Source organism: Pantoea sp. SGAir0418 (assembly GCF_043529865.1).
Window position 1 is genome coordinate 2,062,006 of record NZ_CP027911.1, and the last position, 55,716, is coordinate 2,117,721.

The 55,716-nt window shown below is 59.8% G+C and carries 54 protein-coding genes (2 of these 54 cut by a window edge); 28 read left to right on the forward strand and 26 right to left on the reverse strand.

Translation table 11 applies throughout. The features are described from left to right. The 4 genes from C1N84_RS09460 to C1N84_RS09475 form a co-directional block, all read left to right on the forward strand. On the forward strand, positions 1–1,188 hold the 3' portion of the coding sequence (locus tag C1N84_RS09460) for an FGGY-family carbohydrate kinase (protein ID WP_264443562.1). The gene continues 369 nt to the left of window position 1, outside the view; only the last 1,188 of its 1,557 coding nucleotides appear in the window; its start codon lies beyond the left edge, outside the window; it ends in the stop codon at positions 1,186–1,188. Between the two features lie 3 nt (positions 1,189–1,191). Next, a complete protein-coding gene (locus tag C1N84_RS09465) occupies positions 1,192–2,721 on the forward strand; it encodes a glycerol-3-phosphate dehydrogenase (RefSeq protein ID WP_264441263.1) in 1,530 nt (509 codons plus the stop codon). Between the two features lie 10 nt (positions 2,722–2,731). Next, a complete protein-coding gene (locus C1N84_RS09470) occupies positions 2,732–3,667 on the forward strand; it encodes a sugar phosphate isomerase/epimerase family protein (protein WP_264247998.1) in 936 nt (311 codons plus the stop codon). Positions 3,668–3,729: 62 nt separating this feature from the next. Then, positions 3,730–4,686, forward strand: coding sequence for a sugar-binding transcriptional regulator (locus C1N84_RS09475; RefSeq protein ID WP_059008814.1), 957 nt, complete (start codon positions 3,730–3,732; stop codon positions 4,684–4,686). Positions 4,687–4,692: 6 nt separating this feature from the next. Here the strand turns inward: C1N84_RS09475 and C1N84_RS09480 are convergent, their stop codons facing one another. The 4 genes from C1N84_RS09480 to ampC form a co-directional block, all read right to left on the reverse strand. Continuing rightward, positions 4,693–5,433 carry a DeoR/GlpR family DNA-binding transcription regulator gene (locus C1N84_RS09480; protein ID WP_058769793.1) on the reverse strand — a complete coding sequence of 247 codons (741 nt, stop codon included), beginning with the start codon at positions 5,431–5,433 and terminating at the stop codon, positions 4,693–4,695. A gap of 41 nt (positions 5,434–5,474) precedes the next feature. Beyond that, positions 5,475–6,737 (reverse strand): DUF1479 domain-containing protein, encoded by a 1,263-nt coding sequence (locus C1N84_RS09485; protein ID WP_264441264.1) that lies wholly within the window; start codon positions 6,735–6,737, stop codon positions 5,475–5,477. Positions 6,738–6,971: 234 nt separating this feature from the next. Further along, positions 6,972–7,421, reverse strand: coding sequence for a GNAT family N-acetyltransferase (locus tag C1N84_RS09490; protein WP_021506057.1), 450 nt, complete (start codon positions 7,419–7,421; stop codon positions 6,972–6,974). Next, positions 7,418–8,548: a class C beta-lactamase gene (gene ampC, locus C1N84_RS09495; protein WP_264441265.1), complete on the reverse strand. Its 1,131-nt coding sequence runs from the start codon at positions 8,546–8,548 to the stop codon at positions 7,418–7,420. The genes C1N84_RS09490 and ampC overlap by 4 nt, the downstream gene beginning before the upstream one ends. Before the next feature lie 184 nt (positions 8,549–8,732). On the opposite strand from ampC, the gene C1N84_RS09500 reads away from it, so the two are divergent. From C1N84_RS09500 to C1N84_RS09520, 5 genes are all read left to right on the forward strand, one after another. Next, entirely contained in the window at positions 8,733–10,487 is a 1,755-nt protein-coding gene (locus C1N84_RS09500) for a glycerol-3-phosphate dehydrogenase/oxidase (RefSeq protein WP_058769790.1), read from the forward strand. Then, complete coding sequence (locus C1N84_RS09505) at positions 10,471–11,310, forward strand: class I fructose-bisphosphate aldolase (protein ID WP_058769789.1); 840 nt, start codon at positions 10,471–10,473, stop codon at positions 11,308–11,310. Before C1N84_RS09500 ends, C1N84_RS09505 begins: the two co-directional genes overlap by 17 nt. A gap of 58 nt (positions 11,311–11,368) precedes the next feature. After that, positions 11,369–12,856 (forward strand): FGGY-family carbohydrate kinase, encoded by a 1,488-nt coding sequence (locus C1N84_RS09510; protein ID WP_058769788.1) that lies wholly within the window; start codon positions 11,369–11,371, stop codon positions 12,854–12,856. A 95-nt stretch (positions 12,857–12,951) separates the two neighbouring features. Then, on the forward strand, positions 12,952–13,434 hold the full coding sequence (locus tag C1N84_RS09515) for a type II RES/Xre toxin-antitoxin system antitoxin (protein WP_264441266.1): 483 nt from the start codon (positions 12,952–12,954) through the stop codon (positions 13,432–13,434). Beyond that, positions 13,434–13,940, forward strand: a complete 507-nt coding sequence (locus C1N84_RS09520) for an RES family NAD+ phosphorylase (RefSeq protein ID WP_058769787.1) — start codon at positions 13,434–13,436, stop codon at positions 13,938–13,940. Before C1N84_RS09515 ends, C1N84_RS09520 begins: the two co-directional genes overlap by 1 nt. 5 nt (positions 13,941–13,945) lie before the next feature. Here C1N84_RS09520 and C1N84_RS09525 read toward each other — a convergent pair whose 3' ends face one another. Then, positions 13,946–14,188 carry a hypothetical protein gene (locus C1N84_RS09525; RefSeq protein ID WP_233210683.1) on the reverse strand — a complete coding sequence of 81 codons (243 nt, stop codon included), beginning with the start codon at positions 14,186–14,188 and terminating at the stop codon, positions 13,946–13,948. Between the two features lie 248 nt (positions 14,189–14,436). Here C1N84_RS09525 and hpxO point away from each other — a divergent pair, with 248 nt between their 5' ends. After that, entirely contained in the window at positions 14,437–15,594 is a 1,158-nt protein-coding gene (hpxO, locus tag C1N84_RS09530) for an FAD-dependent urate hydroxylase HpxO (RefSeq protein ID WP_058774691.1), read from the forward strand. Between the two features lie 51 nt (positions 15,595–15,645). Here the strand turns inward: hpxO and dcp are convergent, their stop codons facing one another. Both dcp and guaD read right to left on the reverse strand, forming a co-directional pair. Further along, positions 15,646–17,697, reverse strand: a complete 2,052-nt coding sequence (dcp, locus tag C1N84_RS09535; protein ID WP_264441267.1) for a peptidyl-dipeptidase Dcp — start codon at positions 17,695–17,697, stop codon at positions 15,646–15,648. A gap of 50 nt (positions 17,698–17,747) precedes the next feature. Then, positions 17,748–19,106, reverse strand: a complete 1,359-nt coding sequence (guaD, locus tag C1N84_RS09540; protein WP_159378174.1) for a guanine deaminase — start codon at positions 19,104–19,106, stop codon at positions 17,748–17,750. 373 nt (positions 19,107–19,479) lie between these two features. Here guaD and ydfG point away from each other — a divergent pair, with 373 nt between their 5' ends. Next, positions 19,480–20,226, forward strand: a complete 747-nt coding sequence (gene ydfG, locus C1N84_RS09545) for a bifunctional NADP-dependent 3-hydroxy acid dehydrogenase/3-hydroxypropionate dehydrogenase YdfG (protein ID WP_010618462.1) — start codon at positions 19,480–19,482, stop codon at positions 20,224–20,226. Between the two features lie 45 nt (positions 20,227–20,271). Here ydfG and C1N84_RS09550 read toward each other — a convergent pair whose 3' ends face one another. Beyond that, a complete protein-coding gene (locus C1N84_RS09550; protein ID WP_136548558.1) occupies positions 20,272–20,598 on the reverse strand; it encodes a YnfA family protein in 327 nt (108 codons plus the stop codon). A gap of 133 nt (positions 20,599–20,731) precedes the next feature. Here C1N84_RS09550 and C1N84_RS09555 point away from each other — a divergent pair, with 133 nt between their 5' ends. Both C1N84_RS09555 and C1N84_RS09560 read left to right on the forward strand, forming a co-directional pair. Beyond that, positions 20,732–21,067, forward strand: a complete 336-nt coding sequence (locus C1N84_RS09555; RefSeq protein ID WP_010618460.1) for a DUF1283 family protein — start codon at positions 20,732–20,734, stop codon at positions 21,065–21,067. Positions 21,068–21,119: 52 nt separating this feature from the next. Further along, on the forward strand, positions 21,120–21,416 hold the full coding sequence (locus C1N84_RS09560; protein ID WP_264441268.1) for a DUF1161 domain-containing protein: 297 nt from the start codon (positions 21,120–21,122) through the stop codon (positions 21,414–21,416). A gap of 31 nt (positions 21,417–21,447) precedes the next feature. On the opposite strand, the gene C1N84_RS09565 is transcribed toward C1N84_RS09560, so the two are convergent. Next, the gene (locus C1N84_RS09565) at positions 21,448–22,908 is read right to left on the reverse strand and encodes an MDR family MFS transporter (RefSeq protein ID WP_058769781.1); all 1,461 of its coding nucleotides are present in this window, start codon (positions 22,906–22,908) and stop codon (positions 21,448–21,450) included. 119 nt (positions 22,909–23,027) lie between these two features. Beyond that, positions 23,028–23,252: a hypothetical protein gene (locus tag C1N84_RS09570; RefSeq protein ID WP_264441269.1), complete on the reverse strand. Its 225-nt coding sequence runs from the start codon at positions 23,250–23,252 to the stop codon at positions 23,028–23,030. Between the two features lie 38 nt (positions 23,253–23,290). On the opposite strand from C1N84_RS09570, the gene C1N84_RS09575 reads away from it, so the two are divergent. From C1N84_RS09575 to osmV, 4 genes are read left to right on the forward strand one after another with little or no spacing between them, the layout of a single operon-like run. After that, positions 23,291–24,007 (forward strand): ABC transporter permease, encoded by a 717-nt coding sequence (locus C1N84_RS09575; RefSeq protein WP_021506071.1) that lies wholly within the window; start codon positions 23,291–23,293, stop codon positions 24,005–24,007. Positions 24,008–24,023: 16 nt separating this feature from the next. Then, a complete protein-coding gene (locus C1N84_RS09580) occupies positions 24,024–24,950 on the forward strand; it encodes a glycine betaine ABC transporter substrate-binding protein (protein ID WP_088515792.1) in 927 nt (308 codons plus the stop codon). Positions 24,951–24,959: 9 nt separating this feature from the next. After that, entirely contained in the window at positions 24,960–25,607 is a 648-nt protein-coding gene (gene osmW, locus C1N84_RS09585; RefSeq protein WP_021506073.1) for an osmoprotectant ABC transporter permease OsmW, read from the forward strand. Further along, positions 25,607–26,743 (forward strand): osmoprotectant ABC transporter ATP-binding protein OsmV, encoded by a 1,137-nt coding sequence (gene osmV / locus C1N84_RS09590; RefSeq protein WP_021506074.1) that lies wholly within the window; start codon positions 25,607–25,609, stop codon positions 26,741–26,743. The genes osmW and osmV overlap by 1 nt, the downstream gene beginning before the upstream one ends. Before the next feature lie 51 nt (positions 26,744–26,794). Here the strand turns inward: osmV and C1N84_RS09595 are convergent, their stop codons facing one another. The 4 genes from C1N84_RS09595 to C1N84_RS09610 form a co-directional block, all read right to left on the reverse strand. After that, positions 26,795–28,171, reverse strand: a complete 1,377-nt coding sequence (locus C1N84_RS09595; RefSeq protein WP_058758529.1) for a nucleobase:cation symporter-2 family protein — start codon at positions 28,169–28,171, stop codon at positions 26,795–26,797. Positions 28,172–28,350: 179 nt separating this feature from the next. Next, on the reverse strand, positions 28,351–29,052 hold the full coding sequence (gene bioD / locus C1N84_RS09600; RefSeq protein WP_132462543.1) for a dethiobiotin synthase: 702 nt from the start codon (positions 29,050–29,052) through the stop codon (positions 28,351–28,353). Between the two features lie 105 nt (positions 29,053–29,157). Next, positions 29,158–30,375 (reverse strand): sugar metabolism global transcriptional regulator Mlc, encoded by a 1,218-nt coding sequence (locus C1N84_RS09605; RefSeq protein ID WP_211724453.1) that lies wholly within the window; start codon positions 30,373–30,375, stop codon positions 29,158–29,160. Between the two features lie 135 nt (positions 30,376–30,510). Beyond that, entirely contained in the window at positions 30,511–31,407 is an 897-nt protein-coding gene (locus C1N84_RS09610) for a LysR family transcriptional regulator (RefSeq protein WP_211724454.1), read from the reverse strand. Positions 31,408–31,501: 94 nt separating this feature from the next. Between C1N84_RS09610 and C1N84_RS09615 the strand changes: the two genes are divergently transcribed. The 3 genes from C1N84_RS09615 (at position 31,502) to C1N84_RS09625 (ending at position 34,690) form a co-directional block, all read left to right on the forward strand. After that, positions 31,502–32,758, forward strand: a complete 1,257-nt coding sequence (locus tag C1N84_RS09615) for an MFS transporter (RefSeq protein ID WP_211724455.1) — start codon at positions 31,502–31,504, stop codon at positions 32,756–32,758. Between the two features lie 168 nt (positions 32,759–32,926). Further along, entirely contained in the window at positions 32,927–33,178 is a 252-nt protein-coding gene (locus C1N84_RS09620) for a hypothetical protein (RefSeq protein ID WP_021506080.1), read from the forward strand. Positions 33,179–33,505: 327 nt separating this feature from the next. Then, positions 33,506–34,690, forward strand: a complete 1,185-nt coding sequence (locus C1N84_RS09625; protein WP_031279126.1) for a sugar transporter — start codon at positions 33,506–33,508, stop codon at positions 34,688–34,690. Positions 34,691–34,742: 52 nt separating this feature from the next. On the opposite strand, the gene rhaM is transcribed toward C1N84_RS09625, so the two are convergent. From rhaM to rhaB, 4 genes are read right to left on the reverse strand one after another with little or no spacing between them, the layout of a single operon-like run. Next, on the reverse strand, positions 34,743–35,057 hold the full coding sequence (gene rhaM, locus C1N84_RS09630; RefSeq protein WP_058769776.1) for an L-rhamnose mutarotase: 315 nt from the start codon (positions 35,055–35,057) through the stop codon (positions 34,743–34,745). Continuing rightward, the gene (rhaD, locus tag C1N84_RS09635; RefSeq protein ID WP_264441270.1) at positions 35,047–35,889 is read right to left on the reverse strand and encodes a rhamnulose-1-phosphate aldolase; all 843 of its coding nucleotides are present in this window, start codon (positions 35,887–35,889) and stop codon (positions 35,047–35,049) included. Before rhaD ends, rhaM begins: the two co-directional genes overlap by 11 nt. A gap of 11 nt (positions 35,890–35,900) precedes the next feature. Then, positions 35,901–37,157: an L-rhamnose isomerase gene (locus C1N84_RS09640; protein WP_264441271.1), complete on the reverse strand. Its 1,257-nt coding sequence runs from the start codon at positions 37,155–37,157 to the stop codon at positions 35,901–35,903. Then, complete coding sequence (rhaB, locus tag C1N84_RS09645; protein WP_264441272.1) at positions 37,141–38,622, reverse strand: rhamnulokinase; 1,482 nt, start codon at positions 38,620–38,622, stop codon at positions 37,141–37,143. Before rhaB ends, C1N84_RS09640 begins: the two co-directional genes overlap by 17 nt. Positions 38,623–38,910: 288 nt before the next feature. Here rhaB and rhaS point away from each other — a divergent pair, with 288 nt between their 5' ends. Continuing rightward, entirely contained in the window at positions 38,911–39,732 is an 822-nt protein-coding gene (rhaS, locus tag C1N84_RS09650) for an HTH-type transcriptional activator RhaS (RefSeq protein ID WP_211726262.1), read from the forward strand. A gap of 13 nt (positions 39,733–39,745) precedes the next feature. Beyond that, positions 39,746–40,612: an HTH-type transcriptional activator RhaR gene (gene rhaR, locus C1N84_RS09655; RefSeq protein ID WP_058758520.1), complete on the forward strand. Its 867-nt coding sequence runs from the start codon at positions 39,746–39,748 to the stop codon at positions 40,610–40,612. Positions 40,613–40,653: 41 nt separating this feature from the next. Here the strand turns inward: rhaR and rhaT are convergent, their stop codons facing one another. Then, positions 40,654–41,688, reverse strand: a complete 1,035-nt coding sequence (gene rhaT / locus C1N84_RS09660) for an L-rhamnose/proton symporter RhaT (protein WP_264441273.1) — start codon at positions 41,686–41,688, stop codon at positions 40,654–40,656. A gap of 367 nt (positions 41,689–42,055) precedes the next feature. Between rhaT and C1N84_RS09665 the strand changes: the two genes are divergently transcribed. The 3 genes from C1N84_RS09665 (at position 42,056) to aldA (ending at position 44,088) form a co-directional block, all read left to right on the forward strand. Further along, entirely contained in the window at positions 42,056–42,379 is a 324-nt protein-coding gene (locus C1N84_RS09665; RefSeq protein WP_058769772.1) for a hypothetical protein, read from the forward strand. A 14-nt stretch (positions 42,380–42,393) separates the two neighbouring features. Continuing rightward, positions 42,394–42,492 (forward strand): YoaK family small membrane protein, encoded by a 99-nt coding sequence (locus tag C1N84_RS09670; protein WP_021313714.1) that lies wholly within the window; start codon positions 42,394–42,396, stop codon positions 42,490–42,492. Positions 42,493–42,651: 159 nt separating this feature from the next. After that, positions 42,652–44,088, forward strand: coding sequence for an aldehyde dehydrogenase (gene aldA, locus C1N84_RS09675; protein ID WP_058769771.1), 1,437 nt, complete (start codon positions 42,652–42,654; stop codon positions 44,086–44,088). A 40-nt stretch (positions 44,089–44,128) separates the two neighbouring features. Here aldA and C1N84_RS09680 read toward each other — a convergent pair whose 3' ends face one another. Continuing rightward, positions 44,129–45,403, reverse strand: a complete 1,275-nt coding sequence (locus C1N84_RS09680; RefSeq protein WP_125308757.1) for an MFS transporter — start codon at positions 45,401–45,403, stop codon at positions 44,129–44,131. Then, positions 45,400–46,821 (reverse strand): M20 family metallopeptidase, encoded by a 1,422-nt coding sequence (locus C1N84_RS09685; RefSeq protein WP_264441277.1) that lies wholly within the window; start codon positions 46,819–46,821, stop codon positions 45,400–45,402. Before C1N84_RS09685 ends, C1N84_RS09680 begins: the two co-directional genes overlap by 4 nt. A 147-nt stretch (positions 46,822–46,968) precedes the next feature. Here C1N84_RS09685 and C1N84_RS09690 point away from each other — a divergent pair, with 147 nt between their 5' ends. Continuing rightward, complete coding sequence (locus C1N84_RS09690) at positions 46,969–47,883, forward strand: LysR family transcriptional regulator (protein WP_021506093.1); 915 nt, start codon at positions 46,969–46,971, stop codon at positions 47,881–47,883. On the opposite strand, the gene C1N84_RS09695 is transcribed toward C1N84_RS09690, so the two are convergent. Next, positions 47,873–49,468, reverse strand: coding sequence for an ABC transporter substrate-binding protein (locus C1N84_RS09695; RefSeq protein ID WP_264441278.1), 1,596 nt, complete (start codon positions 49,466–49,468; stop codon positions 47,873–47,875). The genes C1N84_RS09690 and C1N84_RS09695 overlap by 11 nt on opposite strands. 114 nt (positions 49,469–49,582) lie before the next feature. Between C1N84_RS09695 and pepT the strand changes: the two genes are divergently transcribed. Further along, on the forward strand, positions 49,583–50,809 hold the full coding sequence (pepT, locus tag C1N84_RS09700) for a peptidase T (RefSeq protein WP_264441279.1): 1,227 nt from the start codon (positions 49,583–49,585) through the stop codon (positions 50,807–50,809). 63 nt (positions 50,810–50,872) lie between these two features. On the opposite strand, the gene C1N84_RS09705 is transcribed toward pepT, so the two are convergent. Together C1N84_RS09705 and C1N84_RS09710 are read right to left on the reverse strand one after the other, a co-directional pair. After that, positions 50,873–51,652 carry a transporter substrate-binding domain-containing protein gene (locus C1N84_RS09705; protein ID WP_021506096.1) on the reverse strand — a complete coding sequence of 260 codons (780 nt, stop codon included), beginning with the start codon at positions 51,650–51,652 and terminating at the stop codon, positions 50,873–50,875. Positions 51,653–51,665: 13 nt separating this feature from the next. Next, complete coding sequence (locus tag C1N84_RS09710) at positions 51,666–52,832, reverse strand: methionine aminotransferase (RefSeq protein ID WP_059008773.1); 1,167 nt, start codon at positions 52,830–52,832, stop codon at positions 51,666–51,668. A 125-nt stretch (positions 52,833–52,957) separates the two neighbouring features. On the opposite strand from C1N84_RS09710, the gene C1N84_RS09715 reads away from it, so the two are divergent. Then, positions 52,958–53,839: a LysR substrate-binding domain-containing protein gene (locus C1N84_RS09715; RefSeq protein ID WP_058774710.1), complete on the forward strand. Its 882-nt coding sequence runs from the start codon at positions 52,958–52,960 to the stop codon at positions 53,837–53,839. Here the strand turns inward: C1N84_RS09715 and C1N84_RS09720 are convergent. Together C1N84_RS09720 and C1N84_RS09725 are read right to left on the reverse strand one after the other, a co-directional pair. Then, a complete protein-coding gene (locus C1N84_RS09720) occupies positions 53,797–55,479 on the reverse strand; it encodes a methyl-accepting chemotaxis protein (protein WP_264441280.1) in 1,683 nt (560 codons plus the stop codon). The genes C1N84_RS09715 and C1N84_RS09720 overlap by 43 nt on opposite strands. Before the next feature lie 212 nt (positions 55,480–55,691). Continuing rightward, positions 55,692–55,716 carry the 3' portion of a carboxylesterase/lipase family protein gene (locus C1N84_RS09725; protein WP_264441281.1) on the reverse strand. 1,499 nt of this gene lie beyond the right edge of the window, so the window shows 25 of its 1,524 coding nt (coding positions 1,500–1,524); its start codon lies off the right edge, out of view; the stop codon is at positions 55,692–55,694.

Below are 55,716 nucleotides of genomic sequence, written 5' to 3' on the forward strand. Positions count from 1 at the left end.
CGCTTTCAGGCCACCGGTACCGGTCTTAACACCTGCCAGCAGGGTGCGCAGCTGGCGCACATGGACCAGCACTATCCCGAACTGCTGGCGCGCGCCGAAGTGGCGCTGCACTGCAAGGACTGGCTCTATCTCAATCTGACCGGCGTGCGCGCCACCGACCCGTCTGAAGCCAGCTTTACCTTTGGCAACTATCGCCACCAGCGCTACGACGATACGGTGATTGACGCGCTGGGGCTTAACCACCGGCGCCACCTGCTGCCGGAGATTATCGACGGCACGCAAATCACCCATGGCCTGACCGCTGACGCCGCCCGGCAAACCGGCCTGCTGGCTGGCACGCCGGTGTGTCTCGGCTATGTCGATATGGCGATGACCGCGCTCGGTGCCGGGGTGCACACCGGTGAAGCCAATACCGCCTGTTCGATTGTCGGCTCAACCGGCGTGCATCTGCGCAGCGTCACCATTGACGAGGTATGGCTCAACCCGGCGCAAACCGGCTACGTGATCCCGCTGCCGTGGCCAGGTTATGTCACTCAGGTACAAACCAACATGGCCTCCACGCTCAATCTCGACTGGTTGCTGAACGTGGCCAGCGATCTGCTGAGCAGCTTTGGCTGTGAAACCGATCATGCGCGGCTGGTGCAGCAGATCGATCGCTGGCTCAACGACGCGCAGCCAGGCACCCTGCTGTTCCATCCTTACATTTCGCTGGCCGGTGAACGCGGACCGTTCGTCAACGCCGACGCGCGCGCCAGTTTCACCGGCCTCAACTACCAGCACAACTTTGGCGACCTGGTGCGCGGCGTGATTGAAGGCATCGGCATGGCAGCTCGCGACTGTTATCAGGCGATGGGCGCCACGCTGCCGGGAGAAATTCGCCTTACCGGCGGTGCGGTGCGATCGCAGCCGCTCAGACAAATCCTTGCTGCCTGCATCGGCGCGCCGGTGCGCATCAGCCAGCGTGAGGAAGCCGGCGCAGCGGGTGCGGCCATGATGGCGGCGGTGGCGATTGGCGCGTATCCGGACATGGCGCACTGTGTTGAACGCTGGGTGCGCCCGCTGCTGGACGACGCCGAAGCGCCATCGCCTGCGCTGATGCAGCGCTACCAGCAGCTGTTCCCTCAATATCAGCAGATCCGCCGCGATCTTCCTGCCGCCTGGCAGGCATTAAACAGTTTTAAGGAGTAACGCATGAGTGACAACACGTTGGATCTGTTTGTGATCGGCGGTGGCATTAACGGTGCCGGTATCGCGCGCGATGCCGCCGGGCGCGGGCTGTCGGTAATGATGTGTGAAAAAGACGATCTTGCCGCAGGCACCTCCTCGCGCTCCGGTAAACTGGTGCACGGCGGCCTGCGCTATCTGGAGTACTACGAATTCCGCCTGGTGCGCGAGGCGCTGATTGAACGCGAGGTGCTGCTGAACGCGGCGCCGCACATTATCTGGCCGATGCGCTTTGTGCTGCCGCACAGCCCGTCCGATCGTCCGGCGTGGCTGGTGCGGCTGGGGCTGTTCCTGTATGACCACCTTGGCGGACGCAAAAAACTGCCGGGCACGCGCGTGCTCGATCTGGCGCGCGATCCTGAAGGCGCGCCGCTGCTGGACAGCTACCAGAAAGGCTTTGAGTACTCCGATTGCTGGGTGGACGATGCCCGGCTGGTGACGCTCAATGCGCTGGATGCCGCCGAGCGCGGCGCCACTATTTTGCCACGCACCCGCTGCGTGGCAGCGCATCGTCTGCCGGGCAAATGGCAGATTACCCTGCAGGATCAGGCCAGCGGCGCGCAGCGTACGGTGTTCGCCCGCGCGCTGGTGAATGCCGCCGGGCCGTGGGTGCTGGATATCGTCAATCAGGTTAGCCACACGCAAAGCCAGCGCAGCGTGCGGCTGGTGAAAGGCTCGCACCTCATCGTGCCGAAATTCTGGGAGGGCCAGCAGGCCTATCTGGTGCAAAACACCGACAAGCGGGTGATTTTTATCAATCCCTATGAGGGTGATAAAGCGTTAATCGGCACCACCGACATTCCCTGGCAGGGCAAAGCGGAAGATGTCAGTGCGGATGATAGCGAGCAGCAGTATCTGATTGACGTGGTGAATCGCTACTTCAAGGTTAAGCTGCGCGCCAGCGATGTAATTACCCGCTTCTCCGGCGTACGGCCGCTGTTTGACGACGGCAAAGGCAACCCCTCGGCGGTGACGCGGGATTATGTGTTCGACCTCGATAATCAACAGGATGCCCCGCTGCTGCACGTGTTCGGCGGCAAAATTACCACGTTCCGCAAGCTGGCCGAGCATGCGCTGCAACAGCTGGCGCCGTTTTTCCCCAACATGGGCGTGGACTGGACGCGCAGCGCCACGCTGCCGGGCGGCGAGATCGCCCATGCCGATTTTGACAGCTTCCTGGAGGAGATCAAAACGCGCTGGCCGTGGCTGCCGCAGCCGCTGCGTAAGCACTATGCGCGACTGTACGGTGCGCGTATGAGCACGCTGCTGGGCACCGCCGGTTCGCTGAGCGATCTTGGTGAGCATTTTGGCGGCCAGCTGTATGAGGCCGAGGTGCGCTACCTGGTGCAGTACGAATGGGCGCAGCAGCCGGAAGACATTCTCTGGCGTCGCACCAAACATCAGCTGCACCTGAGCGCTGCACAGCGCACCGCGTTCAGCCAGTGGTTCGAACAGACTTTCCACCCTGCCGCGCCGCTGCGCGCCCACGCTGGCTGAGAGGTGCCGCATGCCATTAACGCTTTCGCTGAATACCAATCCGCTGGTGAACCGCTTCGCCGATCCCGGCGATTTAATTCACACCGTGGCGCAGCAGATCCGCATCCGCGATCTGCAGCTGACGCATGAATTTATCAATCCCGGCTGGCCTGCTGCCACGCTCACCCACATGACGCGCCGCATGCAGCAGGCGCTGCGTGACACCGGCGTGCGCGTCACCTCCGGCATGACCGGCCCGTATGGTCGCCTCAACCATTTTGGTCATCCGGATGCGGCGGTACGTCGCTACTACATTGACTGGTTCAAGACCTTTGCCGACATCACCGCGGAACTGGGCGGCGTCGCGGTGGGCTCGCAGTTTGCCATCTTCACCCAGCGGGATTTTAACGATGCAGCGCGGCGTGAAGCGCTGATTGCCATCGCCATTGACTGCTGGGCGGAAGTGGCGGAACACGCCAAAGCGGCCGGTCTGCGTTACCTGTTCTGGGAACCGATGAGCGTCGGGCGCGAATTTGGCGAAACCATTCCCGCCTGTATGGCGCTGCAACAGCGGCTGAGCGCGGCACAGTTTGCCCTGCCGATGTGGATGATGGCGGATATCGATCATGGCGATGTCACCTCTGACGATCCGCGTGACTACGATCCTTACGCGTGGGCTGAAGCGGTGCCGCGCTTTTCGCCCATCATCCATATAAAGCAGAGCATGATGGATAAAGGCGGGCACAGGCCCTTTACATTGCAGTACAATGCCGGCGGTCGCATTCAGCCGCAGCCGCTGCTTGAGGCGCTGGCGCGCGGCGGCGCGCAGGATAACGAGATTTGCCTCGAGCTAAGCTTCAAAGAGCGCGAACCCACCGACAGCAATGTGGTGGCGGAGATTGCCGAAAGCGTGGCGTTCTGGGCCGACCATATTGATACCGGGGTGCAGGATTTGCATCTCGCGTGAGCATGCCGTGCTGAGGGCTTTCGTCAGCCCGCAGCACCCCTCAACCAGACAGGGACAACCCGATGAAATCCGCACCGACTTCCGCTGAACGCGATGACTCTCTGGCCCTGCGGGCGGCCTGGCTGCACTATGTTGGCGGCCTGACGCAGGCTGAAGTAGCCAAACGGCTCGGCCTGCCGTCGGTGAAAACCCATCGGCTGATTGCGCGCATGGTGGCCGAAGGCGCGGTGAAAGTCACCATCGACGGCGCGATTGTCGCCTGCGTGACGCTGGAAGAGCAGTTGCGCAGCCGCTACGGCCTGAACTTTTGTCAGGTGGCACCCGATCTCGGTGAAGAAGGCCTGCCGGTGCGCGCGCTGGGCATGGCCGGTGCCGACTATTTGCGTAATCTGCTGGCCTCCACGCCGGCAATCACGCTGGGTCTCGGCCATGGCCGGACGCTGTCGGCAGCGATTCACCAGCTGGCACGTATCGACGCGCCGCACCTGCGCTTTGTCTCCCTGCTCGGCTGTCTGACGCGCAACTACGCGCTCAATCCGCATGACGTGATGCATCGCATCGCCGAAAAAACCGGTGCGCAGGCCTACATGATGCCGGTACCGTTTTTTGCCAACACCGAAGAGGATCGCGATGTGCTGCTGGCGCAGCGTGGTGTCAGCGAAGTATTTAGCATGGCCGCGCACAGTGAAGTGAAGCTGGTGGGCATTGGCACCGTGGAACCAGCCGCCCAGCTGGTGGAAGCCGGGATGATCGATGCAGCCGAGATCCGCGCCCTGTCGGAAGCCGGTGCGGTGGGCGAACTGCTGGGGCACTTTTTCGCTGCCGACGGGCAGATGATTCACAACTCGCTGACGGCACGCACGCTGTCGGTGCCGCTGGATCTGGCGCAGCGCGCAGAGATCGTGGCGCTGACCGGCGGACCGAGCAAAGTGGCGGCGATCCGCGCGGTGCTGGCCAGCGGACTCGTCACCGGTTTGATCACCGACGAGCTGACCGCGCAGGCGCTACTCAGCGCATGAATCAGGTTAAACCAGACTGAGCTGCAGCGACTGCGCACGCAGCTGCTGCTGCCAGCCTGCGGCGAGTTCCGCGTCGGTGATCACCTGCTTAAACGGCTGTAGCGGCGCCAGCGCATAGGGATGAATCTGACCAAATTTGGAGGAGTCAGTCAGCGCGACGGTGTGGGTAGGCTTTTCCATGATGGCGTTCACCACATCGCAGCGCAGCATGTCGCGGCTGGTGAAACCGGTCGCCTCATCCCAGCCGTCAATGCCAATAAACGCCTTATGGAAGTTGAGGTGCTGAATGCACAGCCGCGTTAACGGCCCGACCACTGACTCACTGCTTTTCTGAAACAGCCCGCCGAGAATAATCACATCGCCGCCCTGCTCACGCAGCAGTCCGGCGATGTAATGGCTGACGGTGATGATGGTGATGTCCTGCCGATGGCTGAGCTCTCGCGCCAGCAGCGCATTGGTGCTGCCGCCTTCAATAAACACCGTTTCACCGGGGTTAACCAGCCCGGCGGCGTACTCCGCCAGGCGTTTTTTCACCGCAAAACGGGTTTGCATGCGCGCGCCTACGTCATCACTTTCCGGTGCCACGGCGGAACCGTGCACGCGGCGCAGAAAGCCACCCTTCTCCAGCAGGTTCAGATCCTGACGCACCGTCACCTCCGAAACGCCGGTGGTTTGCGCCAGTTCATTGACGCTGACGCTGCCGCGCTCGCTGACCAGTTGAATAATGTGCTGATGACGTGCGTTCATAGAGCCTGCTGTAAAAAAGTTTTTGCCCAGCTTAGCAGAAATCACGCTAATCCCAGACTGCGCCGGCCGTTTTCATTCAGATCCTGCGGCGTAAAACGGCCGCGCCAGCTGGCTTCGTAATCCTCTTTGGGGAAATCGCCCGGCGAGACACCGGTCGCCAGCGCCTGCGCCACCTGCTGCGCATAGTCGGCGTTTTTATCGCACATCGGCGCGGCGGGAATGTACATCACGTTGCCCCAGCCCTGCTGATTTTCTACCGGCGCCACCGCATGAATCACGTCGCAGTGCCACCACACCGAATCGCCCGCCTGCAGCGCCGGGATCGAACACAGACCGGCAATTAATTCCGGATGCCAGCGCTCCGATACCGGCAGCACTTTGCCCGGCGCCACGCCGCACAGTTCCTCTTCCGGCACATCCTTCAGTAACGGACGCAGCAGCAGATAAGCCATGGCTTCCGGCACCGGCACCACGTGCAGCAGTCCCTGACCAGGCTGCATGTCGGAGAGCGCGGTCCAGCCCTGGAAGGTGCGGAACACCGAACATTTGGTGGTGGTGCCAGACTGGTACTCCTGCACGGCCGTGCGGTGCGCCGCGTCCCACGGATCGTACTGATCGAACTGGTTAGAAAAGATCTTGCTGAACACCTGCTGATAGGCCGGCAACAGCCAGCGCTCCAGCGCGCCGGAGTCGGTGTGCGCGCCCAGCCCTCTGGAGGTGGTGCCCGGCAGCCGGCGCCGGATGCGATCCGGATAGATGATGCTCACGTCTGGATCAAACCAGCGCGTACCGGCGGATTCGAATTTCCACAGGCGATTGAGGAACGCCTGGGTTTGCGCCATGGCCTCGCTCTGGCGTGCCGACATCTGCGCATCGCTCCAGTAAATGGGGTAGATCTCTGGCCGCGAGGCGTCGAGGTTGCCAAAGAAGTTGTCACCCGGCCCCTGATAGACGCGGTCGAAATCATTGTCGTCGAGGTAGTTAAGCATGTCAGCATCCCACGCCAGCGCCTGCTCGCGGCTGAAGGTTTGCTTCACCACCACGCAGCCGCGGCGGCGGATGTGATTTTTGGTCTGTTCGCTGATGCGGCCGGCGGCCAGATCCACGAAGCTGACCTGCGGCCACGCCGTTCCGTACTGCTTCTCTTCGGCGCGCGCGGCCGCGATTTCACTGACAATCTTACTTCTGACCTGCTCAAACAGGCCTTCGACATCGCCAATCTGTGCTCTGAGCGCCTGCTTCATCAGGCGCACATGCTGTTTAAAATCGTCGGGTTGTTGTTCTGAGGTAAAAGTGGTGTTCATCTCGCACTCCGTCTGTTTACGCTTTAGTTTCATTCGAAACACATTACACATTCATTCATAACATCAAGCGAACAAAAAGACAGCATGCAGGCTGAAAATAGCGAGCATGGTCACAGTTATTAATCTGAGGGGTTTTCGTTTGAAAGGGTTCAGGGAGCGAAACGGTGGGATGAATAACGCAAGCGCGCCTTGATCAGGCACGCGGGGGCCGCCCTCCATGGCAGCCCGGGAAAATTATGGCTGATCGAATAAATGACGGTACTGCACAAAGTCGGTTTGTTGCGCCAGCCGATCGTACAGCGCCCGCGCGTGGCTATTAGACGCCTGCGTCAGCCAGTAAACGCGCGAACAGCCGAGCTTCTCTGCCTGTTCATAGACTGCCAGAATCAGCGCCTTGCCGGCGCCCAGACCGCGCGCGGCTTCGCTGACGTAGAGGTCCTGCAAATAGCAGTAGTCGCCCTGAGTCCAGGTTGAGCGATGGGTAAGGAAATGCACCAGCCCGACCATCGCGCCGTCCTGCTCGGCCACCAGACAGTGCATGGGTTCCGCGCGGGACAGCAAGCGGCGGAAGCTCTCGCCGGTGGTGTTATCGTCAATGGTGGTCTGATAAAAGCGCTGATAGCCCTGCCACAGCGCCAGCCACGGCATGAAATCTTCGGCGCGCAGCGCTCTGATGGTGATCATTCGCCCGTCCCGATGTTGCTGATGATTTTTTCCGCAGCCACCACCCGATCGTCATTCGGGAACCACTTATTTGCCAGCATAATCAGCGCAACCCGCTGCGACGGAATAAAGACCGCATAGGTGGCGAATCCGTTGGTGGAGCCGGTTTTGTTGTACCACGCCTGCTGCGGCGCAGTCTGGGGCGGCGTAATCAGCGTGGCTTTCATGCCCTTCATGATGCGCGCGCCGCTGTTGCCGTCCACCAGCTGCTGCGTGGTGACCGGCAGTGGGTAATACTCCCACATCATCGCCTGAGTGAACGCCGCCTCGGTGTGGTAATAGCCCTGATGCGTGGCGGCTACCGCCTGCTGCCACGCGGGCGCAACCGGCTGCTGCTGCAGCTGGATCGCCAGCCAGCGAATCAGATCGGCAGAGGTGGATTTCAGGCCATAGGATTCCGCATCCAGCGGGCCTGGCGTCACCCGCACCGGACGATCCTGCTTGTTATAGCCCTGCGCGTAACGCCCCATCTGCGATGCAGGCACCTGCACATAGCTGTGCGTCATGCCCATCGCCGGCAGCAGCTGCTTTTCCATCGCGCTGATGAACGGCTGCTGCAGACTTTTGGCCGCAATCATGCCGAGCATACCGATACCGAGGTTGGAATAAACCCGCACCGTGCCCGGCTGTGCCGCTGGCTGCCACTGTTTGTACCAGCGCATCAGCTCGCGGGTATTGGTCACCTCATCCGGTACGAACAGCGGCGTGCCGCTGGTGTGCGTCGCCAGATTGAGCAGCGAGACGCGATCAAAAGCGCTGCCTTTCAGCTCCGGCAGCCACTGGCTGGCGCTGTCGCTGAATTTCAGTTTGTTCTGCTGCGCCGCATAGCTGGCTAAGGTGGCGGTGAACGTTTTACTCAGCGAACCGATTTCAAACAGCGTCTGCTCGTTGATCGGCTGTCCGCTCTCTTTCGATGCCACGCCGTAGTTATAAAATTCGGTTTTGCCGTCGTGCAGAATCGCCACCGCCATACCGGGGATCTGATACTGCTGCATCAGCGGTTTGATGATGCTGTCTGGTGATGTCGTTGCCAGCGCACTGCCGCTGACCAGCAGCGCGAGTGCGCTTAATCGGGCCCATGAAAACATGAAAATTCCTTTTCCTGCAGGTTAACCATGATGTCTGACCGGCAGTATATCGTTACCCCTGCCAGGCTTCCCGACAATTCTCATTGGTAGTGAACAAAATCACATCCTTTATGACCTGATTTGCCGTTTGCTGCGCCCGCTCCTATACCTTTGACAAGTAAGCGTTCATCGCAAGGAGCTGACAATGGAACAGGTTTTGACCCGCGAACAACGGCTTAGCCGCCTGCGCGCGCGCAGTTCGCTGCCGGTGCTGATCGTCGGCGGCGGCATCAACGGCATCAGTACTTTTCGTGAGCTGGCATTACAGGGCATTCCTGCGGTGCTGGTGGAGAAAGGTGACTGGTGCCAGGCGGCCAGCGGCGCGCTGTCGCGCATGATTCACGGCGGCCTGCGCTATCTGGAGACCGGCGAGTTTGGCCTGGTGAAGGAGTCGGTGATGGAGCGCGATCGCCTGCTGAAAAACGCCGCGCACTATGTGTTTCCGCTGCGTACCACCGTACCGATCGATAATCTCGGCGGTGGACTGGTTAACGCCACGCGACGTTTCCTGCGCCTGAGCGATAAGCCCACCCGGCGCGGCGCGCTGCTGATCAAAACCGGTCTGAGCCTGTACGACCTCTACACGCGACAGTATGGCGCTATGCCGCGCCACCAGCTGCGTAACGAAGCCGCCACGCGCGATCGCTGGCCTGGCTTCGCGCCCTGGGTGAAATACAGCGCCAGCTATTACGATGCGTGGATCAGCGCGCCGGAGCGACTCGGGTTTGAGCTGATTGAAGATGCGGAACGCGCCTGCCCGGAGGCGCTGGCGCTCAATTATCTGCGGGTGGTCAGCGCCAGCGACGAGACGGTGCTGCTGGAAGATACGCTGAGCGGTGAGCGCTTTAGCCTGCAGCCGCACGTGCTGGTCAATGCCGGCGGCGCGTGGATCGACCAGCTGAATCAGCAGCTGGCCGTGCATTCACCACCGACCAGACTGATAGGCGGCACCAAAGGATCGCATCTGATCCTCGATCACCCTCAGCTGTTACAGATGCTGGACGGTGAAATGGTCTATTTCGAAAATCAGGAAGGCCGGGTGTGCATCATGTTTCCCTGGTTCGGCAAAGTGCTGGTGGGCTCCACCGATATCCGCGTTGATGACCCCGATAGCGTGGTGTGCGAAGCCGAAGAGCAGGCTTACATTCTTGAGTCGCTGCGCTTTGTGTTTCCTGACATCGTGGTGCCAGCATCCGCGGTGGTTTATACCTTCTGCGGCGTGCGCCCGCTGCCGGCCAGCGAGGCCAAAGTGAATGGTCAGATTTCGCGTAACCATTCGCTGGTGCTGCTGCCGCCAGACCACGCGCGCGCCTGGAGCACGCTATGTCTGGTCGGCGGTAAATGGACTACCTTCCGCCGCTTCGGGGAAGAGGCCGCCGACCGCGTGTTGCGCCTGCTGGGAGAAAAGCGTCGCGTCTCCAGCAGCGACCTGCCGATTGGCGGCGGCCGGGATTTTCCGGCGCCGTCCGCCCAGCCCGCCTGGCTCAGTGCGCTGGCGCAGCAATATGACCTTCCGCTGGCGCGCGTGACGCAACTGGCGAAACGCTACGGCAGCCGGGCCCTGCCGCTGCTGCAGCAGATTCAGCAGCACGGCGAACAGCCGCTGCAGCATCATGCCGGTTACAGCGCCACCGAACTGCGCTATCTGATTGAGCATGAACAGGTGTGCCAGCTGGAAGATGTGCTGGTGCGCCGCACGTCGCTGGCTATCTGCGGTGAATTAACGCCGCCGCTCATGCAGGAAATTTCGCAGCTGCTGGCCGACTCGCTCGGCTGGCAGGACAGCCAGCGCGCTGAACATCTGCAGCACACCGCAATCAGCCTGGCGCAGCGCCATGGGCTGCACGCGCTCGCATCCGCGTTTTCACAGGAGGAAGTTCAGGATGTCACTCACCCCTAAAGTTCGCCTCAACCGGTTATTTCACCACGGCAAGTGCCTGGATGTGGCGATCGATCACGGCATCGCCAACGAGCCCGATTTTCTGCTGGGGCTGGAAGATATTGAAAGCGTGATGCGTAACCTGATTGCCGCACAGCCGGATGCGATCCAGGTCAATTATGGTCAGGCCGATCTGCTGCAGCGCGTTGCCGGACGCAAACCGGCGCTGGTGATGCGCACCGACGTCGGAAATGCCTATAACGCGGCGCGCCACCGCGAGATGTGGGCGGTGCTGCATAATCCGGAGGCACCGATTCTTGCCGCGCTGCAGATGGATGCCGCCGCGGTGGTGGTCAATCTCTACCAGATCCCGGATGAACCGGGCATTTTTCGCATGTGCGTGGAGAACATTGGCCGCCTGCGCCAGGCCTGCGATCGCTATGCCATGCCGCTGATGGTGGAGCCGCTGGTGATGGCCCCCGCCGGCCAGGGCGCGGCGTACGGCTCGCTCGGTGACGTCAGACAAATCGTGCCGCTGGTGCGGCTGGCGCGGGAGCTGGGCGCCGACATCATTAAAGCCGACCCCACGGATAACGTAGAGGATTTCCATCGTGTGGTGGAGGCGGCGCGCTGTCCGACGCTGGTGCGCGGCGGCGGCAAAGGGGAACTGGGCGCGGTGCTGGCGAAAAGCGCCGCGCTGATGGCGCAGGGTGCCAGCGGCATGGTGTATGGCCGCAACGTTTATCAACATGATAATCCGTCACGCGTGGTCAGCGCGCTGATGGCGATTATTCATCAGGGTGTCAGCGGCGCGGATGCGCTGGACATCTACCAGCAGGGTTAAGCGTGACCTGCACCGGCGCTTAAGCGGTGCGCCGTCTTCGCCTGAAACGGAGTCGGATATGAGCCAGATTCTCGGCATCGATGCCGGAAATACCATGATCAAAGCGGTACTGTTTGACCTGAGCGGCCGCGTGCTGTCGGTAGCGGAGTGCGCCGGCGAAACGCATCAGCCGCAGGAAGGCTATGCTGAACGGCCAGTTGAAGATATCTGGCGCGGCGTCAGCAACGCGGTAAGTCGCTGCCTGCAGCAAGCCGGCACGCGCGGCAGCGAAGTGATTGCCGTCGGAGCCGCCGGACACGGCAACGGGTTGTATGCGCTGGATCGTCAGCAGCGCCCGCTGTTTGGCATCCAGTCGATTGATCATCGCGCCAGCGCCACGGTACAGGCGCTGGAATCCAACGGTGCGGCGCAGCAGATTTACGCGCTGTCGTTGCAAAAACCGTGGCCCGCCGCCACGCCGGTGCTGATCAGCTGGATACGTCAGCATCAGCCGGAACGCTGGGCGCAGATCGGCCATCTGCTGTGTGCCAAAGATGTCATCGCCCATTTTCTGTGCGGCAACGTCAGCGCGGACTATTCGGATGCCGCCGGTGCCGGGCTGATTGATTATCGCCAGCGCAGCTACAGTGGTGAATTGCTGGCGTTATATGGCATTGAAGAGGCGCTCGCCCTGCTACCACCGCTGCGTGAATCCTGCGAGGTTACCGGCGTGGTCTCGGCCCGCGCAGCGCAGCTCACCGGTTTACCCGCTGGCATCCCGGTGGTGGCCGGCATGTTTGACGTGGTTGCCAGCGCGGTCGGCTCGGGCGTAGTGAACTGCGGTGAGGCCTCCATTGTCGCCGGTACCTGGAGCATCAATCAGGTGGTGGTCGACAAACCTGATTATCTGCGCCCGGTGTTTATGAATTCGATCATCGAACGCGATCGCTACATGGCGATCGAGGCCAGCGCCACTTCTGCCGCCAATCTTGACTGGTTCCTGCGTGAATTTGATGATGGCCGCGCCGGCCAGGGCGCGGCGCGCAGCAGCGACAGCGTGGCACAGGTCAGGCCTGACGCGCAGCTGCCGCTGTATCACCCTTACCTCTATTCAGGGCGGAAAGCCGAACCCGCCAAAGCCGGCTTTTACGGCCTCGGCGGCTGGCATACGCGCGCTGACATGCTGTTTGCCCTGTTTGAAGGCGTGACCTTTGCCCACCGGGCGCACATTGACCGGCTGCGCGCGGCCGGCATTACGGTCAACCAGGCCACGCTCTCCGGCGGCGCGACGCGCAGCAGTGTCTGGCCGCAAATGTTTGCCGATGTGCTGGGGATGCCGATTCGCGTCGCAACCTGCCACGAAACCGGGGCGCTGGGCGCGGCCCTGTGTGCGGGCGTGGGCGTGGGTCAGTGGCCGAATCTGGCTGCCGCCGTGCAGCAGGCGGTCACCCTTGCGCCGGAGGCGCTGCAGCCCCGCGCGGCGCGCTTCGCGTTCCATGACACACGCTACCGGCTGTTTAAAAAACTTGAGCTGGCGATGAGCGACATCTGGCGCACCGCCAGTTAATGGCGGTGCGGCGTGAACAAACCATGACACCGGCGGGCAAATGCTGTACACTTGATGCATAAAAATGTTCACATGAACATTATCAGGAGGTTGTGATGTCCACCGCATCGACTTTTAATCCCACCAGCGGATCGCGCATCTTTGATCCGTCGCTGATTCAGCACGCCCGCCCCTCTTTTATGGATCAGATGGGGCTGCCGCGTAACCGGCTTAAGGCGCATAAGTTGATCACCGACGGCATGGATGTCGGCATTGTCGAACGCGCCGCCACGATTCTGAAAGCGACGCCGATCGACATCGCGCAAATGGTCTCGATTGACCGCAACACCTACCGGCGCCGCGAGAAGTCCGGATCGCAGCTCTCGGTCGAACAGGGTGCGCGCATCTATCAGGTGTTTGAAGTGCTGGATGCGGTGATCCAGCTGTTCGCTGGCGATCCGGAAGTGGCGATGCACTGGATGTATCAGCCTGCACTGGCGCTCGACAACGCGCAGCCGATTAACATGCTCAGTACGCCCGCCGGCTGCGATGCGGTGCTGACGCTGATTGGCCGCCTGGAGCACGGAGTGATTGTCTGATGACACGACGGAAGGATCCGGCCGCACCCGTCAGGGTGTTCTATCGAATTGTCAAAGCGGAGTACGCCAGCCAGGCGTTTAACGGTGCTGGCGCAGAAAAATGGGGTGGCCGCTGGAATCCGCCCGGGATGAAAGCGGTTTACCTCAGCAGCTCAAAAGCGCTGGCGACGCTGGAACTGGTGGTGCACGCCGGAAAAACGCTGCTGGAGCAAAGCCGCTTTGTGGTGTTTACCGTGGCGGTACCGGAGTCCGACATCATCGCCCTCGACAGCAGTAAGCTGCCAGCCGGCTGGGAAAAATATCAGCAGCAGGAGGAGACGCAGGCCATCGGCGCGGCGTTTCTCGATCCGCACAACGGCTTTCCCCTGCTGATGACGGTACCCAGCATCCTCACCGGCGAAGATAATGCGCTGTTTAACCCCGATCACCCGGCCGCGGCCGCGCTGATTGCCACAGCGACCTCCGCTCCCTTCGCCATCGATCGCCGTATCAAAGACGATCCGTAAACGGTCTAGCGGCACTGGCTGGCACAGTTTTGTACGCAAATCTGCGCCAGCGAGCCACAGCCGCCGCCGTTGTCATTCTTGCACTGCGATTGCTGCACGTAACAGTTCTGCTGACAGGAAGAGACATCACACTTCGCTGCTACCGGCGTGAGCTGCGGCACATCCCCTTTTCTCTCCGGCTGCCACAGTGTTTGCGCCGCTGCGCTCAGGCTGCTCAGCAGCAATAACATCATTATCCACTTCATCATTCAGTCCTCGCAGGATGGATGTAGAGAGTATGAACGCTGGCCGGATGATTGCCAGCGTGAAACCTTTGGTTCACCTTCCGCCTGATGATGCCCTGTTAAGGTGCAGCATCTGCGCCCATTGCTGAAGCAGCGTCTAACCCAGCCAGAATAGAAATCATTATTTTCAATGCTTTAACTCATCATCATCCTGGCCCTGCAAGATGGTACAAAAGTTGCAGGGCTTAGGGTGCACAGTAAAGGAGACGGTAATGAAAGCGATTGTGATTGGAGCGGGCATCGGCGGCATGAGCGCGGCGCTGGCGCTGGAAAAAGCGGGTTTCAGCACCGCAGTGTATGAAGCGGTGAAAGAGATGAAACCGGTCGGCGCGGCCATCTCTATCTGGCCTAACGGCGTGAAGTGCCTCAATGCGCTGGGTCTCAAGGCACAGCTGCGCGCGCTCGGCGGCAATATGGCGTTTATGGCTTACAACGATGGCCACAGCGGCAGCACCCTGACCCGCTTCAGTTTGTCACCGCTGGTGCAGCAGGTCGGCGAGTATCCTTATCCGGTCGCACGCGCAGAGTTACAGGCGCTGCTGATCGACAGCTACGGCCGCGAACGCATCCGCTTTGGCAAACGCGTTGTGCGGGTGGAGCAGCATGCCAGCGGCGTGACCGCCTGGTTTGATGACGGCAGCCAGGCTGAAGGGGATTTTATGGTGGCCGCCGACGGCACCCACTCGGTGATTCGCCATCACGTGCTGGGCGAACACGTCGAGCGCCGCTACGCAGGCTACGTTAACTGGAATGGCCTGGTCACCATCGATGAGAGCATCGCGCCCGCCGATCAGTGGACCACGTTTGTCGGCGAGGGCAAGCGCGTCTCGCTGATGCCGGTGAGCGGTAACCGCTTCTACTTTTTCTTTGATGTCCCGCTGCCGAAAGGGCTGGCGCAGGATCGCGCAACGGTGAAAGACGATCTGCGCGGCTATTTTGCCGGCTGGGCCGAACCGGTCCAGCGGCTGATCGCCAGCATTGACGCACAAACCACCAATCGCGTGGAGATTCATGATATCGAACCCTTCAGCCGCTTTGTCAGAGGGCGTGTGGCGCTGCTGGGGGATGCGGCACACAGCACCACGCCGGATATCGGTCAGGGCGGCTGTGCGGCCATGGAAGATGCGGTGGTACTGGCGCAAACCCTGACCGCCCACTCGCTGGGCATTGAGGACGGGCTGCTGCGCTATGAAGCGCGGCGCGTGGCGCGCACCCGTGATTTGGTGCTGAAAGCGCGCAAGCGTTGTGATGTCACCCACGCCAAAGATGCGGCGGTCACCGCGGAATGGTATGCCGGACTGAAAGAGGAAACCGGCGAGCGCGTGCTGGCCGGCATGTGTGACACCATTGAAGGCGGTCCGCTGGGATAAGCGTGCAGGCCCGCCAGCTGCACCGCTGGCTGGCCCTTCGGTTACGGCGCGTTACGCCTCGTCGAGGCCGCGGTGTTTCAGCATCGGCCCGATGTCCGGCGCTTTACCGCGCCAGGCCAGCCACAGATGCTGCAGATCGCTGCTGTTACCGCGCGACAGAATCTGCTCACGGAAGCGCTGACCATTTTCGCGCGTCAGACCGCCCCGCTCGACAAACGCCTGATAGCCATCGTCGGCCAGCATCTGCGTCCAGATATAGGCGTAATACCCGGCCGCATAGCCGCCACCCCAGATATGACGGAAGTAGCTGGAGCGATAGCGCGGCGGCACGGCACTCAGGGCAATATTCTCCGCCGCCAGCGCCTGCTGCTCAAAATGGCTGACATCCTGCGGATTATCGTGCGGTGACAGCGAGTGCCACTGCAAATCAAGCAGTGCCGCCGCCAGCAGTTCGGTCATGTCATAGCCTTTGTTGAATTTCGCGGCGCGCACCATTTTGTCGCGCAGCGCAGCGGGCATCGCTTCACCGGTCTGATAATGACGTGCATAGTGGGCAAACACCTGATCCTGACTGGCCCAGTGTTCGTTGATTTGCGACGGAAACTCGACAAAATCACGCGGTGTGGCGGTGCCGGACAGGCTGGCATAGCGCTGGGTGGCGAACAGGCCGTGCAGCGTGTGGCCAAACTCATGGAAAAGCGTGATCACCTCATCCCAGCTGAGCAGTGCCGGCTGACCGGGCTGCGGCTTGCTGTAATTGCAGACGTTGTAAATCACCGGCCGGCTTTCCAGCAGCGTCGACTGGTCGACGAAATTGCCCATCCATGCGCCACCGCTCTTGTTATCCCGTGTGAAGAAGTCGGTGTAGAACAGCGCTAACGGTGCATCGTCGGCATCGAAAATCTCATAAACGTTGACGTCGGGATGGTAGACCGGCAGATCGTGGCGCTGTTCAAAGCGAATGCCATACAGCTGGCTGGCACACCAGAACACGCCCTTTTCCAGCACAGTGTTGAGCTCAAAGTAGGGGCGGATTTGCCCTTCGTCCAGCGCGTATTGCGCGGTGCGTACCTGTTCCGCATAGTAATTCCAGTCCCAGGCGCGCAGCGGGAAGCTGTGGTTTTGATCGGCGATCAGCTGCTGAATATCCGCCGCTTCACGCCCGGCGCGCGCCGTCGCGGCGGGCACGATGTTGCGCATAAAGGACTGGGCGGCTTCCGGCGTTTTCGCCATCTGATCCTGCAGGCTCCATGCTGCGAAGCTGTCGAAGCCCAGCAGACTGGCCTGCTGCGCACGCAGTTGCGCCATGCGCGACACGATGGCGCGCGTGTCGTTGTCGTCACCCTGCTCGCTGCGCGTCAACGCCTGCTGAAACAGCGCTTCGCGCGTGGCGCGCACCGTCAGCGACTGCAGCACCGGCTGCTGGGTGGTATTTTGCAGAGGGATTAGCCATGCGTCGTGCAGCCCGCGCGCCTCGGCGGCATCCTTCGCCTGTGCCAGCGCCGCCGGCGACAGGCCGTCCAGCGCCGCCGCGCTGCTGACGGTATAAGCCGCGGCGTTAGTTGCCGCCAGCAGCCGGTTACCGAAACGCGTGCCCAGACTGGCCAGCTCCTGGTTACAGGCGCGCAGTTGCGCTTTATCGCTCTCACTCAGGCTGGCGCCGGCCAGCTGAAAGCGCTGCCAGGTGACTTCCACCAGCCGCATCGCTTCGGCATCCGGGCACTGCGAGCCGCGCTGCCGATACACGCTGTCGAGCCGCGCAAACAGCGCCGGGTTAAGGTAGATTTCGTCATTGAGCGCCGTCAGCTGCGGCGTGATCAGCTCATCAACCTGCTGGAGCCGCTCGCTGGTATTGGCTGAGGTCATCGCGGCAAAAACGGGGTACACCCGGTTTAGCAGGCTACCGCTGCGCTCCAGCGCTTCATAGGTATTGGCAAAGGTTGCCGGCTCGGGGTTGCTGGCAATGGCCGCCACTTCCTGGCGCTTTTCGGCAATTCCGGCTTCCAGCGCCGGCAGGAAATGCGCTTCGTCGATCAGATCAAACGGCGGTGTCTGGTACGGCAACGGGCTGACGTTAAAAAACGGATTGGCACGTGAAGTCATTATCGCTCCTGATAATCAGCAACGCCGCAGCCACCTGCGGCGGGATGCTTTTATCCTGGCAGTTTCGTCGCCTGGCAACAACCTTGCGCGTGCGTATGGCTTTCCCGCTGCCACACGCACTTACCGTTGACCCAGGTTTGCGCGATGTTACGGTCATCACCCAGCGTCATCAGGACAAACAAACGCTGATGGATATCGTCGCTGTTGGCCATGCGCAGCTGCTGCAGTGGTGATACGGCAGGATCGATCACCACAAAATCTGCCTCTTTACCGGGGTTGAAGTTGCCGATTTTGTCATCAAGATCCAGCGCATGGGCGCCGCCCAGCGTAGCGTGGTAAATCGCTTCTGCAGCGCTGAGTTTGTACTGCTGCAGTTGCCCCACCTTATAGGCTTCACCCAGCGTCTGCAGCATATTGAAGGTAGTGCCGGCGCCAACATCGGTGCCCATGCCCATGCGCACGCGCTGCTGCCAGCGGCGTTTAAGATTGAACAGCCCGCTGCCGAGGAACAGGTTGGAGGTCGGACAAAAGGCCATCGCCGAATCGGTGTCATGCAGGCACTGCCATTCGCGATCCTCCAGATGCAGGCAGTGGGCAAATACGCTGCGTTTGCCGGTGAGCTGATGCTGGTGATACACATCAAGATAGCCGTCATGGGCGGGAAACAGCGTTTTTACCCAGGCGATCTCCTGCTGATTTTCGCTGAGATGGGTATGCAGCCAGGTGTCGGGAAACTCGTTTTTCAGCTGCTGCACTTTTTCCAGCAGCTGCGGCGATGAGGTCGGCGCAAAGCGCGGCGTCAGCGCATAACCGAGACGCCCGCGCTGGTGCCAGCGCTGAATCAGCTCACGCGTCTGCTGATAACTTTGCGCCGGCGTTTCGGTCAGTTCCGGCGGTGCGTGGCGATCCATCATTACCTTGCCGGCAATCAGCCGCATCTCCAGCTGTTCGGCGGCGCTGAACAGCGCGTCTACCGATTGCGGATGCACCGTACCAAACACCAGCGCAGTCGTGGTGCCGTTGGCCAGCAGCTGTTGCAGGAAAAACGCTGACATGCGCGCCGCGTGCGCCGCACAGTGGTACTGGCTCTCGACCGGAAAAGTGTACTGATTGAGCCACTCCAGCAGCTGTTCACCGAACGCGCCGATCATTTCGGTCTGCGGATAGTGAATATGGGTATCCACAAACCCCGGCAGGATCAGCTTGCCGCGCAGATCGATCACCTGCGTTGATTCCAGGTGTTGATGTGCCGGCTGCCAGCGCTCCAGACTCACCACTTTGCCGTCGCGCAGCGTCAGCAGACCGTCTTCGAGGTAGCGAGCCTGGTCGGCGAGGCCATCGGGCTGGTCGGCCAGCGCGGGGAAATCAAAAAAACTGGCGCGCAGGCGGGTTACAACAGAGTCAGACATGACGCTTCCTTCAGGGTGTAATGCAGGTTTCAGATAGATATAGCAAAGATATTGCAAACCGCATGCCAGGCAAGCCCATCCAACAATCACTTTAAATTCAGATGAATACACAATTTCAGCGCGATTATCGTCGCAAAAATTACAGGCAATCGTATGCGTAACCGATTGCCTGTTCGTGGTATTGCCCTTGCGCATTGCGCTGGCGTTATACGCCGGGAAAATGAACCTGATCGGGCACGCTCATGGTGCAGGGCTGCACCGCAAACGTGCAGGAAAGATTCTGCAACACGCCGCTCACGCTTTTCAGGAGCGCCGCTGCGGGGTTAATGCTAAGGTGTGGCAGAGAACCTGAAATCGTATAAGGAACAGTGAGATGATTATTTTTGTTACCGGTGCTACCGCCGGTTTTGGTCAAAGTATCACCCGCCGCTTCATTGCTACAGGTCACAAAGTGATCGCTAGCGGACGCCGTGCTGAGCGTTTGCAGGAATTAAAACAGGAACTAGGCGACAACCTGTACACCGTGCAGCTGGATGTGCGTAACCGCGCGGCTATCGAAGAAGCCATCGCCGCCCTGCCCGCCGAATGGCGTGATATCGATGTGCTGGTTAACAATGCCGGGCTGGCGCTGGGCGTCGAACCGGCACATAAAGCCAGCGTTGAAGACTGGGAAAATATGATCGACACCAACAATAAAGGGCTAGTGTATATGACGCGCGCCGTGCTGCCTGCCATGGTAGAGCGCAACGTCGGTCACATCGTCAACATTGGCTCAATTGCCGGCAGCTGGCCGTACGCCGGCGGCAACGTGTACGGGGCAACCAAGGCGTTTGTGCGCCAGTTCAGCCTCAACCTGCGCACCGACCTGCACGGCACCGCGCTGCGCGTCACCGATATCGAGCCTGGCCTGGTGGGCGGCACCGAGTTTTCGAACGTGCGCTTCAAAGGTGACGATGGCCGCGCGGATGCGGTGTATGAAGGCACCACAGCGCTGACGGCGGAAGACGTGACGGAAGCGGTCTATTGGGTGACCACGCTGCCGAAGCACGTCAACATCAACACGCTGGAAATCATGCCGGTGACACAAACCACCGCCGGACTGAAAGTGTTTAAAGGATAAGCAAGCTGCGCGTGGCGGCCCGTCGGGTCGCCCTGCGCGGCCGGTTCAGGCCTTGCCCCAGCCGATAACGATAATCAGCATGCCGCTGAACGCCACCAGCGCACCGCCCCAATCCCACGCACTCAGTTTGACGCCATCGACCAGCCGCAGCCAGATCAGCGCCGTTAACACATACACGCCGCCATAAGCCGCATACACCCGGCCGCTGGCTGCCGGATGCAGTGTCAGCAGCCAGACAAACAGCGCCAGGCTGGCTGCGGCCGGTAACAATAGCCAGGCGCTCATGCCGCGCTTCAGCCACAGCCACGGCAGAAAACAGCCGGTGATCTCGGCAATCGCAGTGATAAAAAACAGCAGCGCGGTTTTCACCAGCATACAAAGTCTCTCTGATCGTTAAACAAACCGCTCACCGCTGGTGAGCAAAGAAGCAGCGATGATATACTGGCAGACAGTGTTGTGACAGCCGCCCTGCGCGCTGTGCTGGAGTTAACGAAAGGAAATGACGATGAAAAAACTGTTTTCCGCCCTGCTGGCTACCACGCTGACCGCCAGCGTATTGCTGACTGCGCCGCTGGCTGTCGCTAAGACGGATCGCCTGATTATCGAAGATGGCAACAACGCGGCCAGCAACGAGGCGGCGCGTCAGAGCAAAGAGCAGTGGAACGATACGCGCAACCTGCGTAACAAGGTAAATACCCGCGTGGAGAAAGAGTTCGATAAGGCAGACCGGGCCTTTGATACCCGCGACGCCTGCGAAAAAAGCTACAACGTTAATGCGTACTGGGAACCGAACACCCTGCGCTGCCTCGATCGCCGCACCGGCCGTCCGCTGGCGCCGTAACGCGCGCCAGCTGCTATAGTTTTCACGGGAATGACGCAACAAGGAGTGAGTGATGAAAAAACGTAATGCAGTTGTGTTGCTAATGGCGCTGGCGTTACCGCTGGCGGTGCAGGCGTCCTGCGAAAGCGTGCGCGCCGATATCAGCAAAAAGATCATCAACAATGGCGTGGCGGAATCGGATTTTACGCTGGATATCGTGCCGAACGATCAGGTTGATCAGGCAGGCGGTCAGGTCGTTGGCCACTGTGAAAACGACACGCAGAAAATCGTTTATAAGAAAAACGGTCACGATGCGGACAGCAGCGTGCCGGACAGCGCGGGCAGTTCGCAGGATGCTCCCGCACAGTAATCCCTTCGGGCGGCTGGTCGGCCGCCCTGCTTTATTCCGCTTCCGGCCGCTGACGCGGCATCAGCCACGCAATCCACAACGTCAGCAGCGCAATCAGCAATGCCACCACAAATACCCAGTGCAGCGAACTGGCAATCTGCCCGGTCCAGAAGTGTAACTGTTCCTGCGGCAGCGCCTGACGGCTCTCCGGTGCCATAATTTTCTGCATCGGATCGCTGGCCTGCGGCAGCCGCAGCGACAGGTTAAGGTTGAGCACCGCGCCCATTATCGCCGTGCCGATGGCTGAACCCAGCATGCGGCTGAACATGATCGAGGCGGTGCAGATGCCGCGAATTTCATAGTGCGCATGATTTTGTACCGACACCAGAAAGGTGGTGCTGGTCATGCCCATCCCGGTGCCAATAACAAACGCCGTCAGCCCGGCCTGCATGATGCTGCTGTCGGCGCGCAGCAGCAGTAGCAGCGCGCTGCCGGCAATCAGTAAAAACGCGCCGAGCTGCGCGGTAAAGCGATACGAGGTGATCAGCATCAGGCGCCCGCTGAGCGTACTGGCCAGCGGCCAGCCAATTGACATCATCGCCAGCGCGCTGCCCGCCTGCAGCGGCGTGCCGCCAGTAATGCCCTGAATCCACGTCGGCAGAAATGCGCTGATGCCCATCATGGTGGCCCCGATAATCAGGTTCCCGGCATTGCCGGCCACAATCAGGCGGCTGCGCCACAGCGCCAGCGGAAACAGCGGCGCATCGGCGCGCTGCTCGTGATGTTTCAGCCGCCAGCCGGCCAGCAGCGCCAGCGCCAGGAACGGCACCAGCCAGAAACCCAGCGCTTCCGCCTGTAACAGCGCCACCAGCAATGCGGTGACGCTGATCATCAACCAGCAGCTGCCGGTCAGATTCAGCGTTGCGCCCTGATGCTGTTCGCGCGCCGGCAGAAAACGCGCCAGCAGCAGCATGGAGAGCAGACCAATCGGCACGTTTACCCAGAAAATCACCGACCAGTTAAAGTGCTGAACCAGCCAGGCACCGCTCAGCGGACCGATGACGGCCGCGACGCCCCAGACGCTGGAGAGCCAGCCCTGCACGCTGGCGCGCTCGCGCGGCGAGTAAATGTCCGCCACGATGGTGGTGGTCAGCGGCATAATCGCCCCGGCACCGAGGCCCTGAAAGGCACGAAACACAATCAGCCACGTCATACTATGGGCAAAACCGCACAGCACCGAGCCCAGCAAAAACAGCGTTACGCCGATGAAAAATAATCGTTTGCGGCCCCAGATGTCCGCCAGTCTGCCATACAACGGGACGCTTACCGCCTGCGTCAGCAGATAAATAGAAAATACCCAGCCAAACTGCGCGAAACCGCCAAGATCGGCAATGATGGTTGGCATGGCCGTGGCCACAATGGTGACCTCAATGGCAGCCATAAACATCGCCAGCATGCAGGCAATCAGAATCCAGTGGCGATGTTCCGTTTGTAATTGTGCGCTTTCAGTCATACGTCTCCCTTTTTCTTACAAGGCTAGTCGAAATTTCGCCGACTCAGTTTCCTCTGCGTGCGCCTGTTTGTGACAATGTCACCTATCTTGATGAAAATTTTTTATTGTCGAACGACACCTTATTTCATGCGGGTTTCGCTTAGTTTTACCACTTTTGTATCTACCTGATTTTGCCGTGAAAACTGGCAATGATCATCAAGCATTGCTATAGCTCTAAAGGCAGTTTCTGGTTTTTCACTGTGAAAAAGCCGGGAAACAGTCATTTTAACTGCAATTTGACAGCGTGCTGGATTTTCGTCTGTGTATTGCACCGCATAACGCCGGTATGCTGAAGATAACGTCATAAAATCAATCGATTTTTTCAATCAGGGAGACGCACGCTATGCACAATGCATCGCTCGCCCGACGTGCCGGGCTGGCACTGCTCGCCATCGTGGTGGTGATAGCCCTGCTGGTGTGGGGATTAGGGCTGGATACGCTGCGCGACCGCAAGGTGGATTTACTTTACCTTGGGCAGCAACACCTGTACTTAGTGTTCTGGTCGATGTTATGCGCTTTACTGGTTGGCATCCCGAGCGGGATTTTGCTCAGCCGTCCCTTTGCCCGTCGCTGGGCTGAATATGTGATGCAAATCTTCAACGTCGGTAACACGCTGCCGCCGCTGGCTGTGCTGGCGCTGGCGATGGTGATTGTCGGCATTGGCGATCGCCCGGCGCTGATCGCCTTGTTCCTCGCCTCGCTGCTGCCAATTGTGCGCAACACCTATGCCGGTCTGAGCGCGGTGCCGCCGTCGCTGATTGAAGCCGCCAACGGTATCGGCATGACCAAACTGCAGCGGCTGCGCCGGGTTGAACTGCCGAATGCGCTGCCGGTGATCCTCGCCGGGGTGCGCATCGCGACCGCGATTAACGTCGGCACCGCGCCGCTGGCCTTTTTAATTGGTGCCAGCAGCTACGGTGAGCTGATTTTCCCCGGTATTTATCTCAACGACTTCCCGACGCTGATCCTCGGCGCAGTGGCCACCGCCCTGTTTGCCCTGATCCTCGACATGCTGCTGGCAGCATTGGGACGCGTCCTCAGCCCGCACTCTGCGGCTTAACCCGGAGCATGTAATCATGGCCACTGCTAATCTGCTGGCGCGCTGGGTCAAACGCACCGCGCTGGCCCTGACCGCCACCTTAACCCTCAGTCACGGCGCGCTCGCCGCCACGCCCATTGTAATGGCGACCAAAAGCTTTACCGAGCAACATATCCTGTCTGCGATGACGGTGATGTGGCTGCAAAAGAAAGGTTTTCAGGTCATCCCGAAAACCAACATCGCCACCACCATCGGGCGCAACGCGATGATCAATAAGCAGATTGATATGACGTGGGAATATACCGGCACCTCGCTGATTATTTTTAACCATATCAACAAGCCGATGTCGTCTGAAGAGGCGTACAAAACCGTTAAACAGCTGGACGCGAAGCTGGGACTGGTGTGGCTCAATCCTGCCCCGATGAACAACACCTACGCGTTTGCCATGCAGCGCCAGCGCGCTGAGGCGGAAGGCATCAGCACCATGTCGCAGCTGGTGGCGAAGCTGGAACAGGTACGCAACACCGATCCGGATCATAACTGGAAACTCGGTCTCGATCTGGAGTTTGCCGGCCGCTCGGATGGTCTGAAACCGCTGCAAAAAGCCTACAACATGCCGCTGGATCGCCCACAGATTCGTCAGATGGACCCCGGTCTGGTCTACAACGCAGTACGCGACGGCTTTGTCGATGCCGGACTGATCTACACCACCGATGGCCGGGTAAAAGGCTTTGATTTGAAAGTACTGGAGGATGATAAGCACTTCTTCCCAAGTTACAACGTCACGCCAGTAGTGCGTCAGGATGTCCTGGAAAGCCATCCTGGCCTTGAGGCCGCGCTGAATGCGCTGTCGCCGCTGATCACCGATGAAGCCATCACCGAGATGAACAAGCGCGTCGATATCGATCACCAGTCGCCGCAGCAGGTGGCGCGTGATTTCCTCAAATCCAAAAACATGCTGTAAGGAGGCGCAATGGATACCCTGCATTACATCATGGATAACTGGAACACCCTGCTGGCGCTGACCTGGCAGCATACCTGGCTGGTGTTGGTGGCAGTAGGTTTTGCCATCCTCGTCGGTGTGCCGCTGGGCATTCTGATTGTCCGCTTCAAATGGCTGGCAACACCGGTGCTGGGCATCGCCACCATCGTGCTGACCATCCCGACCATTGCGCTGTTTGGTCTGATGATTCCGCTGTTTTCACTCATCGGTCAGGGTATTGGCGCCCTGCCGGCGATTACCGCGGTGTTCCTCTATTCACTGCTGCCGATTGTGCGTAATACCCATACCGCGCTGGAAAATCTGCCGCCCGGGCTGCGCGAAGCCGGTCGCGGTATCGGCATGACCTTCTGGCAGCGCCTGCGCTGGGTGGAAATTCCGATGGCGCTGCCGGTGATTTTTGGCGGTATCCGCACCGCCGTGGTGATGAACGTCGGCGTGATGGCGATTGCGGCTGTGATCGGTGCCGGCGGCCTGGGCCTGCAACTGCTGGACGGCATCAGCGGCAGCGATGTGCGTATGCTAATAGCCGGCGCACTGATGATCTGTTTACTGGCGATTATTCTTGACTGGCTGCTGCACCGTCTGCAGTCGGCGCTGACTCCTAAGGGGATTCGATAATGATAAAACTGGAAAACCTGACGAAAACCTTTACGCAAAAAAACGGCACCACGTTCAATGCCGTCGATAACGTCAGCCTGGAAGTGCCTGCCGGGGAGATGTGTGTGCTGCTGGGACCGTCCGGCTGCGGCAAAACCACCACGCTGAAGATGATTAACCGTCTGATCCCCGCCAGCAGCGGGCGGATTTTAATTAATGGCGAAGACACCAGCGGCCAGGATACTGTCACGCTGCGCCGCAACATCGGCTATGTGATTCAGCAGATTGGTCTGTTCCCGAACATGACCATTGAAGAGAACATTACCGTGGTGCCGCGCATGCTGGGCTGGGACAAAAAACGCTGCCGGGAACGGGCGACGGAGCTGATGAGCATGGTGGCGCTTGACCCGACGAAGTTTCTGCATCGCTACCCGCGTGAGATGTCGGGCGGCCAGCAGCAGCGCATCGGCGTGATCCGCGCGCTGGCGGCGGATCCACCGGTACTGCTGATGGATGAACCATTCGGTGCCGTCGACCCGATCAACCGCGAGGTGATTCAGAACGAGTTCCTCGATATGCAGCGCCAGCTGAAGAAAACCGTGATGCTGGTGAGCCACGATATTGATGAGGCGCTGAAGCTCGGTGACCGCATCGCGGTGTTTGGCCAGGGCAAAATCGTACAGTGTGCCAGCCCGGACGAACTGCTGGCGCAGCCGGCCAACGAATTTGTCGGCTCGTTCGTCGGTCAGGACCGTACGCTGAAACGTTTGCTGCTGGTGCAGGCGGGCGATGTCACCGATCAGCAGCCGACCATCACCGTGCAGCGCAGTACCCCGCTGCAGGAGGCGTTCGCGACCATGGACGACAACGACATGCGTTCGGTCACGGTGGTCGACGAAGATGGCAAACCGCTGGGCTTTGTCAAACGTCGTGAAGCGCGCGGCGCCACCGGCCGCTGCGAGGAGATGCTGCACACCTTTAAGGTCACCGGCAAAGCGGAGGAGAACCTGCGCGTGGTGCTGTCGAAGCTGTATGAACACAACACGGTATGGATGCCGATTGTCGATGAGGAAGGTCGCTACAGCGGCGAAATTTCGCAGGATTACATCGCGGATTACCTCAGCTCCGGCCGCACGCGCCGTCGTCTCAACCCGTAACCCCGACCGAACCGCGCCACGGAGGGCGCGATTCTGAAGGTAAGTTGTGCGTCAGTTGCTCTCTTCGACCGCGCCGACCGCAGCAACCGTTTTTGCTTCATTCGGCAGCACCACATTCAGCAGCATAGCGAGAATCCCGCCGGTGGTGACCGCATGACCAAACAGGTTGCTGACCAGCGGCGGAAACTGTTTCAGCACGTCCGGAACCGCTTCCACCCCGAGGCCGATGCCAAACGACACCGCCACAATCAGCATCTCACGCCGCCCCAGTGGTGCCTGCGTCATCACGCGAATACCGGCGGCGACCACGCTGCCAAACATCACCAGCGTTGCCCCGCCCAGCACCGGCGGCGGAATCTGCTGTAGCAGGTTGCCGACCAGCGGGAAGATGCCCAGCAGCACCAGCATCAGGCCAATCACCATCCCCACGTAGCGACTGGCGACGCCGGTCATCTGAATCACCCCGTTATTCTGCGCAAAGGTGGTATTGGGAAACGCCGAGAACAGTGCCGCCAGCAGGCAGCTGAGGCCATCGGCCAGAATCCCGCCCTGCAGCCGGCGCTGAAACCCGTCGCCTTCCAGCGGCTGGCGTGAAATCAGACAGTTGGCGGTCAGATCGCCCACCGCCTCAATCACGCAGATCACCGAGACCAGCGCGATTGGCACAAACAGCGTCCAGCTAAAATCAAAGCCAAAATGCAGCAGCGAAGGCAGCACCAGCCAGTGCGTCTCCGCCATCGGCTTCAGCGGCAGATGACCGCTCAGCGCCGCCGCGATGCAGCCCGCACCGATGCCGGCGACCACCGCCACCAGCCGCGCCCAGCGCGAGTGGGAACGGTTAAGCACGATAATCACCAGCAGGGTCAGCGCCCCCAGCGCCAGATTACCCGGCGCACCAAAATCGCGGGCGTTATGCCCGCCCGCCCAGTCGGTAATACTGACTTTTATCAGGCTGATACCAATCAGGGTGATCACCGTACCGGTCACCACCGGGGTCAGCACTTTTCGCAGCGGTGTGATGCAGCGGCTAATCAGCATCGGGATCAGCGCTGCCACCAGGTTGCAGCCGAATATCATGGCGAGGATCGCCTGCGGTGAACCGCCCTGCGCTTTCACCGTCATCCCCGCCGAGAGAATGACGCCGAGAAAGGCGAAGCTGGTGCCCTGCAGACAGATCATGCCTGCGCCAATGCCGCAGAAACGACGCGCCTGCAGAAAGGTGCCGAGTCCGGAAACCAGCAGCGACATGCTGATGAGATACGGAATCCAGGCCTGTAACCCCAGCACAGAACCGATAATCAGCGGCGGCGTGATGATACCGACCACGCTGGCCAGCACGTGCTGCAGGGCGGCAAAGAACGCCGGTGCAGGACCGATGCGGGCATCCAGCCCGTACAACAAACCTTTCTCTTCTTCTGGGTGCGACATAGCAGGGCTCCGGCAAACGATTTATCAGTTTGCCTGATGCATGAAACGCGCCAGGGCGACAGCGGACAGGGAAAATTCAGGACAGATGATTGAATATAAACAGGTTTACCGCATAAAAAAAAGCAGCCGCTCCTGAAACTTCGGATTCAGCTGCGTGCGATATGCCGCATTTTGTTTCATCAGGCGGCGGGCTTTGCACTCTCGCTGTGCAACGCATCACCCCCGAGTAACGTAATATCCAGATAACCACTCAAATCACGCTGTTCGGCGCGCGGCAGATAAGGCAATTCACCCAACAGCGGCGCGTTCAGCTTATCGCGCAGAACATCAATGATTTCAGCATAGTGCGCCAGACCGGGATTGATACGATTGGCGACCCAGCCCGCCAGCGTCAGGCCATCGGCGGCAATCGCTTCGGCGGTCAGTAAAGCGTGGCTAATGCAACCCTCTTTAATGCCCACCACCAGCACCACCGGCAGTTGCGCCTGCTGCACCCACTGCGACAGCGGCCGTAAGTCGTTCATCAGGCTGCGCCAGCCGCCCGTGCCTTCCACCACCACGCGTGCAGCGCGATCCTGTAAGCCAGCCAGCCCGCGATTGAGTAACGGATAATCGATGCGCTGCGCAGGGCTGGTGCTGATTTCATCCTCTTCCAGCGTCACGGGATTGACGTCGCTGTAGCTCAGCGTCAGACCGGATGCCTGTTGCAGCAGTACGGCATCTTTATTACGGAGCCCTTCCGGCGTGTGCTGCGCGCTTTTGGCAACCGGCTTGTAGCCAGCGGCACACAGATTCGCTTTGGCAAAGCACTGTAACAGTGCGCGGGAAACCACGGTCTTACCCACCGCGGTGTCGGTACCGGTGACAAAAATCGTTTTCACCTTTCTCCTCCTTCATTAAAGCGATGTGTAACCTGCAAAGGAGGCAGTTTAAGGATTTGTCCCAGGCAAGAGCTTGCGTTAGCGCAAACTTAAGGCGGGCTGGCGTTAGCCCTGCAACAGTTTTATCAGTAAATGGCCGCTATAGAGCGCGTCTTTGATCAGCGCCGCGCCGCCCAGCGTGCCGGGATCGTTGAAGGCCGCAGGGGTTAGCTGGATAGCCTGACTGTACGCCGGCAGGGCCTGCTGGCGAATGGTGCTGCTGACCGCCGGGAACAGCACGTCCGCCGCCTGGTTAAGCGGTGAACCGATAAGAATTTGTTGAGGATTAAAGATGTTGACCATCATCGCCAGCATGCGCCCGATATGATGACCGACGCCGGCAATAACGTCCCGCGCCAGCCGGTCGCCCTGCTGCGCAGCGGCACACAGCGAGGCCAGCGTCAGCGGCTGCTGGTGCAGCTGGCTGTCCGGCTGCGACGATAAACGCTGTGCCGCCAGCTGCAGCAGGCTGCCGGTGCTGGCCACCGTTTCCAGACAGCCATGGTTGCCGCAGTAACACTGCTGGCCGTAAGGATCGATCTGCGTATGACCGATCTCCACCAGCGCGCGTCCGCTTTTGTGCAGCAGCTGACCACCGCTGATCACCCCGGCGCCCACCGTTTCGTCAATGACAATCTGAATCACGTCCTGCGCACCCCGTGAAGCACCAAACAGCGCCTCTGCCAGCGTCCATGCGGAGATATCGTGCTGGACAAATACCGGCAGCCCGGTGCGCTGCGCCAGGGTTTCGCCCAGCGGCATATCCTGTACGTCATAGCCCGGCATACGGTGCACCACGCCGGAGGCGGCGTTGATCAGTCCCGGCAGGGTAATGGCGATAGCGGTGAGACGTTCAAGTTTTTGCTGATGGCGAATGAAAAAGGCGTTGACCAGCTCCTGCAGCGTCTGCAGCAGCGGCGTGTCGGCGCTGGCGGGCAGCGGCAGGCGATCTTCCTGTAGCGCACGGCTGCTGAGATCGCGCAGCGTCAGGGTGATGAACCCCGGCTGGAGGCGAACAGCCAGATAGTGCCAGGCCAGGGTATCGAGGATCAGCCCTATCGCCGGCCGTCCGCGACTGCCCGGCTCCTGAAACTCGGTTTCCTGTACCAGATGCGCATCCAGCATTTCACGCACAATTTTGGTGATGCTGGCCGGGGCCAGCTGGGCACGTTTCGACAGCTCGATCCGCGAAATCGGACCGTAATGGTCAATCAGACGATACACTGCACCGGCATTGGTCTGTTTTATTTGGTCAATATGGCCAGGCTGACTGTCCAGATTCACGCCCTGCTCCCGGATATTTTCGCGCTTCTAAATAAACAGCAGCTATGGTGATGCAGATTGGCGCGCAGCGTCAAATATTTGATTAGAAATGTGATTTATCGCACACAAAGAACGCGGTTTTCTGTACCCGCGGGTTCATTCCTCGGCATTGTGCAGCAGCAGCGCCATCATATTGCTCATCTGCGCACTCGGCTGGCGCAATGCTGACCACACCAGCCACACCTCAGAAATGGCATCGCTTTCCTGTAGCGGAATCCAGGCGACTTCCGCCAGTCGCGCGCGGGCAAACGAGGCGGGTAAAATCGACACGCCAAGGCCGGTTGCCACCAGGCCGAGTATCGTCATGGCTTCACCCACTTCCTGGGTAATGTAAGGTTTGATTTGGTAGCGATGCAGCAGCGCCAGAATTTCACCGTACAGGGCCGTGCCGCCCTGCGCATCAAAGAAAACAAAGGGTTCGCTGGCTAACGCCTGGATGCTAATTGACGTGGCCTGTGCCAGCGGATGCGCGTGGTGCACCACTGCGCACAGCGGTTCACGCAGCAACAGGCGGTGCTGAAGATCCTCCGGCAGCGGCGTATTGCGCATGACGCCCAGATCGAGTCGTCCCTCGTGCAGCGGCGCCAGCTGCTGCCGCGTGTTGTACTCCTGCATCTGAATATGCACCTCCGGCCAGCGCTGCCGATAGTGATACAGCGCATCCGACACCAGTCCGGTAAACGGCGCCGAGGAGGTAAAGCCAATACGCAACTCTCCCTGCTGACCGTGATGGATGCGCGCCGCGCGCCCGGCCGCCTGTTCCACCTGCAATAAAACCGCGCGCGCATCCTGTAAAAACGACTGGCCGGCCGGCGTGAGCTGTACGCTGCGATTAGTGCGGGTGAACAGCTGCGCGTCCAGCGCCTGTTCCAGTTGCAAAATCTGCTGACTGAGCGGCGGCTGAGAAATGTGCAGCCGCTGTGCGGCGCGGCCAAAGTGCAGCTCTTCCGCAACGGCAATAAAGTAGCGCAGATGGCGCAGCTCAATCATCATATCTTAAACGTCTCATTTGAGATTATTAATATATTGTACAACCTATTTAGCCTTTCCTACAGTATTCAGACATTTGCTGAATTGAGGATGTACTGTGAGTCGCTCTTCCCAGGCTGTGACGCTTGATGAGGACAGCTTGTCCACGAAGCCTGTTACCGCCGATACCGCTACTGAATGGATTGAACGTGGATCGCCGCAGTTTATGCGCGTGACGCTGGCGCTGTTCTCTGCCGGTCTTGCCACTTTCGCCCTGCTCTATTGCGTACAACCGATTCTGCCGGTGCTGTCACAGCAGTTTGGCGTGACGCCTGCCGAAAGCAGTATTTCGCTGTCGCTCTCCACCGGGCTGATGGCGCTGGGCCTGCTGTTCACCGGCCCGCTGTCAGATGCGATTGGGCGTAAATCGGTGATGGTGACCGCGCTGATGCTGGCGGCGATTTGTACGCTGTTCTCCGCCACCATGAGCAGCTGGCAGGGGATTCTGCTGATGCGCGCGCTGACCGGTCTGTCGCTCAGTGGCGTCGCGGCGGTGGGCATGACTTACCTGAGCGAAGAGATGCACCCGCGGGTCATCGCCTTCTCCATGGGGCTGTACATCAGCGGTAACTCGATTGGCGGCATGAGCGGTCGTTTACTCTCCGGTGTACTGACCGACTTTTTCTCGTGGCGTATTGCCATTGGCGTCATTGGCTGCTGTGCGCTGGCTGGCGCGCTGATGTTCTGGAAAATTCTGCCCGCGTCGCGCCATTTTCGCCCTGCCTCGCTGCGGCCACGCAGTCTGCTGATCAACTTCCGCCTGCACTGGCGCGACAAAGGATTGCCGCTGCTGTTTGCCGAAGGCTTTCTGCTGATGGGCGCGTTTGTCACGCTGTTTAACTACATCGGCTACCGTTTACTGAGCGCGCCTTGGTCACTGAGCCAGGCGGTGGTCGGGCTGCTGTCTGTGGTGTATCTCACCGGTTCGTGGAGTTCGCCGAAAGCTGGCGCGATGACCAGCCGCTTTGGTCGCGGTCCGGTGATGACGGGCGCCACGGCGATCATGCTGGCCGGTCTGCTGCTGACCGCCTTTAGTTCGCTGTGGCTGATTTTGCCGGGCATGATGCTGTTTACTGCCGGCTTCTTTGCCGCCCATTCGGTGGCCAGCGGCTGGATTGGACCGCGCGCGCGCCGGGCGAAAGGCCAGGCATCATCACTTTACCTGTTCAGCTACTACGTGGGCTCCAGCGTGGCCGGCACCCTGGGCGGCGTGTTCTGGCACCGCTACGGCTGGCCGGGCGTAACCCTGTTTATCAGCGCCCTGCTGGTGCTGGCACTGCTGGTTGGCCTGCGTTTACAGGGCCGCAAACTGTAATACCCTTCATCGTTAGCGCGGGACCTCAGCGTCCCGCCTGCTCCGCTGGATTCGAATAATCAGGCATTCGCGCCGTACCACTTAAAACAAAATAGCAATTCATCGCTATAATTCGTTCTATTCCAATAATACTTAGACTTATTTTTTACACAGCAATGAGGTAGTCAGATGGAGCTTTACTATTATGTCGATAAGCATGCCGGTTATAACGACAATCATGTGGTGCATGCGAAGGGCTGTCCGTTCCTGCCATCCGACGGCGGTCGCCGTTTTCTCGGGACTTTTTACACGCCCGGGGCTGCAATCCAGCAGGCGCGTAAATTTTACGCCACTGCGTTGGGCTGCGAACACTGCTGCCCGGTGGGCGTAAAAAAAAATCCGACCCACAACTTTAGCGTGGCACTAAAGCATATGGCGTGACTCTGATAATCCTGGTCTGAACCACACCCGTCCGCCCGATACCCGCCCTCAGCACGGCTAAGCGATTTTTCTATTACAGAAACAGCTGACTTAGCCTGTGCTGGTACGGCAGACTCGCGGGCCGGCAGCACGCAGCCGCAACAACTCCCCATAACCACAGGCTATTTACCACGCTCAGCGCGATAAGAAATATTCAGTGATAAAACCCGGGTTAACGGTTTTCATCGGCTGACTAATGCTCCACAATAGCGGAAATTTGTGATCGAGGTCACTTTACCGGGTGCGTTCCTGCCCCCCCTCACTCGTCGTTTAGCCGATTTGAATTCAATGCAATCAACAACCGTTTCCCGAAAAACAGCCTGGCTGCGCGTGGTGCTGCTGGCTATCGCTGCTTTTGTCTTCAATACCACCGAATTTGTGCCGGTTGGCCTGCTGTCGGACATCGCCAGCAGCTTTGCAATGAAAACCGCTGATGTCGGTATCATGCTGACCATCTATGCCTGGGTCGTGGCGCTGCTATCGCTGCCGTTAATGCTGCTGACGCGCAACGTCGAGCGCCGCCTGCTGCTGGCCATCCTGTTTATTCTGTTTGTTGCCAGCCACCTGTTATCGGCCGTGGCGTGGGATTTCACGTCGCTGGTGCTGTCGCGCATTGGCATTGCACTGGCGCACGCGGTGTTCTGGTCGATCACCGCCTCGCTGGCGATTCGCGTTGCGCCGGCCGGCAAGAAAACCCAGGCGTTGAGTATGCTGGCCACGGGCACGGCGCTGGCGATGGTGCTGGGCGTGCCGATTGGTCGTATTGTGGGTCAGTATCTGGGCTGGCGTACCACCTTTGGTATGATCGGCCTGTCAGCGCTGGTACTGCTGATTATGCTGGTGCGGATATTGCCGCGCCTGCCGAGTGAGCACACCGGTTCACTCAGCAGCGTGCCGATGCTGTTTCGCCGTCCGGCGCTGGTGGCGATGTACATTCTGGTCACCGTCGTGGTGACCGCGCACTACACCGCTTACAGCTATATTGAGCCGTTTATGCAGGTAGTGGCCAGCGCCGATGAGAACTTCACCACCCTGTTACTGCTGCTGTTCGGCTCAGCCGGCATTCTGGGCAGCATTCTGTTCAGCACGCTGGGCAATAAATTCCCGTCCGCGCTGCTGATCGCCGCCATTGCGCTGATTACCCTGTGTATGGGTCTGCTGGTGTTTGCTGCGGTACGTCCGGCAGCGATTACCGTGCTGTGTATTATCTGGGGAATGGCAATGATGATGATCGGCCTGGCGATGCAGGTGCGCGTGCTATCGCTGGCACCGGACGCCACCGACGTCGCCATGTCGCTGTTTTCCGGTATTTATAACATCGGCATCGGCGCTGGCGCGCTACTCGGTAACCAGGTCAGTCTGCATCTGCAGATGGCAGACGTGGGCAACGTGGGCGCCATCATTGGCCTGGCGGGACTGTTCTGGTGCATCGCTATTTTCCGCCGTTATCCGCAGCTGCGCTCCAACGGCTAATGCGTTTCACAGGCAGCGGCGCCCCTGACGGCACCGCTGCTGACATGGCCGGCTAAGGCAGGAAAAACATCGGCTGCAGTGCTTTGCTCACCGGGCTGTTGTCGGGATTTGATGGCATCAGGTCACGCATTGACGCCCACCAGCGCTGACACACCTCAGTTTGCGCCACGGCCTGCCAGCGCGCTTCGGATTCAACCTCGACGCTGGCAAACAGCAGGTTGCGTTCAGCATCCAGCCAGATCGCGTAGTTGTGCGCGCCATGCGCTTTCAGCGTCCGTTCCAGCTCCGGCCAGATTGGCGTGTGACGGCGCTGATACTCCGCATGGCAGTGCGCATAGACTTGCATAACGAACGCTTTACGCAACATCACTGCGCTCCGCCTGCAGCGCCGCCGGCCACGGCTTCACGTTAAAGCGCTCGCCCAGCGCAATCAGCTGTTCGGTGGTGATGCTCTGACGAATGCCGCCCATCGACAGCGCCATGACCACCACCTGCGATGACTTCTCAGCGGTATCAATCAGACCAAAGGTTTCGTCGAGCGTCGGTCCGGCGCCAAAGATTCCGTGGAAAGGCCACATCACCAGGCTATGGCTGGCCATCGCTTCTGCCGTCGCCTGACCAATGCCATCGGTACCCGGTACCATCCAGGGCAAAATGCCGACGCCATCGGGGAACACCACCAGGCACTCGGTGCTGCCCTCCCACAGCAGGCGGGTAAAGCGCGCCGCATCCAGATCCACCACATAGCTGAGCGCCATAAAGTGGGTGGCGTGACAGTGCATAATCACCCGGTCCGCGCCGTGGCTCAGTGCCTTGCGTACGCTGTGTGACTGAAAGTGCGCCGCCAGCTCGGACGTTGGCAGCCCTCCGTTGCTGAGCCCCCAGTGAATTTTGTACGACAGCCCTTTGTCATCCACCTGCAGCAGCACCAGACTGTTTGCCGGATCGAGCTGCACGTTGCGAAAGAACTTTCCGGAGCCGGTCACCAGGAACCAGTCGTTGGCCAGCGCGGGCGCCGGCTTGCTCAGTTCAATACAGCGCGGTGCCGGATAAAAATCGCTGGCATACGCGCTGACCTCTTCCGGCAACAGACGCAGACTGACGTTGCCGCCGTTACGTTCATCCCAGCCTTTCAGCCACATGTCACTGGTGGCTTTAACCATGTCGCGCACAAACCACGCGGAGAGAATTGTTTGCATGAATCGATTCCTTAACGTTGACGCAGCACGTGTTGTTCGTAGTGACGGACTTCGCTCAGCCAGCTGGCATCGGCTGGCACATCGTGGCGCAGGCACCACGCTTCCCATACCGCCTGCCACGGCAGCGATTTCTGCTCTTCAAGCAGCGCCAGCCGGGCGGTGAAATCCCCATCACGCTCCCGCTGACGCAGCTGTTCGCCCGGCTCCAGCAGCGCCCGCAACAGGGCTTTTTGGGTATTGCGCGTGCCGATCACCCAGGCGGCAATGCGGTTGATCGAGGCATCGAAGAAGTCGAGACCGATGTGCACCCTGTCGAACAACTTTTGACGGGCGATCTCACTGGCAATCGCCTGGGTTTCATCATCCAGCAGCACCACGTGATCGCTGTCCCAGCGGACCGGACGGCTGACGTGCAACAGCAGGCGCGGCACAAACAGCATGGCGCTGGAGATTTTGTCGGAGATCACTTCGGTAGGATGGAAGTGGCCGGCATCCAGCGTCAGCGCGGTCTGGCGGCTGGTGGCGTAACCGAGGCAGAACTCACTGGAACCCACGGTGTAACTCTCCGCGCCAATGCCAAACAGTTTGCTTTCCACCGCATCAATGTGGTGCTGCGGATTCAGCGGTTCACGGATGATCTCATCCAGCGCGCTGGCGAGACGCTGGCGCGGCGCGAGGCGATCGACGGTGAGATCTTTCATGCCGTCCGGCACCCAGATATTCATGACTGACGGCGTGCCCAGCTGCTCGCCAAACCAGGCGGAAATACGGCGGCTGGCGGTGCAGTGGTCGATCCAGAACTGGCGAATGCCCGTATCGGCATGCGACAGCGTAAACCCGTCTGCACTGAGCGCATGAGAAAAACAGGTTGGGTTAAAATCCAGCCCCAGCTGCCTGCTTTTCGCCCACTCCAGCCAGTTGCTGAAGTGCTGCGGCTCAATCGCATCACGTTCTACCGGGCGGTCGCTCTCAAGGTAGATGGCGTGCAGGTTGAGGCGTTTGGCGCCGGGTATCAGCGACATCGCTTTGTCGAGATCGGCACGCAGCTCAACCGCGTTGCGCGCCCGCCCTGGATAGTTGCCGGTCGCCTGAATGCCGCCGGTGAGCGCCCCCTGCGGATTCTCAAACCCGCGCACATCGTCGCCCTGCCAGCAGTGCATCGACACCGGAATGGTATCCAGTTGTGTCATCACCTGTTCCACATCCACCCCGATGGCGGCGTAGCGTTGTCTGGCCAGTTCAAAGGCCTGTTCAATCAGCTTTGTCATATGCAAGTTCCTTAGCAGGTAGGCTCAGCGCCGCAAAGCGAGCCTGATGGGCCGCAAAGACGCTGTGATTCAGCGGGATAAATTTTTCTAACGGGAAATTGTGGCGAATGCAGCGGCGTAAATCGGCCACGTCGCGCAACTCACCCAGCGCGATCAGCTGGCAGCCGATGTTGCCCAGCGTCGAGGCTTCCACCGGACCGGCAAACACCGGCAGCTGGCAGGCATCGGCGCACAGCTGGTTAAGTAGCGGATTCTGGCAACCGCCACCGACGATATGTAACTGACGCAGCGCAGTGTCGCGCAGGTGGCTAAGCTCCTGCAGCGTCTGAGAATAGAGCAGCGCCAGGCTGTCAAAGATGGTGCGCGCCAGTGCCGCCGGGCTGTGCGGCACTGGCATCGCCTGTTCGGCGCAGGCGTTCTGGATCTCCTGCACCATACTGGCGGGATTAATGAAGCGGTGATGATTAGGATGAATCAGGGCGCGGCAGGCCGGTTCCCGCGCGGCGTCGGCAATCAGCGCAGTGAGATCGCTGATGTGCAGTTCGCTGCACACCTGCTGCAACAGCCACAGGCCCATGATGTTTTTCAGCACCCGATAGCCTTCCGCACCGCCTTCATTGGTCAGATTAGCCTGCAGCGCCGCCTCACTGACGCAGGGCTGCAGGCTTTCGATGCCGATCAGCGACCAGGTGCCGGAGCTCAGATAGGCAGCATCGTCCTGCTCCAGCGGCGTGGCCAGCACCGCGCTGGCGGTATCATGGGTGGCGACGGCGATCACCGGAATGCGCTGGCCGCTTGCGTTGCGCCAGTAACCGACGGTATTGCCCGGCGCACGCGGCGTGCCGAACCAGCTGGCGTCGGCGCCCGCCCAGGCCAGCAGCTCGCGATCCCATTCGCCGCTGTGAATGTTGAGCAGCTGGGTGGTGGTGGCGTTGGTGTATTCCCAGTTGAGTTCACCGGTCAGGCGATAGTGCAGATAATCCGGAATCATCAACGCGTGCTTCACCTGCGCCTGCCAGTCCGGCTGCTGCAGATGCAGCGCGCGCAGCTGATACAGCGTGTTGAACGGCAGAAACTGAATGCCGGTGCGCTGATAGAGCGCCGGTTTCCCGAGTTCACGCATCGCCTGGGCCATCAGGCCGTCGGTGCGTTTATCACGGTAGCTGACCGCTTCGCCCACCCGCTCGCCGTGCGCGTCCAGCAGCACCAGATCCACGCCCCAGGTATCAATGCCGAGGCTGTCCGGCACAATGCCCTCCTCATCCAGCTGCTGCAGTCCGGCGCGGATCTCCTGCTCTAAGCGGTCCAGGTCCCAGCAGTCATAATCGCCGCGCTGCACGCGCGGGTTGGCGAAACGCCGCACTTCGCGCAGGCTGAGCTGCTGACGTTCAGCCTGCCAGCTGGCCAGCATGACGCGGCCACTGGATGCGCCTAAATCGATGGCAACAATATTACGCAGACTCATGGCGATACTCCCTGTGAAGACATGGCGACAGAGTAGAAATCCTGCGTCGCAGACACCTTCCCGCGAGTGCCAGCGGGTCATTACCGCTGGCAGGTTTGCAAAGGTGTTCGTGAGTGAGCTCACAGAACCGCATAACGACAGAGTTGTGAGCCTTGCCGCAATTCCATCAATCACTTAGGCGATCTTGAATAATTGGCGATTTTCCTGCGCTGCCCGGTGCAAAATTCAAGGTAAGGTGGCAGGCGGCTGCGTAGACTCGGTTACGGTTTTGTTAACTGAGGGCGCATGATGACGGTATTACACAGTGCTGATTTCTTTCCGGCAGGCGATTACACAATAGCCATTGAGCCACGTGTGCCGCAGTCGGCGTTTCCGGAGCATCACCATGATTTTCATGAAATTGTGCTGGTTGAACAGGGCTCGGGCATCCACGTATTTAATGGTCAGCCGCAGGCACTCAGCGCCGGCTGCGTCTGTTTTGTACGCGATCACGATCGCCATCTGTACGAGCAAACCGACAATCTGTGCCTGACGAATGTGCTGTATCGCAGTCCGGCGGCGTTCCGCTTCCTGTCCGGCCTGCAGGCGCTGCTGCCGCGCGAACAGGACGGCCACTATGTTTCACACTGGCGAATTAACCATAAAGTGATGGCGCAGGCGCTGCAGCTGGTGACGCAGATGAAGCAGCCGGCCAGCTGGTCGCTGGAACGTCAGGCGCAGCAGGAACAGCACTTTTTGCAACTGCTGGTGCTGCTGCGCGAGGCGGCGCACAACGATCAGGCGCAGGACCAGGATGCCCGCCTGCACCGCTTGCTGGACTGGCTGAATGCGCACTACAGTGAGGAGATTGCGTGGGAAGCGCTGGCCGATCGCTTCTGTTTGTCGCTGCGTACCCTGCATCGCCAGATGAAGCAGCAGACCGGCAGCACGCCGCAGCGCTATCTCAATCGGTTACGTTTATTGCAGGCGCGGCACCTGTTGCGCCACAGCGAGATGCGCATCACGGACATCGCCTATCAGTGTGGGTTTGGTGACAGTAATCACTTCTCCACCCTGTTCCGGCGGGAATTTGGCTGCGCGCCGCGCATGGCGCGCCAGCAGATGGGGTAACCGGAGGGCTGACATGCCGCTGTTACTGACGCGCGAGGATTACTTCCCGGCCAGCAATTTGCCCATAGCAGTGGCAGAACGCATGCCGCAGCCCTCTTTCCCACCGCACCGGCATGAGTTCAGCGAGATTGTGATTGTCTGGCGCGGTAATGGCCTGCATATCCTCAACGATCGGCCGTGGCTGATCACCTGCGGCGATGTGTTTTACATTCGTGACAGTGATTGCCACAGCTTTGATAGCGTCAACGATCTGGCGCTCGACAATATTCTCTACTGCCGCGATCGCTTCAGCCTGGCGCTCGACTGGCAGCAGCTGCTGCCGCCACAGGATGAAGAGACACCCGCCAGCTGGCGTCTGACCACGCGCGGCATGGCGCTGGCGCGCGGCGTCATCAGCCAGCTGGAGCGCGAAAGTCGCAAAAGCGATTCGCTATCGATTCAGCTGTCGGAAGCACTGTTTTTGCAGCTGGCACTGATATTGCGCCGTCACGGCTACGCCGCCGATCGCCCATGGGTGCTGCCGGAGGGCGAACAGCTCGATCTGCTGATGTCGGCGCTGCTCGGCGATATCAGCCGCCCCTTCGATCTGCCCCATTTCTGCCAGCAAAATCAGCTCAGCGAACGGTCGCTGAAACAGCTGTTCCGTCAGCAAACCGGCATGACCATCGGCCACTACCTGCGTCAGCTGCAGCTGTGTCAGGCAAAATATCTGTTGCGCACGCAGGCATGTCTGATTAGCGAAGTGGCGGCACGCTGCGGGTTTGATGACAGCAACTACTTTTCCGTGGTGTTTACGCGCGAAACCGGATTAACGCCCAGCGCATGGCGTCAGCGTTTTTTGTCGCCGCGCGAACCGATGGCAGACAAAGAAAAAGCCTGACGCGCGCAGAGACGCGTCAGGCGGTGCGGTGTTAAGCGTTATCAGGCGGCCATACCGAGACCGACAATGTTTGCCGCGATAATGATAACCACGCAGCCAATCGACAACACGCTCACCGGTCGACGCCCCACCGATTTCCACTCCTTCAGCACCAGTCCCACCAGGCCGCCGCACAGCACGTACAGGCTCATGTGCAGCATCCAGCTTACGAAGTCGTACTGCGGAGGAATTTTTGCGTGGCCCCAGGCATAAAAGAAGAACTGCAGATACCACATGGTTCCCCCCAGCACGGCGAAGGCGATGTTGGCGATCAGCAGCGGTTTTGCCACGGAAAAGTCGCGGCGCAGCGAAAGCTCCGGCTTCACCGCCAGGCGGATAAAGCAGTACGCGAGGTTGATCAGCGCGCCACCGCCCATAATCACCACGTAACTCGGCAACGCCACATACAGCGGATTGATGCCCAGACTGGCAGCGGCTTCATGCATCGGCTTCGCCGCATCCATGGCAAATGACATGCCGGCAGAGAAGATGCCGCACAGCACCGCCAGCACCAGGCCTTTCTTCAGGTTAAAATCTTCGGCGTTGATCCCCAGCGCCCGCTCCTTTAGCAGTCCGGCACGTGACACAATCGCCACACCCAGCAGCGCAACCAGTACGCCCAGCAGCGTCATCCGGCCGCCGGCGGAGCTGAACAGTTCAACAAATCGGCCCTGCAACAGCGGCGTCATCAGCGTTCCCACTACCAGCGTAATGCCAATGGAGATGCCAATCCCCATCGACATCCCCAGATAGCGCATGGTGAGGCCATAGTTGATGTTGCCGATGCCCCACATGGCACCGAACAGAAACACCGGCAGCAGCTGCGATAAACTGAAACTGCTGTAGTACGCCCAGAAGTTCGGTAACAGCGCGGCACTGACTGCCCAGGGCAGAATCAGCCACGACATCACGCCGCCGACCGACCACATGGTTTCCCATGACCACTTTTTAACCTGTTTAAACGGAGCATAAAAACAGGCGGCGCTGGCGGCACCCACCAGATGCCAGAAGATACCTGCAAGAATGGCACTGTTCATTGTTATTCCTTCGTAAGGTTGAGGCCAGACGGAAACACCTGCGGTTTCCGATTAGTGGCAGTCTATGGCGCACTGCGTGGACTCAGCCTTTTGATGGTTGCCGTAAAGCCAGGCTGACTGGCAAAATCGGGGGGGTATGCAACATAAGGATCACAAATTCGCATTTGCCGCTGTTATGCCGGGGAAACTCTTTAAGTTGCTTATTATTCGGCATATTTTTGATTTATGTTGTGTTGATCGGCACAGTTTTTCATCTGTTGCCAGCGCGCCGCTTAACATGGCACTCACACAAAGCTGCGCGAATCACTTCCCCCGACGGGGTTAAATCCGTATAACGTGGGAAAAATCATCGGAACCAGGGATTGAGATGAAGAGCAAACGGTTAACGCTGGTGCTGTCGCAGGCGGTGAGCCGCGTGATGCTGGATGACATCCGCGCCATCGTGCCGCCCGAGGCGCTGAATGTGTTCATTAATGGCTTAGATAGCTGCCACTACGCCACGCTGGACTGCGTGCAGAGTGAAGAGAACTGCGCGCTGCTGGCGTCAGCCATTGTGGTGTGGCGTCAGCTCGGCCATGTGCATCAGATTCAGTATCAGAAAGGCGAACATCTGCGTCAGGTCGATGACGCGACACAATTTCAGCTATTTAGTATGATGAAAACCCACCGCGCGCTAATCCAGCTCGCCTAACGCTCAGGATGCATATGAAAATCGGTCTGCTGTTCCCCATCGCCATTATTGTTGCCGGTGTCAGTTTTCTGGTCTGGTTTATTGCCAGCGGCGCCATGATGCCTGGTTCCTGAAACGGTCCACTGACGCAGAATGCTGCGTCGGTCGCGTGATTCTTGCCGCTATTGCCAGCGCCCTGCCGGTGCTGGCAGTGATAAAAAGGTCGCCAGCGTTCATCTGCTTCACTCTTCCTTCACATCAGTTTAACAAAACCGAGCGTGGAGCCCCTGCACATGACCCTTCATCATCAACACTACATTAATGGCGCGTTTGTCGAGGCGCATAACGATAGCTGGATTGAAGTGATTAACCCGGCGACGGAGACCCTGCTGTCACGCGTGCCCCAGGGCAGCAAACAGCAGGCGGCGGCAGCCATTGCCGCCGCAGAAGCCGCTCAGCCCGGCTGGGAAGCGTTACCGGCGGTGACGCGCGGCGACTGGCTGCACCGCATCGCCACGGCAATTCGCCAGCGCGAGCCTGAGCTGAGCGCCACCCTCGTCGCGGAGGGCGGCAAAACCCAGGCGCTGGCGCAAACCGAAGTGCTGTTTACCGCTGACTACCTCGACTACATGGCGGAATGGGCGCGACGCTACGAAGGGGAAATCGTCAACAGCGATCGCCCAAACGAAAACATCTTTGTGTTTAAGAAAGCGATTGGCGTGACCACCGGCATTCTGCCGTGGAATTTTCCCTTCTTCCTGATTGCGCGCAAAGCGGCACCGGCGCTGATCACCGGCAACACTATCGTGCTGAAGCCGAGTGAGATCACCCCGAACAACGCAGCCCTGTTCGCCGCCATTATCGACGACCTCGGCCTGCCGCCCGGGGTAATTAACATCGTTTACGGCTATGGCCCGGAGGTGGGGCAGGAACTGGCCGCCAATCCTAAAGTCGGGTTAGTGAGCCTGACCGGCAGCGTCAACGCCGGCATCGCCACCATGGCCGCCGCGGCGCCGAATGTGACAAAAGTGTCGCTGGAGTTGGGCGGTAAAGCACCGGCAATTGTCATGGACGACGCCGACCTCGATCTGGCCGTCAGGGCTATCGTCAGTTCGCGCATTATTAACAGCGGTCAGGTGTGTAACTGCGCCGAGCGCGTGTATGTGCAAGACGGCATTTACGATCGCTTTATCAGCGCCCTGACCGGGGCGATGCAGCAGGTGAAATTTGGCGATCCGGCGCAGCAGGCCGATGTGGATATGGGGCCGCTGATTAGCGCAGCCGCGTGCGACCGCGTCGGGCAAAAGGTCGCCAGCGCCGTTGCGCAGGGCGGCAAGGTGGTGCTGGGTGGCAAACGTGCCGGTGAACGCGGCTTTTATTTTGAACCAACCATCATCACCGGGGTACGTCAGGAGATGGCGATCATGCGTGAGGAGATTTTTGGCCCGGTGCTGCCGGTGATGCGCTTTAACACGCTGGATGAAGCCATCGCGCTGGCTAACGACTGCGACTATGGCCTGACCTCATCGCTGTATACCCGCGATCTGAACACCGCGATGATCGCGCTGCGCCGGCTGAAATTCGGTGAAACCTACATTAACCGTGAAAATTTTGAAGCGATGCAGGGGTTCCATGCCGGCTGGCGCAAATCCGGCATCGGCGGTGCCGATGGCCGCCACGGGCTGGAGGAGTATCTGCAAACGCACGTCGCCTATCTGCAGTTTGCCTGATGCGTAAACACCGGTGCGCAGTGCGCGCACCGGTTGCCACTTAGCGTATCCGTTTCTGACTGCGCAGCAGCGCTACCCCGCTTAAGAGCGACATCGCCATCAGGTAGTAGCCCGGCGCCAGACTGGTGCCGGTAGCGCTGATCAGCAGCGTGCAAATCAGCGGCGCAAAACCGCCAAACACCGTGACCGCAATGTTATAGCTGATGGCCATGCCGCTGGCGCGCGTACCAATCGGGAACAGATCCGCCATCACCGAGGGTACGGTAGAAAAATAGATCGATTTCAGCAGCGCCATCCAGCATACCAGCACAATCAGCGTGGCCGGCGTGGTGTGATTGACCACCAGCCGAAAGGCCGGATAGATGGTGACCATCAGCAGTATGAGCGATCCCCACATTAGCGGCAGGCGGCCAATGCGCTCCGCCCACCATCCCATCAGCGGCGTCACCACCGTCAGAATCACTCCGGCCAGCAACGTGGCGGTAAAGGCCACCGAGCCCGGCAGATGCAGGTTTTTAGTTGCGTAGGTCGGCACGTAGTTGAGCATGTAGTTGACCGCCGTTGAGATCACCATCAGGCCAATCGCCAGCAGCATCAGCGCTTTTTGCCGGCCAAACAGCCGTTTCAGCGGGGCCGCTTCCGGCGTCTGTGCGGCAAAGCTGGCGGGCTCATGCACGTGGCGGCGGATATACAGCCCGAGCGGGCCAATCAGCAGGCCGAAGGCAAACGGAATACGCCAGCCCCACGCCTGAATCTGGCTTTCGCTCAGGATCTGCGTCAGGCCGAGACCAAACGCCGAAGCCATTAGCGTGCTGGCGCCCTGGGTGGCGAACTGCCAGCTGGCGATAAAGGCTTTGCGCTCGGGAAAATGCTCGACCAGAAACGCCGTGGAGCTGCCAAACTCGCCACCGGCAGAAAAGCCCTGTATCAGGCGCGCCAGCAGGATCAGCAGCGGCGCGAGCAGGCCGATGCTGTCGTAGCCCGGCATAAACGTGATGATGGCTCCGCCAAGCATCATCAGGTTGATGGAGAGCAGCAGCGCTTTTTTACGCCCGTGGCGATCGGCATAGTTGCCCAGCACCACCGCACCCAGCGGGCGAATCAGGAACGAGACGCCGAAGCTGCCAAAGGTCAGCAGCAGCGAGACCGACGCATCGCTGGTGGGAAAGAAGGCGTGGGCGATATAGCTGGCGAAGAAGCCATATACCGCAATGTCGAACCACTCCAGCGCATTACCAATGCAGGTCGCAAACAGCGTTTTGTGCAGGTTTGGCTTCACGCCGCTCAGCGGCGCGCTATGGCTGAGGCTGCTCATGCGCCACCTCCGGCATAGGCGCGGTGTTGCGCCAGCCATTCCGTGCCCTGCTCGCCCAGCTCCCACAGCAGCTGCGTCATGATCTGCAGCCCTTCGCGGGCAATCGATTTCAGCATGTGCTCATTCACGCCATGTTGACCGCAGGCGGGATACGAATGTGGCACCCACAGCGTTGGCAGGCCCAGAATCTCCGCGAACACCTCATTTGGCAGCGATCCACCAAGGTTGGGCAGCAGCGCCGGTTTTTTGCCGCTGGTTGCCGCCATGCTGTTCAGCACCCAGTGCACCAGCGGATCGTCAGGATCGAGACGCGTGGCGGGTGAACCACGCAAAAATTCAACCTCAACATCATGGAAGCCATGCTGCGCCAGATGCGCGCTGACGTGCTGCGCCAGCAGCTGCCAGTCGGTACCGACCACAAAACGCAGCTGGCACACCGCTGTCGCGCTGCCGGGAATGGCATTCATCGGGCGCGCCGGGTTACCGGTGAGAAACGACAGCACTTCCAGCGTGTTCCAGCCGTACAGGCGTTCGGCAGGCGTCAGGCCTGGCTCGCCCCAGTTGGTGTCAATCGCGGGATCGCCTGGCATGCCACCCACCTCGATATCGCTGAGAATGGCGCGCACCTGCGGGGTCAGCGAATCGGGCCGCAGCGCCTCAACCTGCAGCACGCCCTGTGCGTCCACCAGCGTGGCGATGGCGCTGGCCAGCCGGGTGCCGGGATTGCTCAGCAGTCCGCCCCAGTTGCCGGAGTGATAAGCATTGTCACGCGCGTTGATGGTCAGACGGAAATTTACCGCACCGCGCGAACCGAGGAACAGCGTCGGCCGCACGGCGTTGAGCCGCGGACCGTCTGAGGCAATGAACAGGTCAGCCTGCAACAGTTCCGCCTGCTGCTGACACAGCTGCGCCAGCCCCGGCGAGCTGATCTCTTCGCCCATCTCAAACAGCCATTTGCAGTTAAAGCCGAGACGGCCGCCGCGCGCCTGGTAAACCTGCTCCAGCGCCGCAAGATTGACGCAGTGTTGACCTTTGTTGTCGGCGCTGCCACGCCCGTACCAGCGATCACCCTCTTCGGTCAGCTGCCACGGCGACAGCCCGCTGCGCCAGTTTTCGTCATCGCCGAATACCACATCACCGTGCCCGTAGCTCAGCAAGGTCGGTAAGGCGGGCTCTTCCATGCGCACCGCCACGAGGAATGGCCGGCCGGCGGCGTGTGGGTTATCGATGAGCTGTAGCGTGAAGCCCAGCGCCTGCAGTTGCGGCGCAATCTCCTGCTGCAAATAGTCCTGTAGCGCCGCATCGCGATCGTCGCGCTGGCTCTCGGTGCGCCACGCCACGCGGCGCGCCAGGATACGTTGAAATTCCCCGCTGTCGAAATATGCGGTGGCCTGCTGAACCGCCTGTTGTGCTGTCATGTTTGCCCTGCCTGTTATAGGTCTGCTGTTTTTTCATCTTTGCGGAAAGGCAGCTTTGCCACAATTATCAATTTATCGAGTAAGATTTGCCTTTAAAGCAAAGCTGCGTTGCCCGATTTCGAGGCAGGCACAGACGGAGGCCATGGCATGTTAAGCACGGAAATGCGTTATTTTCTCGCGGTAGCCGATTGCGGTTCGCTCAGCGCGGCCAGCGCCCAGCTGTTTGTGGCGGTCTCTGCCATCAGCCGCCAGATCCAGCGGCTGGAGCAGCAGCTGGGCGTGACGCTGTTTGCGCGTCATGCGCGCGGCATGGTGCTGACCGAGGCCGGCGAGATTTTTGCCCATCACGTGCGCAAAAATCTGCTGGATATGGAGTATGCGCTGGCGGAGATCAAAGGCCTGAAGGCGGTGCGGCGCACGCTGATTCGTGTCGCCTGTACCGACGGGCTGGCGTTTACCCTGCTGCCCCGGCTGATTGCCGCCTTTCGCCGCGATCATCCCGGCGTGCTGTTTGACGTCCGGGTGGCTAGCGCACAGGGCGTGGCTGAACTGTTGCGCAGCGGCGAGTGCGACGTGGCATTGCAGTTTAGCCTGCACGCGGAACGTGCGGTTGAGGTGGTGGGCTCATGGCCGGCGCCGGTGTTGCTGGTGATGCATGACAGCCATCCGCTGGCGGGCGTGCCGCAGGTGGCGCTGGCCGATCTTAGCCACTATCCGCTGGCGCTACCGCAGCAAAACACCACGGTACGCCAGCTGTTTGAGCTGGCCAGCCACATGAGTGGCCACCTGATTGAACCGGTGCTGACCTGCGACAACTTCTCCACCCTGTTTCATTTTCTACTGCGCACGCCGCTGGCGGTGACCATTTGCAGCAGTTTTACCCTGGCGGAAGAGGCCCAGCAGCAGGGTCTGGTGATGCGCGCGGTCAATATCGATCAGCTGAGCCAGCGTACGCTGCAGCTGCAAACGCAGTCAGGGCGACCCCGTAGCGCCGCCCTGACTCTGTTTCTGACCTTTCTGCAACAGCAGCTCAGCGCGCTGTCCGCTGCGATTAAGGCGTGATATCCACCGGATAGAAGATGTGCTTGCCGAACGGATCCACCTGGTAGCCGCTGACCGATTTACGCACCGGCTCGAAAATCGTTGAGTGCGCAATCATTACCGCCGGCATCTGGTCATGCATCATCTCCTGCGCCTCACGGTATAACGCCACGCGCTTGTCGTGATTTTGCTCGGCGCGCGCCTCGGTGATGATTTTCTCAAACGGCGCATAGCACCATTTGGACGAGTTGGAGCCGCCGTTCGCCGAGGTGCAGCTGTACAATGGCCCGAAGAAGTTATCCGGATCGCCGGTGGCGGTGGTCCAGCCCATCAGCGCCGCCTGATGCTCGCCGCCCTTAACGCGCTTGAGGTATTCGCCCCACTCATAGCTGACGATGTTGGCTTTGATGCCCACTTTTGCCCAGTCGGCCTGAATCATCTCAGCCATGCGGCGGGCGTTGGGATTATACGGCCGCTGGACCGGCATCGCCCACAGCGAAATTTCGGTGCCCGGCTGAATGCCGGCCTGCTGCAGCAGCGCTTTGGCCTGTTGCGGATCGTAGGCGTAATCCTGCAGATCTTTATCTGCACTCCACACATCCGGCGGCAGAATATTTTTCGCCACCGTGCCGGTACCTTTGAAGATGGCATCAATGATCGCCTGCTTATTGATGGCCATCGCCAGCGCCTGGCGCACTTTCACGTTATCCAGCGGGGCTTTGGTGGTGTTGAACGACAGGAAACCGGTGTTGAGGCCAGATTTCTGTTCCAGCGTGATGTTCGGGTTGTGGCGCATGTTGTCGAGATCGGCCGGATTAGGGAACGGCATCACCTGGCACTCGTTTTTCTCCAGTTTGGCATAGCGCACCGAGGCGTCCGGGGTGATGGAAAACACCAGCCGATCGATTTTGGCTTTGCCCTGCCAGTACTGCGGGAAGGCTTTGTAGAGAATGCGGGAATCTTTTTGATACTGCACCAGCTCAAACGGTCCGGTGCCAATCGGCTGCATATCCACTTTTTCCGGCGTACCGGCTTTCAACATCTGGTCGGCATATTCCGCCGAGTGAATCGAGGCGAAATACCACGCCAGATCGGCGAGAAACGGCGCTTCGGCATGGGCCAGCGTCATCCGCACCGTCAGATCATCCACCTTATCGATACGGGTGATCAGTTTTGCCAGCTCGAGGCTTTCAAAGTTGGCATAGTTACCGCCCGAAACGGTGTGATACGGGTTTTTCGTATCGAGCTGGCGCATAAACGAGAAGATCACGTCATCGGCGTTGAGATCGCGCGACGGCGTAAACAGTTTATTGCTCTGGAACTTAACCCCTTTGCGCAGATGGAAGGTATACACCTTGCCGTCCGGGCTGATCTCCCAGCGCTCCGCCAGGCTGGGCACCAGCTCGGTGGTGCCCGGTTTGAAATCCACCAGGCGGTTAAAAATCGGCACGGCGCTGGCGTCCACGCTGGTACCGGAGGTGTAGAGCTGCGGATTGAAGTTCTCCGGCGAGCCTTCAGAACAGTAAACCAGCGTCTTCGCCGAGACGCCGCCTGCAACCGCTAACCCCAGTGCGCTAAGCGCCAGTTTTCCTATCATCTTTTTCATCGTCTTCTCGCTTTTTATTGACTTCCATGAGCCAGCATCGGTATTTATTTCATAAATAACATGATTTAGCCGTCTGGCGTATCTCCAGTGGCGCAAAGCTAATAAGGAATTGTGATGACAGACCAACTTGCCCGTCAGCTGACCCAGCGTTTTTACCGTTATCTGGCGGTTTCCAGCCAGAGCGATGCCAAATCCAGCACGCTGCCCAGTACGCCGTCGCAACACGCTATGGCGGAACTGCTGGCGCAGGAGCTGCGCGATCTCGGTCTGCAGGATGTGGTGATTGATCAGCATGCCACGGTGACCGCCGTGAAACCGGGCAACCGGCCTGGCGCCCCGCGCGTAGGCTTTATCACCCATATTGATACCGTGGATGTCGGGCTATCCCCGGATATCCATCCGCAAACCCTGCGCTTTGAGGGCGCGGATCTGTGTCTGAATGCGCAGCAGGACATCTGGCTGCGGGTGGCGGAGCATCCGGAAATCCTGCCGTATGTCGGTCAGGAGATTGTGTTCAGCGACGGCACCAGCGTGCTGGGGGCCGACAACAAAGCGGCAGTCAGCGTGGTGATGACGCTGGTGGAGAACCTGCGTGGCGAGCACGGTGATGTGGTGGTAGCGTTTGTGCCGGATGAAGAGATCGGCCTGCGCGGCGCCAAGGCGCTGGACCTGGAGACGCGCTTTAACGTCGGTTTCGCCTGGACCATCGACTGCTGCGAGCTGGGCGAAGTGGTGTATGAATGCTTCAACGGCGCCTCCGCTGAAATTACCTTCACCGGCGTGCCGGCGCATCCCATGTCGGGCAAAGGCGTGCTGGTGAATCCGCTACTTATGGCGCACGACTTCATCGCCCGCTTCGACCGGCTTGCCACGCCCGAACATACCGCCGGGCGCGAAGGCTATATCTGGTTCAATGATATGCAGGCCAATGCCAGCCAGGCGGTATTGAAAGCGTCGATTCGCGATTTCGATTTAAAGGGTTTTGATGCGAAGAAGCAGCAGCTGGTGGAAGTCGCCGATCAGATCGCCGCGCACTATCCGACTGGTCACGTCGCGCTGAAGATCAATGATATCTATAGCAACATCAGTAACGCGATAGGTGAGGACCGGCGGGCAATCGATCTGATTTTTGCTGCGCTGCAGCAGGTGGGCGTGGAACCTAAAGTGATTCCGATGCGCGGCGGCACCGATGGGTCTGCGCTGTCGGCCAAAGGGTTACTGACGCCGAATTTCTTCACCGGCGCGCACAATTTCCATTCGCGCTTTGAATTCCTGCCGATCCCGTCATTTGTGAAGTCGTATCAGGTGGCGGAAGCGCTCTGTTATCTGGCGGCCCGATAAGCGCGGTTGCAGAGAAACGTTGAGACTGCCTGACCGGCAACTGCCGGTCAGGCTGACACCCGCTTATTTGCTGACGCTGACGTCAATGCCCGGGAAGAATTTCGCCGCCAGTTTAGTCACGGTGCCGTCGGCCTGGACTTTGGCGATGGCCGCATCCAGTTCACCTTTCAGCTTGCTATCGCCTTTGCGCAGACCGAAACCAATGCCGGAACCGAGAATGGTGTCGTCTTCCACCGGCTTACCGGCGAAGGCGAAACCTTTGCCCTGCGGCTTATCGAGGAAACCAGACTGACCGGCGGCGGACATCACCAGCGTACCGTCAAGACGGCCAGCGACCATGTCGTTGTACACCTGGTTCTGATCCTGATACGACGTCACCGTCACGCCCTGGGATTCCCAGTGCTTTTTAGCGTAGGTTTCCTGGATTGAGCCCTGCAGCACGCCGATATTTTTTCCTTTCAGCGACGCCGCCGTCGGCTCGAGTTTCTCGCCCTGCTTCACAATCAGCATGGTAGGAATGCGGTAGATCGGGTTGGTGAAGTCGATACTTTTCGCCCGCGCCTCGGTGATGTTCATCGCCGAGTTAATCGCATCGAATTTTTTCGCCTGCAGCGCCGGGATCAGCGCATCAAAGCTGCTCTCAACCCATTTGCAGTCAAAATGGCCGACCTGGCAGATGGCTTTGCCCAGTTCGATGTCAAAACCCTCCAGCTCGCCCTGCGCGTTGCGGCTTTCAAATGGCGGATATTGCGACTCCAGACCGTAGCGCAGGCTCTCCTGCGCCAGCGCCTGCACGGAGGTGATCATGCCCAGTGCGATAAACAGTGCGTTCAGTTTTTTCATTATTTTCCCCTAATTACCCTTTAACCCGGCACAGCGCCTGCGCGCCGGCTTCGAGCGTTGCGTCGTCTTTAGCAAAAGAAAGGCGGATTAATTTATTGTCAGTGCCATCCATATAAAACGCCGACAGCGGAATGGTGGCCACACCGTGATCGACGATGAGACGTTTTACCATTTCACTGTCGCTTTCGTCACTGAAATGTCCGTAGCTGGCCAACATAAAGAACGAACCGGCGCTCGGTAACAGCCTGAACGGTGAATCCTGCAGCAGCGTCTGCAGCCGATCGCGCTTCGCCTGATAAAACGACGACAGCTGCAGATAGTTTTGCGGGTTCTGCAGATACTGCGCGAAGCCAACCTGCATTGGCGTATCGGCGGCGTACATCATGAACTGATGCACCTTGACGATCTCCGCCATCAGCGCAGCAGGCGCCAGCGCATAGCCGACGCGCCAGCCGGTGACGTGGAAGGTTTTACCGAAGGAGGACACCACCACGCTGCGCTGTGCCAGTTCCGCGTGCGTGGCCATGCCGCAGTGCGTCTGGCCGTCAAACACGATGTGTTCGTAGACTTCATCAGACAACACCACGATGTCGGTATTACGCGTCAGGGCCGCCAGCTGGTCGAGATCGGCGGCATTCAGTACCTGTCCGCTCGGGTTATGTGGCGTATTGATGATAATCATGCGCGTACGCGGCGTGATCGCGGCACGCAGTTCGTCCCAGTCAATCGCAAAATCCGGCACCTGCAGCTTGAGGCCGATCGGCGTCGCGCCCTGTAACCGCACCACCGGCGCGTAGCTGTCAAAGGCTGGCTCAAAGAAGATCACTTCATCACCCGGATGCACCAGCGCCGAAATCGCCATGTAGATGCCCTGACTGGCACTGCCGGTGATCAGGACTTCGCTGGCGGCATCGTACTGCTGGCCATACAGGCGGTGCACCTTCTCCGCCAGCGCTTCACGCAGCGCCGGTAAACCGGTCATGGCGGCGTACTGATTATGGCCGTCGCGCATCGCCTGGCTGACCAGCTCAACCAGCTGCGGGTCACACGGGAAATTGGGTGCGCCCTGAGAGAGATTAACGGCCTGGTGCTGTGCGGACAGCTGGCCGATCACGCTAAAAATGGTGGTGCCGACGTCCGGCTGTTTGGAGGAGAGCTTCACGCTGCTGTTCAGGGTCATCATTGCTCCACAGGTTGCATAACCACGTATCGGAAGTAGATTTCTATTCAACGGCGCGACGCTTGAGTCGACAAGCGAATTGTTGTCATAATAGCCATGATAAAAAATCATAGCTCGAGGCCGTTATGTCCCGCTCTGCTCTGCCACTCAACGCCATTCATGCCTTTCTGGTCACCGCCCGTCATCTCAACCTGACGCGCGCCGCCAGCGAACTGTGCATCACTCAGGGCGCGGTGAGCCGCAAAATTGCGGCGCTGGAGAGCTGGCTGGGATTTGCCCTGTTTGAACGCCACGCGCGCGGTCTGCATCTCACCGATCAGGGCGCGGCGCTACTGCCGGAGCTGCAACAGGGATTCAATCTGCTGGTCAATGCCACAGAGAAAGCCAGCCGCAGCAATGCCTCGATTCGGCTGAAAGCCCCGACCTGCGCTATGCGCTGGCTGGTGCCGCGTCTGGTGGCGCTGGAGCAGCAGCGGCCAGACATCCACGTGGCGCTCACCACCACGCTTGATCACGCGTCGCAGCTGGAAAACTTTGATGCGGCGATTGTATTCGGCACGCCGCCTGCCGGTGCCATTCCGCTGTTTGCCGAGCGCCTGACGCCGGTGCTGGCCAGCAGCGTGCCGGCGCCGCGCCATGTCAGCGAACTGGCCAGATTCACCTTCCTGCATCCGACCGGCGATACGCGCGACTGGCAGCTGTGGCTGTCCGCCCAGGCGGAGCAGCTGCCGATGGCGCGCAATCAGCACTTCGCCACCATGGATTTGGCGATCAGCGCGGCGATTCAGGGATTTGGCGTGACGGTGGCGGATATTACGCTGGTGGAGAATGATTTGGCGAATGGGCGGTTAATCGCCCCGTTTGCCGCGAGTGTGGCAACCGGGGCGAGCTACAGCCTGTTACAGCGGGCGGAAAAAGATGCGCCACCGTTTTTGCCGCAGCTGGTGGCGTGGTTGTGTCAGCCTCAGAATGAAACCCACTCTTCACTGCTGGCGGGTTTACCCTGAGCGCCTGCGGCGGCAGATAACACCGGCCGGCGCAGCGCAGTCGCAGGCGCAGCGGCGGATGCTACAGCCTGCGCGCGCGGTGCGCTGTCGGACAGACGGAACTTCGCCACCGACGCCTGCAGCTCTTCGGTCTGACGCTCCAGCGCGCTGGCCGCCGCCGACACCTGCTCCACCAGCGACGCGTTCTGCTGGGTGACGCTGTCCATTTCGGTGACGGCGGTGCCGACCTGCGAAATCCCTTTGCTCTGCTCTTCCGACGCGGCAGCGATGTGCTTCATGATCTCATTCACATCCTGCACCGACTTCAGAATGTCATGCATGGTGCTGCCGGCGCTGCTGACCAGCTCCGAGCCCTTTTCAACGCGTGACACGGAATCTTCAATCAGCGTGGCGATCTCTTTTGCGGCGCCGGCGCTGCGTTGCGCCAGGTTGCGCACTTCGCTGGCCACCACGGCAAAGCCGCGCCCCTGCTCACCGGCACGCGCCGCTTCGACTGCCGCGTTGAGCGCCAGGATGTTGGTCTGGAAGGCGATGCCGTTGATCACGCTGGTGATTTCGGCAATCTTTTTCGAACTGCCGGAAATGCCCTGCATGGTGGTCACCACTTCGCCAACCAGACGGCCGCCCTGCTGCGCGGTGCCGGTGGCGGTCTCCGCCAGCGCGCTGGCCTGACGCGCGTTATCGGCGTTGAATTTCACCGTGGCGGTCAGTTGCTCCATGCTGGCTGCGGTCTGTTCCAGCGCGGCCGCCTGCTCTTCGGTGCGCGATGAAAGATCGTTATTGCCGGCTGAAATTTCTGCTGCGCCGCGGTAGATGTTCTCCGTGCCGCTGCGGATGGCGCTGACTGCTTCACGCAGGCTGTCCTGCATTGCCCGTAGCAGTGGCACCAGTTTGCCGACGCAGTTGCGGCCAAATTCTTCCACCGGCTGGCTGAGATCGCCCTGCGCAATCACGGTAAAATGGTTACGGATGCGATCCAGCGGTTTCACCAGCATCGTCACCAGGTAACGGTCAGTGAACAGCAGAATCAATAAGCCGAACACCACCGCCGACACAATAATCACTTTGGTCATGCTGGTAAGCGTGTCCACGGTCACGCGGGTCTCATCCAGCTTGCTGCTGGCGGCCTGATTAAACGCTTCTGCGCTGGCACCAAACGCCCGGCTCAGCGGCGGCGTGACATTGTTGGCCTGCGCGCGCCATGCATCCAGTGAAGCCTGCTGCGCCAGCGCCACCTGTGGTGCGATCCCCTCATCCAGCAGTTTCTGCCAGCTGCTGATCACATTGTTCACCGTCTCGCTGTCCATCGGACCCGGCGCCATGGCTTTGAACTGGCTTAACTGCTGTTTCATGTTATCCAGTGCCTGCTGCACCGGCGCGAACGCTTCTGCGGTCGGCGCGTTACCGGCGGTGCGGCCTTCCATTACCCGCGACAGACGCGTGACCACGCGGAAATATTGATCGTTGCCTTTGCTGAGCGCCGTCATCTGGTTTACCAGCTGACGATCAATCTCGTTACCCTCGCCGAGCGCATTCAGCGAGTGGACGCTGAACAGCCCTACGCCACACCATAACAGGCAGAAAAGCCCGAGAATGGTCAGCATAACGGCGCGAATCGTGAAGTTTTTTAACATACCCATACATAATCCCCTGGTGTGAACGCTGGCAGCCCGGATAAAACAGGGCTTAGGGTATTTATCGGCAGCGAACCGGGAAAAGATAAATGTTTTGTAAGCTAATTAATTGCAGGATGAGGTGCCGCGCGGAGCGGCTGAGCGGTCGTAAAATCAGGCAGATAGCGGCCAATTTGCCTTAAAAAAACATTGATGTTTTTACATGATTAGCAGGCTTATTAAAGTTTAACGTGGCTGCGCATC

What these genes read in the sequence shown, in the direction of transcription:
- C1N84_RS09465 (WP_264441263.1), top strand. Translation starts at nt 1,192, where the DNA reads ATGAGTGACAACACGTTGGATCTGTTTGTGATCGGCGGTGGCATTAAC.
- C1N84_RS09470 (WP_264247998.1), top strand. Translation starts at nt 2,732, where the DNA reads ATGCCATTAACGCTTTCGCTGAATACCAATCCGCTGGTGAACCGCTTC.
- C1N84_RS09475 (WP_059008814.1), top strand. Translation starts at nt 3,730, where the DNA reads ATGAAATCCGCACCGACTTCCGCTGAACGCGATGACTCTCTGGCCCTG.
- C1N84_RS09480 (WP_058769793.1), bottom strand. Translation starts at nt 5,433, where the DNA reads ATGAACGCACGTCATCAGCACATTATTCAACTGGTCAGCGAGCGCGGC.
- C1N84_RS09485 (WP_264441264.1), bottom strand. Translation starts at nt 6,737, where the DNA reads ATGAACACCACTTTTACCTCAGAACAACAACCCGACGATTTTAAACAG.
- C1N84_RS09490 (WP_021506057.1), bottom strand. Translation starts at nt 7,421, where the DNA reads ATGATCACCATCAGAGCGCTGCGCGCCGAAGATTTCATGCCGTGGCTG.
- ampC (WP_264441265.1), bottom strand. Translation starts at nt 8,548, where the DNA reads ATGTTTTCATGGGCCCGATTAAGCGCACTCGCGCTGCTGGTCAGCGGC.
- C1N84_RS09500 (WP_058769790.1), top strand. Translation starts at nt 8,733, where the DNA reads ATGGAACAGGTTTTGACCCGCGAACAACGGCTTAGCCGCCTGCGCGCG.
- C1N84_RS09505 (WP_058769789.1), top strand. Translation starts at nt 10,471, where the DNA reads ATGTCACTCACCCCTAAAGTTCGCCTCAACCGGTTATTTCACCACGGC.
- C1N84_RS09510 (WP_058769788.1), top strand. Translation starts at nt 11,369, where the DNA reads ATGAGCCAGATTCTCGGCATCGATGCCGGAAATACCATGATCAAAGCG.
- C1N84_RS09515 (WP_264441266.1), top strand. Translation starts at nt 12,952, where the DNA reads ATGTCCACCGCATCGACTTTTAATCCCACCAGCGGATCGCGCATCTTT.
- C1N84_RS09520 (WP_058769787.1), top strand. Translation starts at nt 13,434, where the DNA reads ATGACACGACGGAAGGATCCGGCCGCACCCGTCAGGGTGTTCTATCGA.
- C1N84_RS09525 (WP_233210683.1), bottom strand. Translation starts at nt 14,188, where the DNA reads ATGATGAAGTGGATAATGATGTTATTGCTGCTGAGCAGCCTGAGCGCA.
- hpxO (WP_058774691.1), top strand. Translation starts at nt 14,437, where the DNA reads ATGAAAGCGATTGTGATTGGAGCGGGCATCGGCGGCATGAGCGCGGCG.
- dcp (WP_264441267.1), bottom strand. Translation starts at nt 17,697, where the DNA reads ATGACTTCACGTGCCAATCCGTTTTTTAACGTCAGCCCGTTGCCGTAC.
- guaD (WP_159378174.1), bottom strand. Translation starts at nt 19,106, where the DNA reads ATGTCTGACTCTGTTGTAACCCGCCTGCGCGCCAGTTTTTTTGATTTC.
- ydfG (WP_010618462.1), top strand. Translation starts at nt 19,480, where the DNA reads ATGATTATTTTTGTTACCGGTGCTACCGCCGGTTTTGGTCAAAGTATC.
- C1N84_RS09555 (WP_010618460.1), top strand. Translation starts at nt 20,732, where the DNA reads ATGAAAAAACTGTTTTCCGCCCTGCTGGCTACCACGCTGACCGCCAGC.
- C1N84_RS09560 (WP_264441268.1), top strand. Translation starts at nt 21,120, where the DNA reads ATGAAAAAACGTAATGCAGTTGTGTTGCTAATGGCGCTGGCGTTACCG.
- C1N84_RS09565 (WP_058769781.1), bottom strand. Translation starts at nt 22,908, where the DNA reads ATGACTGAAAGCGCACAATTACAAACGGAACATCGCCACTGGATTCTG.
- C1N84_RS09570 (WP_264441269.1), bottom strand. Translation starts at nt 23,252, where the DNA reads ATGACGTTATCTTCAGCATACCGGCGTTATGCGGTGCAATACACAGAC.
- C1N84_RS09575 (WP_021506071.1), top strand. Translation starts at nt 23,291, where the DNA reads ATGCACAATGCATCGCTCGCCCGACGTGCCGGGCTGGCACTGCTCGCC.
- C1N84_RS09580 (WP_088515792.1), top strand. Translation starts at nt 24,024, where the DNA reads ATGGCCACTGCTAATCTGCTGGCGCGCTGGGTCAAACGCACCGCGCTG.
- osmW (WP_021506073.1), top strand. Translation starts at nt 24,960, where the DNA reads ATGGATACCCTGCATTACATCATGGATAACTGGAACACCCTGCTGGCG.
- osmV (WP_021506074.1), top strand. Translation starts at nt 25,607, where the DNA reads ATGATAAAACTGGAAAACCTGACGAAAACCTTTACGCAAAAAAACGGC.
- C1N84_RS09595 (WP_058758529.1), bottom strand. Translation starts at nt 28,171, where the DNA reads ATGTCGCACCCAGAAGAAGAGAAAGGTTTGTTGTACGGGCTGGATGCC.
- C1N84_RS09610 (WP_211724454.1), bottom strand. Translation starts at nt 31,407, where the DNA reads ATGATGATTGAGCTGCGCCATCTGCGCTACTTTATTGCCGTTGCGGAA.
- C1N84_RS09620 (WP_021506080.1), top strand. Translation starts at nt 32,927, where the DNA reads ATGGAGCTTTACTATTATGTCGATAAGCATGCCGGTTATAACGACAAT.
- C1N84_RS09625 (WP_031279126.1), top strand. Translation starts at nt 33,506, where the DNA reads ATGCAATCAACAACCGTTTCCCGAAAAACAGCCTGGCTGCGCGTGGTG.
- rhaM (WP_058769776.1), bottom strand. Translation starts at nt 35,057, where the DNA reads ATGTTGCGTAAAGCGTTCGTTATGCAAGTCTATGCGCACTGCCATGCG.
- rhaD (WP_264441270.1), bottom strand. Translation starts at nt 35,889, where the DNA reads ATGCAAACAATTCTCTCCGCGTGGTTTGTGCGCGACATGGTTAAAGCC.
- C1N84_RS09640 (WP_264441271.1), bottom strand. Translation starts at nt 37,157, where the DNA reads ATGACAAAGCTGATTGAACAGGCCTTTGAACTGGCCAGACAACGCTAC.
- rhaB (WP_264441272.1), bottom strand. Translation starts at nt 38,622, where the DNA reads ATGAGTCTGCGTAATATTGTTGCCATCGATTTAGGCGCATCCAGTGGC.
- rhaS (WP_211726262.1), top strand. Translation starts at nt 38,911, where the DNA reads ATGACGGTATTACACAGTGCTGATTTCTTTCCGGCAGGCGATTACACA.
- rhaR (WP_058758520.1), top strand. Translation starts at nt 39,746, where the DNA reads ATGCCGCTGTTACTGACGCGCGAGGATTACTTCCCGGCCAGCAATTTG.
- rhaT (WP_264441273.1), bottom strand. Translation starts at nt 41,688, where the DNA reads ATGAACAGTGCCATTCTTGCAGGTATCTTCTGGCATCTGGTGGGTGCC.
- C1N84_RS09665 (WP_058769772.1), top strand. Translation starts at nt 42,056, where the DNA reads ATGAAGAGCAAACGGTTAACGCTGGTGCTGTCGCAGGCGGTGAGCCGC.
- C1N84_RS09670 (WP_021313714.1), top strand. Translation starts at nt 42,394, where the DNA reads ATGAAAATCGGTCTGCTGTTCCCCATCGCCATTATTGTTGCCGGTGTC.
- aldA (WP_058769771.1), top strand. Translation starts at nt 42,652, where the DNA reads ATGACCCTTCATCATCAACACTACATTAATGGCGCGTTTGTCGAGGCG.
- C1N84_RS09680 (WP_125308757.1), bottom strand. Translation starts at nt 45,403, where the DNA reads ATGAGCAGCCTCAGCCATAGCGCGCCGCTGAGCGGCGTGAAGCCAAAC.
- C1N84_RS09685 (WP_264441277.1), bottom strand. Translation starts at nt 46,821, where the DNA reads ATGACAGCACAACAGGCGGTTCAGCAGGCCACCGCATATTTCGACAGC.
- C1N84_RS09690 (WP_021506093.1), top strand. Translation starts at nt 46,969, where the DNA reads ATGTTAAGCACGGAAATGCGTTATTTTCTCGCGGTAGCCGATTGCGGT.
- C1N84_RS09695 (WP_264441278.1), bottom strand. Translation starts at nt 49,468, where the DNA reads ATGAAAAAGATGATAGGAAAACTGGCGCTTAGCGCACTGGGGTTAGCG.
- pepT (WP_264441279.1), top strand. Translation starts at nt 49,583, where the DNA reads ATGACAGACCAACTTGCCCGTCAGCTGACCCAGCGTTTTTACCGTTAT.
- C1N84_RS09705 (WP_021506096.1), bottom strand. Translation starts at nt 51,652, where the DNA reads ATGAAAAAACTGAACGCACTGTTTATCGCACTGGGCATGATCACCTCC.
- C1N84_RS09710 (WP_059008773.1), bottom strand. Translation starts at nt 52,832, where the DNA reads ATGACCCTGAACAGCAGCGTGAAGCTCTCCTCCAAACAGCCGGACGTC.
- C1N84_RS09715 (WP_058774710.1), top strand. Translation starts at nt 52,958, where the DNA reads ATGTCCCGCTCTGCTCTGCCACTCAACGCCATTCATGCCTTTCTGGTC.
- C1N84_RS09720 (WP_264441280.1), bottom strand. Translation starts at nt 55,479, where the DNA reads ATGGGTATGTTAAAAAACTTCACGATTCGCGCCGTTATGCTGACCATT.